Source organism: Allobosea sp. LC85 (assembly GCF_000735605.1).
Taxonomy (GTDB): domain Bacteria; phylum Pseudomonadota; class Alphaproteobacteria; order Rhizobiales; family Beijerinckiaceae; genus Allobosea.
The window spans coordinates 511,964-559,834 of record NZ_JPKG01000006.1; the positions used below are offsets into that span (position 1 = coordinate 511,964).

The 47,871-nt window shown below is 65.1% G+C and carries 44 protein-coding genes and 1 pseudogene (1 of these 45 running past the window's edge); 27 read left to right on the forward strand and 18 right to left on the reverse strand.

The window, feature by feature from the left end:
• Both FG93_RS03440 and FG93_RS03445 read left to right on the forward strand, forming a co-directional pair.
• Positions 1–859: the 3' portion of an ABC transporter permease gene (locus FG93_RS03440; RefSeq protein ID WP_081881269.1), read on the forward strand. It extends 8 nt beyond the left edge of the window; only the last 859 of its 867 coding nucleotides appear in the window; its start codon lies off the left edge, out of view; the stop codon is at positions 857–859.
• Positions 860–872: 13 nt separating this feature from the next.
• Positions 873–2,120 (forward strand): Gfo/Idh/MocA family protein, encoded by a 1,248-nt coding sequence (locus FG93_RS03445; RefSeq protein ID WP_043231964.1) that lies wholly within the window; start codon positions 873–875, stop codon positions 2,118–2,120.
• A gap of 57 nt (positions 2,121–2,177) precedes the next feature.
• Here the strand turns inward: FG93_RS03445 and FG93_RS03450 are convergent, their stop codons facing one another.
• A complete protein-coding gene (locus FG93_RS03450) occupies positions 2,178–3,467 on the reverse strand; it encodes an extracellular solute-binding protein (RefSeq protein WP_043231626.1) in 1,290 nt (429 codons plus the stop codon).
• A gap of 86 nt (positions 3,468–3,553) precedes the next feature.
• Between FG93_RS03450 and FG93_RS03455 the strand changes: the two genes are divergently transcribed.
• Positions 3,554–4,420 (forward strand): MBL fold metallo-hydrolase, encoded by an 867-nt coding sequence (locus FG93_RS03455; RefSeq protein ID WP_161783766.1) that lies wholly within the window; start codon positions 3,554–3,556, stop codon positions 4,418–4,420.
• A gap of 47 nt (positions 4,421–4,467) precedes the next feature.
• Here FG93_RS03455 and FG93_RS03460 read toward each other — a convergent pair whose 3' ends face one another.
• On the reverse strand, positions 4,468–5,724 hold the full coding sequence (locus FG93_RS03460) for an ROK family transcriptional regulator (protein ID WP_052513309.1): 1,257 nt from the start codon (positions 5,722–5,724) through the stop codon (positions 4,468–4,470).
• A 148-nt stretch (positions 5,725–5,872) separates the two neighbouring features.
• On the opposite strand from FG93_RS03460, the gene FG93_RS03465 reads away from it, so the two are divergent.
• Genes FG93_RS03465 through FG93_RS03480 form a run of 4 tightly spaced genes read left to right on the forward strand, consistent with a single transcriptional unit; the run spans position 5,873 to position 10,283 of the window.
• Positions 5,873–6,769: a carbohydrate ABC transporter permease gene (locus FG93_RS03465; protein ID WP_210165822.1), complete on the forward strand. Its 897-nt coding sequence runs from the start codon at positions 5,873–5,875 to the stop codon at positions 6,767–6,769.
• Entirely contained in the window at positions 6,766–7,632 is an 867-nt protein-coding gene (locus FG93_RS03470) for a carbohydrate ABC transporter permease (protein WP_043231630.1), read from the forward strand. Before FG93_RS03465 ends, FG93_RS03470 begins: the two co-directional genes overlap by 4 nt.
• A 7-nt stretch (positions 7,633–7,639) precedes the next feature.
• Complete coding sequence (gene argH / locus FG93_RS03475) at positions 7,640–9,169, forward strand: argininosuccinate lyase (protein ID WP_052513310.1); 1,530 nt, start codon at positions 7,640–7,642, stop codon at positions 9,167–9,169.
• Between the two features lie 4 nt (positions 9,170–9,173).
• Positions 9,174–10,283 carry an ABC transporter ATP-binding protein gene (locus FG93_RS03480; protein WP_043231632.1) on the forward strand — a complete coding sequence of 370 codons (1,110 nt, stop codon included), beginning with the start codon at positions 9,174–9,176 and terminating at the stop codon, positions 10,281–10,283.
• A 6-nt stretch (positions 10,284–10,289) separates the two neighbouring features.
• Here the strand turns inward: FG93_RS03480 and FG93_RS03485 are convergent, their stop codons facing one another.
• Positions 10,290–10,865 carry a hypothetical protein gene (locus FG93_RS03485; RefSeq protein ID WP_043231974.1) on the reverse strand — a complete coding sequence of 192 codons (576 nt, stop codon included), beginning with the start codon at positions 10,863–10,865 and terminating at the stop codon, positions 10,290–10,292.
• A gap of 42 nt (positions 10,866–10,907) precedes the next feature.
• Here FG93_RS03485 and FG93_RS03490 point away from each other — a divergent pair, with 42 nt between their 5' ends.
• Complete coding sequence (locus FG93_RS03490) at positions 10,908–11,393, forward strand: hypothetical protein (RefSeq protein WP_043231634.1); 486 nt, start codon at positions 10,908–10,910, stop codon at positions 11,391–11,393.
• Here FG93_RS03490 and FG93_RS31015 read toward each other — a convergent pair.
• On the reverse strand, positions 11,378–12,091 hold the full coding sequence (locus tag FG93_RS31015) for a transposase (RefSeq protein WP_052513311.1): 714 nt from the start codon (positions 12,089–12,091) through the stop codon (positions 11,378–11,380). The genes FG93_RS03490 and FG93_RS31015 overlap by 16 nt on opposite strands.
• Positions 12,092–12,689: 598 nt before the next feature.
• Between FG93_RS31015 and FG93_RS03500 the strand changes: the two genes are divergently transcribed.
• The 4 genes from FG93_RS03500 to FG93_RS03515 all read left to right on the forward strand — a co-directional run bounded on the left by FG93_RS03500 (position 12,690) and on the right by FG93_RS03515 (position 19,153).
• Positions 12,690–13,508 carry a hypothetical protein gene (locus FG93_RS03500; RefSeq protein WP_043231636.1) on the forward strand — a complete coding sequence of 273 codons (819 nt, stop codon included), beginning with the start codon at positions 12,690–12,692 and terminating at the stop codon, positions 13,506–13,508.
• A gap of 152 nt (positions 13,509–13,660) precedes the next feature.
• Positions 13,661–15,655, forward strand: a complete 1,995-nt coding sequence (locus tag FG93_RS03505) for a hypothetical protein (RefSeq protein WP_043231639.1) — start codon at positions 13,661–13,663, stop codon at positions 15,653–15,655.
• Positions 15,656–15,681: 26 nt separating this feature from the next.
• Positions 15,682–17,745, forward strand: coding sequence for a type I secretion system permease/ATPase (locus FG93_RS03510; RefSeq protein ID WP_081881270.1), 2,064 nt, complete (start codon positions 15,682–15,684; stop codon positions 17,743–17,745).
• A gap of 64 nt (positions 17,746–17,809) precedes the next feature.
• Entirely contained in the window at positions 17,810–19,153 is a 1,344-nt protein-coding gene (locus tag FG93_RS03515; protein WP_043231641.1) for an HlyD family type I secretion periplasmic adaptor subunit, read from the forward strand.
• 48 nt (positions 19,154–19,201) lie between these two features.
• On the opposite strand, the gene cueR is transcribed toward FG93_RS03515, so the two are convergent.
• Both cueR and FG93_RS03525 read right to left on the reverse strand, forming a co-directional pair.
• A complete protein-coding gene (gene cueR / locus FG93_RS03520) occupies positions 19,202–19,648 on the reverse strand; it encodes a Cu(I)-responsive transcriptional regulator (protein ID WP_043231643.1) in 447 nt (148 codons plus the stop codon).
• A 22-nt stretch (positions 19,649–19,670) separates the two neighbouring features.
• Positions 19,671–22,196: a heavy metal translocating P-type ATPase gene (locus FG93_RS03525; protein ID WP_081881281.1), complete on the reverse strand. Its 2,526-nt coding sequence runs from the start codon at positions 22,194–22,196 to the stop codon at positions 19,671–19,673.
• 201 nt (positions 22,197–22,397) lie between these two features.
• Between FG93_RS03525 and FG93_RS03530 the strand changes: the two genes are divergently transcribed.
• On the forward strand, positions 22,398–22,664 hold the full coding sequence (locus FG93_RS03530) for a heavy-metal-associated domain-containing protein (protein ID WP_043231646.1): 267 nt from the start codon (positions 22,398–22,400) through the stop codon (positions 22,662–22,664).
• Between the two features lie 19 nt (positions 22,665–22,683).
• On the opposite strand, the gene FG93_RS03535 is transcribed toward FG93_RS03530, so the two are convergent.
• Complete coding sequence (locus FG93_RS03535; RefSeq protein WP_161783767.1) at positions 22,684–23,469, reverse strand: IclR family transcriptional regulator; 786 nt, start codon at positions 23,467–23,469, stop codon at positions 22,684–22,686.
• 150 nt (positions 23,470–23,619) lie between these two features.
• Between FG93_RS03535 and FG93_RS03540 the strand changes: the two genes are divergently transcribed.
• The 5 genes from FG93_RS03540 to FG93_RS03560 all read left to right on the forward strand — a co-directional run bounded on the left by FG93_RS03540 (position 23,620) and on the right by FG93_RS03560 (position 27,624).
• Positions 23,620–24,282, forward strand: a complete 663-nt coding sequence (locus tag FG93_RS03540) for an amino acid ABC transporter permease (protein ID WP_043231648.1) — start codon at positions 23,620–23,622, stop codon at positions 24,280–24,282.
• The gene (locus FG93_RS03545; protein ID WP_043231650.1) at positions 24,279–24,929 is read left to right on the forward strand and encodes an amino acid ABC transporter permease; all 651 of its coding nucleotides are present in this window, start codon (positions 24,279–24,281) and stop codon (positions 24,927–24,929) included. The genes FG93_RS03540 and FG93_RS03545 overlap by 4 nt, the downstream gene beginning before the upstream one ends.
• The gene (locus tag FG93_RS03550; RefSeq protein WP_043231653.1) at positions 24,916–25,647 is read left to right on the forward strand and encodes an amino acid ABC transporter ATP-binding protein; all 732 of its coding nucleotides are present in this window, start codon (positions 24,916–24,918) and stop codon (positions 25,645–25,647) included. Before FG93_RS03545 ends, FG93_RS03550 begins: the two co-directional genes overlap by 14 nt.
• Positions 25,648–25,690: 43 nt before the next feature.
• Entirely contained in the window at positions 25,691–26,473 is a 783-nt protein-coding gene (locus tag FG93_RS03555; RefSeq protein WP_052513314.1) for a transporter substrate-binding domain-containing protein, read from the forward strand.
• Between the two features lie 110 nt (positions 26,474–26,583).
• On the forward strand, positions 26,584–27,624 hold the full coding sequence (locus FG93_RS03560; protein ID WP_152579281.1) for a succinylglutamate desuccinylase/aspartoacylase family protein: 1,041 nt from the start codon (positions 26,584–26,586) through the stop codon (positions 27,622–27,624).
• Between the two features lie 43 nt (positions 27,625–27,667).
• On the opposite strand, the gene FG93_RS03565 is transcribed toward FG93_RS03560, so the two are convergent.
• The 10 genes from FG93_RS03565 to FG93_RS03610 all read right to left on the reverse strand — a co-directional run bounded on the left by FG93_RS03565 (position 27,668) and on the right by FG93_RS03610 (position 37,623).
• Entirely contained in the window at positions 27,668–28,132 is a 465-nt protein-coding gene (locus FG93_RS03565; protein ID WP_052513316.1) for an NUDIX domain-containing protein, read from the reverse strand.
• Positions 28,133–28,516, reverse strand: a complete 384-nt coding sequence (locus FG93_RS03570; RefSeq protein ID WP_052513317.1) for a nuclear transport factor 2 family protein — start codon at positions 28,514–28,516, stop codon at positions 28,133–28,135. It abuts the gene before it with no gap.
• An 82-nt stretch (positions 28,517–28,598) separates the two neighbouring features.
• On the reverse strand, positions 28,599–29,747 hold the full coding sequence (gene argE, locus FG93_RS03575) for an acetylornithine deacetylase (RefSeq protein WP_043231655.1): 1,149 nt from the start codon (positions 29,745–29,747) through the stop codon (positions 28,599–28,601).
• Between the two features lie 223 nt (positions 29,748–29,970).
• Positions 29,971–31,554 carry an ABC transporter substrate-binding protein gene (locus FG93_RS03580; RefSeq protein WP_043231657.1) on the reverse strand — a complete coding sequence of 528 codons (1,584 nt, stop codon included), beginning with the start codon at positions 31,552–31,554 and terminating at the stop codon, positions 29,971–29,973.
• Complete coding sequence (locus tag FG93_RS03585) at positions 31,551–33,083, reverse strand: serine hydrolase (RefSeq protein ID WP_043231659.1); 1,533 nt, start codon at positions 33,081–33,083, stop codon at positions 31,551–31,553. The genes FG93_RS03580 and FG93_RS03585 overlap by 4 nt, the downstream gene beginning before the upstream one ends.
• 128 nt (positions 33,084–33,211) lie before the next feature.
• Complete coding sequence (locus tag FG93_RS03590) at positions 33,212–33,964, reverse strand: amino acid ABC transporter ATP-binding protein (RefSeq protein WP_043231660.1); 753 nt, start codon at positions 33,962–33,964, stop codon at positions 33,212–33,214.
• 2 nt (positions 33,965–33,966) lie between these two features.
• Positions 33,967–34,821, reverse strand: a complete 855-nt coding sequence (locus FG93_RS03595; protein ID WP_081881271.1) for an amino acid ABC transporter permease — start codon at positions 34,819–34,821, stop codon at positions 33,967–33,969.
• Positions 34,818–35,558 (reverse strand): amino acid ABC transporter permease, encoded by a 741-nt coding sequence (locus tag FG93_RS03600; protein ID WP_043231666.1) that lies wholly within the window; start codon positions 35,556–35,558, stop codon positions 34,818–34,820. The genes FG93_RS03595 and FG93_RS03600 overlap by 4 nt, the downstream gene beginning before the upstream one ends.
• 145 nt (positions 35,559–35,703) lie before the next feature.
• Positions 35,704–36,525, reverse strand: a complete 822-nt coding sequence (locus FG93_RS03605; RefSeq protein WP_043231670.1) for a transporter substrate-binding domain-containing protein — start codon at positions 36,523–36,525, stop codon at positions 35,704–35,706.
• 93 nt (positions 36,526–36,618) lie between these two features.
• Positions 36,619–37,623, reverse strand: coding sequence for a GlxA family transcriptional regulator (locus FG93_RS03610; RefSeq protein WP_081881272.1), 1,005 nt, complete (start codon positions 37,621–37,623; stop codon positions 36,619–36,621).
• Positions 37,624–37,705: 82 nt separating this feature from the next.
• Here FG93_RS03610 and FG93_RS03615 point away from each other — a divergent pair, with 82 nt between their 5' ends.
• From FG93_RS03615 to FG93_RS31020, 6 genes are all read left to right on the forward strand, one after another.
• Positions 37,706–38,956: a sarcosine oxidase subunit beta family protein gene (locus FG93_RS03615; protein ID WP_043231671.1), complete on the forward strand. Its 1,251-nt coding sequence runs from the start codon at positions 37,706–37,708 to the stop codon at positions 38,954–38,956.
• 22 nt (positions 38,957–38,978) lie between these two features.
• Complete coding sequence (locus FG93_RS03620; RefSeq protein WP_043231673.1) at positions 38,979–39,254, forward strand: sarcosine oxidase subunit delta; 276 nt, start codon at positions 38,979–38,981, stop codon at positions 39,252–39,254.
• Positions 39,251–42,238: a sarcosine oxidase subunit alpha family protein gene (locus FG93_RS03625; RefSeq protein WP_043231676.1), complete on the forward strand. Its 2,988-nt coding sequence runs from the start codon at positions 39,251–39,253 to the stop codon at positions 42,236–42,238. The genes FG93_RS03620 and FG93_RS03625 overlap by 4 nt, the downstream gene beginning before the upstream one ends.
• The gene (locus tag FG93_RS03630) at positions 42,231–42,863 is read left to right on the forward strand and encodes a sarcosine oxidase subunit gamma (RefSeq protein ID WP_043231678.1); all 633 of its coding nucleotides are present in this window, start codon (positions 42,231–42,233) and stop codon (positions 42,861–42,863) included. The genes FG93_RS03625 and FG93_RS03630 overlap by 8 nt, the downstream gene beginning before the upstream one ends.
• 83 nt (positions 42,864–42,946) lie before the next feature.
• Complete coding sequence (gene purU, locus FG93_RS03635; protein WP_043231679.1) at positions 42,947–43,810, forward strand: formyltetrahydrofolate deformylase; 864 nt, start codon at positions 42,947–42,949, stop codon at positions 43,808–43,810.
• A gap of 169 nt (positions 43,811–43,979) precedes the next feature.
• Positions 43,980–44,498 (forward strand): hypothetical protein, encoded by a 519-nt coding sequence (locus FG93_RS31020; protein WP_152579283.1) that lies wholly within the window; start codon positions 43,980–43,982, stop codon positions 44,496–44,498.
• A 10-nt stretch (positions 44,499–44,508) separates the two neighbouring features.
• Here the strand turns inward: FG93_RS31020 and FG93_RS03645 are convergent, their stop codons facing one another.
• A complete protein-coding gene (locus FG93_RS03645) occupies positions 44,509–45,732 on the reverse strand; it encodes an MFS transporter (protein ID WP_052513319.1) in 1,224 nt (407 codons plus the stop codon).
• 496 nt (positions 45,733–46,228) lie between these two features.
• On the opposite strand from FG93_RS03645, the gene exbB reads away from it, so the two are divergent.
• The 3 genes and pseudogenes from exbB to FG93_RS03660 all read left to right on the forward strand — a co-directional run.
• Positions 46,229–47,167, forward strand: a complete 939-nt coding sequence (exbB, locus tag FG93_RS33215) for a tonB-system energizer ExbB (protein ID WP_052513339.1) — start codon at positions 46,229–46,231, stop codon at positions 47,165–47,167.
• A 3-nt stretch (positions 47,168–47,170) separates the two neighbouring features.
• A complete protein-coding gene (gene exbD, locus FG93_RS03655) occupies positions 47,171–47,626 on the forward strand; it encodes a TonB system transport protein ExbD (RefSeq protein WP_043231681.1) in 456 nt (151 codons plus the stop codon).
• A pseudogene (locus tag FG93_RS03660) lies at positions 47,623–47,871 on the forward strand (energy transducer TonB); the annotation flags it as partial. The gene exbD and the pseudogene FG93_RS03660, both read left to right, overlap by 4 nt.

The following is a 47,871-nucleotide window of genomic DNA, read 5'->3' on the forward strand; positions in this document are numbered from 1 at the left end:
GGTCGAGATCATCGCCACGTCCGCTCCAATGCGAATCCGCACGGGCTGGGGACGCCTGCTGCGCGAACCCTCGGCGCTGATCGGCGGCAGCATCGTGCTCCTCTTCGTGCTGATGGCCATCTTCGCACCCTTTGTCGCCCCCTACGATCCTAACGCCTCGGATTGGTCGGCGATCCGGCTCGGTCCGACGCTCGCCCACCCCTTCGGCACCGACGATCTCGGCCGCGACGTGCTGTCACGCATCATCTTCGGAGCGAGGGCCTCGCTCGCGGCCGGCTTTCTCTCGGTGGCGATCGCGCTCGCCTTCGGCGTGCCCTTCGGGCTGATCGCCGGTTATTTCGGTGGTGTCGCCGACGTCGTGATCTCGCGTTTGACCGACGCATTGCTCGCCTGCCCGTTCCTGGTGCTGGCGATCGCGCTTGCCGCCTTTCTCGGCCCGAGCCTGCAGAACGCGATGATTGCCATCGGCATCTCGGCCATGCCGATCTTCGTGCGGCTCGCACGTGGGCAGACCCTGATCGTGCGGGAAGAGGACTATGTCAGTGCCGTGGTCTCGCTCGGCGCCTCGCATCGCAAGGTCATCATCTCGCATATCCTGCCCAACATCATGCCGCCGCTCGTCGTGCAGGCGACGCTGACCACGGCGATCGCGGTGCTGGCGGAGGCGAGCCTGGCCTTTCTCGGGCTTGGCCAGGCGCCACCCGATCCGTCCTGGGGCAGCATGCTCGACGCCGCTCGGCAATTCCTGGTGGAGGCCCCCTGGATGGCGATCTGGCCCGGGCTGGCGATCGTCGTCGTGGTGATCGGCTTCAACCTGCTGGGCGATGCGCTCAATGACGTTCTCAACCCGCGCGACTGATCACGAGGTGGCCATGCCCGATCACTCCCTGCTTCCCACCCTGCGGATCGGCTTCGTCGGCTCCGGCTTCATCGCGCATTTCCATCTGACTGCGCTGATGGGCGTCCGCAATGTCGCGGTCACCGGCGTCTACTCGCCGCGCGCGGAACGCCGCGAGGCCCTCGCGACCCGGGCAAACGAGCTCGATCTCGGCCCCTGCAAGGCATTCGCCAGCCTGGAGGCCATGCTGACCTCAGACGAGATCGACGCGATCTGGCTGTTGAGCCCGAACCACACGCGCGTCGAGACGATGCACGAGATCCATGCTGCAGTGACATCCGGCCGGTCTCGCCTGCGCGCCATCGCCTGCGAGAAGCCGCTGGGCCGGACGCTGCGCGAGGCGCGCGAGATGCTGAGGCTCGCCGAGGATGCCAGGCTGCTGCACGGCTATCTTGAGAACCAACTGTTCTCGACGGCGGTGCAGCGCGGGCGCGAGATCATCTGGCGTCGCGCCGTACCCGGCGCCGGACGGCCCTATATCGCGCGCGCCGCCGAGGAACATAGCGGCCCGCACGAGCCCTGGTTCTGGCAAGGCGAAAAGCAAGGCGGCGGCGTGCTCTCGGACATGATGTGCCACAGCGTCGAGGTCGCCCGCCATCTGCTGACCGCGCCGGGCGAGCCGCGCGATGCCCTGACGCTGGTCTCGGCCAATGCCACGGTCGCCACGCTGAAATGGAGCCGGCCGGCTTATGTCAAGCAACTCAAGGCCGGGATGGGCCCCGAGGTCGACTATGCCAAGCGCCCGTCGGAGGATTTTGCGCGCGGGCTGATCACCCTGCGGGATCCCGACGGCAATGAGGTGATGATCGAAGCGACGACGTCATGGGCCTATGTCGGGCCTGGGCTCCGGATCACGCTCGAACTGCTGGGGCCGGAATATGCGATGGAGTTCAGCTCGCTGAACACCGGGCTGAAGGTCTTCATCTCGCGCGCGGTGAGCGGTGCAAGCGGCGAAGACCTGGTCGAGAAGCAGAATGCCGAGCACGGCCTGATGCCGGTGCTGGAGGACGAGGCTGGCGTCTATGGCTACACGCTGGAGAACCGGCATTTCGTCGAGGCGTTCCGGCGCGGCACGATGCCTGAGGAGACCTTTGCCGATGGCGTCGCCGTCGTGCACATGCTGATGGCGCTCTACCGCTCGGCAGAACTCGGCCGGACCGTGAATTTTGCTGATGAGGATCTGGACGAGTACGTGCCGGTCGTCGCGCGGCCCGCAGCCTGAGATCGTCGCCGCCACCCGGTCTCCCGGGCGGCGGCGACGTTGGACCAAGGCTTGGGCTCAGGCCTTGTAGTAGTCGTTGATCAGCTTCTGCTCGGCAGCGGCAGCCTCCTTCAGGGCCGCGAGCGGATCCTGGTTCTGCAGCAGCACGCGGTCGAGCATGTCCTGGAAGATCTGGCCCTGAGCCTCTTCCGCCACGAAATCGGTGGCATGGGCATATTTGAGGCCAGCCAGCATCGGGCCGGAGAGCGGATCGGCCAGATTCTTGGCGCTCAGCGCGACCTCAGGTTTGGCCGGCAGCTCGCCGGTCTTTTCGAACCAAAGCTGCATCGCCTCATTGGTGGTGATGAAGGCGAGGAACTTGAGCGCCGCGTCGCGCTTCGCTCCGGTCGCGCTCGACGCCAGGCCATTGACCCAATAGGAGGCGTAATTGCTGGCGATACCGTTATGGGTCGGCATTTCTGCGACGCCCCAATCAAAGCCGCGCGCACTTTTGAAGGTGCCGAGGCGGAACGAACCATCGACATGCTGCGCCGCCTTGCCGGCCTTGAAGGCCGCCTGGCTCTCGGAGAGGAAGCCCGCCGCAGCGACCTTATGCTTGCGCTGCAGATCGGTGTACCAGCCGAAGGACGCGGCCCCCGCCTCGTTGGCGTAGGTCACGGTGCGGCCATCGTCGGAGTAGGGCTTGCCGCCGAACTGGCGCAGCAGGATCTCGCGCCACCAATGGTAGTCCTGCGAGGGGATGCCGATGGTCGCGCCGGCCGTGGTGATGTTGCCGCGCGAGTCGCGCTCAGTGACGGCCAGTGCGTTCTTCAGCATGTCGTCGAGCGTCACCGGCGGCTTGCCGCCGGACGCACCCGGCTTGCTCAGCAGCGTCGTGTTGTAGAACAGGCCGAGGCTGCGCACCGCGGTCGGAAGCGCCCAATATCCCTCGTTCGTCCGCATCATCCGGACGAACTCGAAATAGTTCTTGTCGATATCGGCAACCTTGAAATGCTCGGCCGGCAGCGGCTGGATCAGCTTCGACTTGGCGTATTCGCGCATCCAACCGAAGAAGAGCTGCAGGACATCGGGCCCCTCGCCCGCCGGCACGGCAGCCGCCGTCTTGGTCCGGTACTGGGCATAGGGGAAATGCGTGTGCTTGACCTTGATGCCCGGATTGGCAGCCTCGAACTGCTGGATGAGCGCATCCATCGCCTCGACGCGTTCCTTGAAGAAGTACTGCCAGTACTCGATCTGCACGGTCTGGGCGCGAAGCACACTGGGCGCCGCCACGGTCAGGCCCGCCGCAGCGGCCCCGGTCGCGAAGCTGCGCCGGCTGAGCCGGAAGCCCTGGTTGTCTGTCGTCATGGTCTACTCTCCCTTGTTGTCGCTGATGAAGGATGGCAGGCGTGGAACAGGCGGGCGCTGGCCCGCATCTGTGGCTGGAGACCGAAATGCGGCGACTGGACCTCGACGGCGCGACGCTGTTTGCGCTGACCGATGCCGCGCCCGCGCCGGCTGCATCGAACTATGCGTTTCCCGAAGCCGATTTCGCGGCGCATCCTGAACTGACGGCCCGCTGGTTCCCCGACGACACGTTCCACACGCGTTTCGGCGTCTTCGCGCTGCTCTGCCTCGATGGCCGCATCATCATGGTCGATGCCGGCCTCGGTCCCGGCCCCGACCCCTATTTCAATGGTCTCGGCGGCCGCCTGCCGGAGGAGTTCGAGGCTGCCGGGCTCGATCCGAACGCAGTCTCGCTCGTGGTCTTCAGCCATTTCCATCTCGACCATGTCGGCTGGGCACTCGACGAGACGGGCGCCCCCCGCTTCAGCCATGCGCGCTATCTCGCGCCGGCAGCCGAGATCGCGCATTGGCAGGCTCAGGGCGAGGAAGCAGCTCTGCCGCATCATGTCGCCGCCTACCGGCGCAGCATCGCGCCGATCATCGAGAGCCGCCGGCTTGAGGCCGCGGAGGCCGGACTGCCGATCTTCAGCAGTGGCACAATCACCGCCTCGCTCCTGCCCGCACCCGGCCATACCGCCGGCCATCACGCAATCCTGATAGAAGGTGCGGGCCGCCCCGTCCTGATCGCCGGAGACAGCTGGCACAACCCAGCCCAGATCGCGGTTCCCGACTGGTGCCATCGCGCCGACCGCGACCAGGGTTTGGCGCGACAGAGCCGCAGTGCCCTGGCGGAACGTGCGGCCAAAACCGGGGCGATCGTTGCCGCCGGGCATTTCATCGAGTCCGAGGCCTTCGGCCGGATCGCGGAAGACGAGGCGACAGGCGCCCTCGCCTACCAACCACTCCACGGGTAGGCCGGTTGGTTCGATCTCCACCGAGGGACAAGCCGGCACCATAGCCTTCAGCTCCCCGCCGCCAGATCGCGCCTGCCATTCGCCCGGGATTTTCCAAGCTCCGCTGCTCTTGCCGTCCGTGCCGGTTTCGGCAGTTTTGCCGCGCGCGGATGCGGGGTCAGGCCACTGAACAAGGGCAAGGTCGCGCCGCCGAGCGCCGGCGAATTGCGGCCGGCGCGCCCAGTCAGCAAGCGCGGCTGGTGACGACCCTCGCGCTGGCTGACGGAGGCCGGTAGCGGCGCGATGGCCTGCATCAGGGCAGCCAGAACCGGCTCCGGCACCTGCCCACCAATCACAATGGTCTCGGGATCGAGCAGGTTCTCGATATTCGCGATCGCGATGCGCAAATGGCGTGCGGCCTCCGTGATCCAGCATTCGACGATCGCCTCGTGACCTTCGAAGAGCCGTTCAACCGCACAATTGTCGGCATCCCCGACCCCGGCCTCGCCCAGCATCTGGCGCAGCGCATGCAGCGAAGCCCGCGCTTCCAGCGTCACAAGCCCGCCCCGATCAGGGTCATGGCCGACGATCATCCGGCCAATCTCGCCGGCATTGCCGAAGGCGCCGGTCACCGGCTGTCCCTCGATGAAAAGCCCGCCACCGATGCCTTCGGCGAGATAGAGATAGACGAAGCTGCGCAGGTCGCGCGCAACTCCATGCAGATGCTCGCCGATTGCCGCAGCCGTCGCGTCGTTGCCGACGATGACCGGCAGGTTCAATCCCACCGAGAAGGCTTCGCGAAACGGAAGCCGCGACCAGGCTGCCATGGCGAGCGGGTCCTGTTCGCTCTCGGCGACGTCACCGAACGGCCCCGGCAGGGCGATGCCGACGCCCCAGAGCCGGGCCCGCGCGATGCGGCCTTGCTCGACCAGTTCGGCAACCAGCGCAATCAGGCTCGGGAGGGCGAGATCAGGGCGGCGCGTATCGCAATCGAGGCTGTGCTCGGCCCGGACATGGGCGCCGAGATCAACCAGGATGCCGGTCATCCGGCCGGGCTCGACCTGCACACCGACGGCAAAGCCGCCATCCAGCGCCAGCGCGAGGTCGATCGGCGGCTGGCCGCGCGCTGAGGCGCGCCGTCCGACGATGCTCACCAGCCCTTCGCGGCAAAGCTCGTCGGTGACGGTCGAGACGGTCTGGGCCGAGAGCCCGGTCGCCTCGGCGATCTCCGCACGCGAGGCTGCACCGGAACGCCGCAACGCTTCGATCACCACGCGGCGATGATGGCCGCGGCGATCGAACGGGGCGAGACCGGATACGCTCATGTGCGGCGCGAACCTTCCGACGGAAATGCAGAGCCTGTGGGCCTGGCGCGAAGCGGGGCTTGCATCATGTCGCCGGCTTCGTATTAAATCAACGGACTTGATTTAATCGGATAACTCAAAGCGGGGACGCCGGAACGGGATGGGAAGAATGCGGGGCTATGCGGGATTGACGATCGAGACGAAGCAGGCGCTCACGGCCTGGGCGTTCCTTGCCGTGCCGATCGTGTTCTTCGCAGTGATCCGCTTCTATCCAGCGCTGGAATCGTTCGGCATCGCCTTCATGCAGTGGAACCTGCTCTCGAAGCCGGTCTTCATCGGGCTCGACAATTTCCGGAAGATGCTGGGCGATCCGGTGTTCTGGCTCGCCTTCAAGAACACGTTCGTCTACCTCATGGTCGGCACGCCGCTCAGCCTGCTCCTGTCCTTCGTCATTGCCTATTATCTCGACCAGGTCCGCTTCGCGCATGGCCTGATCCGGGCCTGCTATTTCATCCCGCACCTGACGACGACGGTGGCGATGGCCTGGGTCTGGCGCTGGTTCTACCAGCCGCCACCGATCGGACTGCTCAACAACATGCTGAACGCTGTAGGGCTCGATGCGCAGCCCTTCCTGCGCTCGACGACGCAGGCGCTCTATGCCGTACTGACGCCGGCGATCTGGGCCGGGCTCGGCTTCCAGATCGTGCTGTTCATGGCTGGCTTGCGTGCCATCCCGTCGAGCTATTACGAGGCGGCGCGGATCGACGGCGCGGGCAAATGGATGATCCTGCGCCAGATCACCCTGCCCCTGCTGAAGCCCACCATCGTCTTCCTGGTGGTGATCTCGTCGATCGGCTTCCTGCGCATCTTCGACACGGTCTACAACATGACCGACAACGGCGCCGGCGGGCCGCTGAACACCACCAAACCACTGGTGCTCTACATCTACGAGACCGCCTTCCGCTCCTATCAGATGGGCTATGCGGCGGCGCAGACATTGGTGCTGTTCGTGATCTTACTGACCGTCAGCCTCGTCCAACTCTGGCTGATGCGGGAGAAATCATGAGCACGGCAGCCTCCGCCGCTTCCCCGATGCCGAACTGGCGGCTGCAGCTCGCTGCTCGCCCCGGGCAGGTGCTCGCCTGGACGCTGCTCGCCATGGGCGCCATCGCGATGATGATGCCGCTGGTCTACATGGTCGCGACGTCGCTGAAGCTTTCCAACGAGGTCTATGAACTCAACATCATCCCGCGCGAACCGACCTTCGAGAATTACGTCTATATCTTCAAGAACACGCGCTTCGGCCTGTGGTTCATCAATTCGCTGGTGACGAGCTTCCTGGTCACCCTCTCGGTGCTCTTTTTCGATTCTCTGATCGGCTACACGCTCGCCAAGTTCAAGTTCCGCGGCCGCGAGGTGGTGTTCATCGCCATCCTGACGACGCTGATGATCCCGACCGAGATGCTGGTCGTACCCTGGTATCTAATGGCCAAGAACTTCGGCTGGCTGAACAGCTATTGGGGCATCATGTTTCCCGGGCTGATGACCGGCTTCGGCGTCTTCCTGATGCGGCAGTTCTTCGCCGGCGTGCCCGATGACTACATTCATGCCGCGCGCATCGACGGGCTCGGCGAATTTGCGATCTGGTGGAAGGTGGCCTTGCCGCTGGTGACGCCGGCACTGTCGGCCTTGGCGATCTTCACCTTCCTCGGCAATTGGACCGCTTTCCTCTGGCCGCTGATCGCCACCAATGACCGCGCGCTCTACACGCTGCCCGTTGGCCTTGCCTCCTTCTCCGGCGAGTTCCTGACCGATTGGGAGCTGATCATGGCCGGCGCCACCATCGCGACGCTGCCGACGCTCGTCGTCTTCGTCATCTTCCAGCGCTATATCATCCGCGGCGTCGTGCTCGCGGGCCTGAAAGGCTGATCCTCGCATGAACGCGCCTACGCCCGACGCCCATTCCGGCAGCGACGACCGTTTTCCGGCTCCGGTCTATGCCCGCACCGTGCTGGCGCCGGGCTTTGCCCATAGCCAGGCGCATCATCTCGCGCATCTCCTGCGCCTGCACCGCGCCCATGGCGTCATGCTGGCCGAGCAAAGCCTGCTGACCCGCACCGAAGCGGCAGCGATCTTTGGCGCTCTCGACATCGTGGAGCGTGAACTCACCGGAGCCGAACCGGCCGCCTATACCGGCGAGCACGAGGACCTGTTCTTCTTCATCGAGACCAAGCTCGCGGCACTGATCGGCAAGGACATCGCCGGGCGCCTGCATACCGGGCGCTCACGCAACGATATCGACCACACCCTGTTCAAGCTCGCGCTGCGCGAGCGGCTCGATGCGCTTGGCCTGCAGTTGCTCGACCTGATCGCAACGCTGATCCGGCGTTCGCGCGAGGAGGCTGGCACGCTGATCCTCGCCTATACCCACGGCCAGCCGGCCCAGCCCTCGACCTATGGGCACTATCTCGGCGCGGTGATCGAGGTGCTGCTGCGCGACGTGACCCGGCTGATGCAGGCGCGCGAGGTCGTCGACCTCAGCACGATGGGCGCGGCTGCCATCACCACGACCGGCTTCCCGCTCGACCGCGCCCGCGTCGCGAACCTGCTCGGCTTCCCCGGTTTCCTGCGCAACTCCTATGGCTGCATCGCCTCGAGCGACTATACCGCCGGCGTCTATTCGGCCCTGCGGGTGCTGGCGCTGAATCTCGGCCGCTTCGCGCAGGATCTCGCCTTCTGGACCTCGTTCGAGGTCGGGCAACTGCGCTTTTCCGACGGCTTCGTGCAGATCTCCTCGATCATGCCGCAGAAGCGCAATCCGGTTCCCGTCGAGCATCTGCGCCTGATGGCTTCGCTGACGGCGGGCAAATGCGACGCGGTGCTGCTCGCCCTGCACAACACGCCTTTTACCGACATGAATGACAACGAACACGAGGTACACGGCCAGGGCTACGAGGCGTTCATCATGGCCGAACGCGCGCTTGGCCTGCTCGGCGGGGTCTTCGCATCCGCCAAGGTCGACGAGAAGCGGGCGCGGGCCAATATCGAAGCTTCCTACGCCACGATCACCGAGCTCGCCGACACGCTGGTGCGCCGTGAAAAGCTGCCCTTCGCCATCACGCATCATGTCGCCGCTGCGATGGCAAAGCATCTGCAGGCGACCCGGCAGACCCTCGGCACGGTGCCCTATGCCGAGTTCGTCGCCTTGTTCCGTCAGGTCGTCGACCGCGACCCGGTGCTGACCGAGGCGGAGTTCCGCGAGGCCGTGACACCGGACTATTTCGTCTCGGTGCGGACCCTGCCCGGCGGACCGGCGCCTGCCGCGATCGCCGAAAGCCTCTCCCTCTACGAGGCGGAAACCGCACAGGCGCGAGAGCTGATTGCCCGCCACGCGGCACGTGACGGCGCAGCGGGCAAGACGCTGTCCGGCGCCATCGCCTCCTTCTCCGTGCCGAAGGGACTTTGAGCCGATGGCCAGCGTTTCGCTCAGCAAGGTCGTCAAGCGCTATGGCGATGTCGGCATTGTCCACGGCATCGACCTCGAGATCGCCGATGGCGAGTTCATCGTCGTGGTCGGCCCTTCCGGTTGCGGCAAGTCGACGACTCTCAGGATGATCGCCGGGCTCGAGAGCCTCAGCGACGGCACGATCTCGATAGCCGGGCGCGTTGTGAACACGCTGGAGCCCAAGGACCGGAACATCGCGATGGTGTTCCAGAACTATGCGCTCTATCCGCATATGACGGTGCACCGGAACATCGCCTTCGGGCTCTACGCCGCGAAACTGCCGAAGGCCGAGATCGACCGCAAGGTGCGCGAAGCGGCGGCCCTGCTCGGGCTGACCGACTTGCTCGAGCGCCGGCCGAATGCGCTCTCCGGCGGCCAACGCCAGCGCGTCGCCATGGGCCGCGCCATCGTGCGCGATCCCACCGTCTTCCTCTTCGACGAACCGCTCTCCAATCTCGATGCCCAGCTGCGCGGCCAGATGCGCACCGAGATCAAGCGGCTGCACCAGTCGATCGGCACCACCATCGTCTATGTGACGCATGACCAGATCGAGGCGATGACGCTCGCCGACAGAATCGTGATCATGCGCGACGGGCGGATCGAGCAGGTCGGCACGCCGCTCGACGTCTTCCACACGCCTGCGAGCGCCTTTGTCGCCGGCTTCATCGGTACGCCGACGATGAACCTGCTGGATGTCTCCGTGGCCCAGCAGAACGGAGCTCCCGCACTGGCACTGGAGCCCGGCGGCGCAGCTCTCACCCTCGCCCCTGACGCTGCCGCACGCCTCGGCAACCGCAGCAAGGTCCTGATGGGCCTGCGGCCCGACAATCTCTCGGTCGAGCCGGTTGATGCACCCGACGCCCGCTCCGCAGGGCGGCAGAAGCTCGACGCCACCGTGGTCGTGGCCGAACCGCTTGGCGTCACGACGCAGGTCATCGTCAAGCTGGCCGGCCGCGAAGTGGTCGGCATGGCGGATGGCCGCTTCGTGCCGGCGGCCGGAGCCGCAGTGAAACTCGCGTGCGACCTCGACCGGCTGCACCTGTTCGATGCGGAGACACGCCTGCGCCTTCCCTGAGCAAGGTCAGGACATGGCCACGCCGCGTTCGAGCTGCGGGAGGAGATCCCAGATCCGGCGGTTCAGCGCATAGAGTTCCTGCGTCGCCGCCGCGATCTCGTCGAGCCGTGCCTGATCGACGGGGCGGCGAGTGCCGAAACGCAACCTGCCTCGGGCTTCTTCCAGCTTCATGCTCTGCGTGTGGGTGATCGCCCCGTTCCCGTCGACGACGAAGGTGGCGTGATTGAGATCGTTGCGTAGCCGCGTCGCCGCTGAAAAGGCCTCGATGACCGCGTCGAGCTCGGCGCGCAGCGCCCTGTCCGCGATCCTGATCTTGGCGAGGCGCTGCGCCAGGTCGAGGCGCGCCCGCGTCGTGTTGAGCGTGGAAAAGACGATCGCTGCAGCCGCCTCGTCGGTGTCCAGCAACAGCATCAGCACATAGATGAACATGCTCTCATTGTTGGACCAGGCGAAATTGAGATCGCCTATCAACGACAGAAAGGCTACCCTTTGCTCGCCTGAGCGTTGCGCAGCCTGTTCCAGCGCGATGAAATCAGGACGGGGCGGCAGCGTGGATGGCCCGTTTCGGCTGCGCCTCGGCATGTCGTCCACCGCTCCTGAAGGCTCCGACACGGCAGAGCCAGCATGTTCGATCTTCTGAGAGCCCGGCCGGCGCGCAAGGCCGCCTATTCCGCCCTCGAACCGTTCGTTCTGAAGACTTCCGCGAATGGCGTCGGCCTGCAAGCGGGCGACTGGCTCCAGCCGCAGATCCTCGGCTTCCTGGCAACCCTGGTCACGCTGATCGTCGAACGCAAATGCGGCGAGTTGCAAACGCATGCGCTCGCCTCGGCCCAATCATCGGTGCTGAATGCGCTCACCGGGATCGGCCCGGAGCTGGTCGGCGAGGAAATTTGCCTTCTGAGCAGCCGCCGCGACCCGGCCTTCACGGCGGGATCGATGGGAGCGCTCGCCTTTCTGGAAGCCCTGGACGCCACCCGGCCATCGGCCGGCGAACTGGTGGGGGTGGACCCGATCGGCCCTCCTCCCAGCGAAGCCGGGAGCAAGACGCTGGACGAACTCTGGCACGACCATGTCGAACGTCATTTGCGCAGAGGTCAGTTCTTGGCCTGAGATACCGGCATGCCGAAACCGCCGAAGCCCGCGGTTCGGACTTGGCGCTGTGCCGGCTCGTCATCGAGCAGGCCGAGTTCGAGCTGAACTTCCGTCAACGCCTCGCCCGCCTCTTCCAGCCGCTCCGGCCGGGTTGCAAGGAGCCGCCGCAGCGCCTGAATGAATAGAGCGTCCGTTTCCGCGGTTCCGATGCCTTCCAGTGCGGCCATGAAGCGCTCGAAGCGCGCGACGCAGCTCGCGCTGCCCGGGCCACCATCCACCTGGCAGTCCAGGAACTCGCAACGCACGACCGTTTCGCCATGCTGCCATGGGGCGTAGCAGGCCACCTCGAGCGGAGAAACCGCGAGGCCGCTGACGATCTTCTGCTTCAGATGCCATGCCGTTCTGACGGACACGCCCAGGATCTGCGCCAGCCTCTGTGACCCCATCTTCTGCCGGGTCGCCGTCAGCAGGTAGAGGGCCTGGAGCCAGACATGCAGAGGCACATGGCTGTTGTGAAAGATCGTGCCGTTTCTGATCGTGAACGGCTTCCGGCAGGAATAGCATTTCCATGCGCCAATGGGGGTGCTCAGGCCGTTGAGCCGACCTAACCGGGAAGTCTCGCCGCAATGTGGGCAAAGCGGCCCGGAAGGCCAGACCATTCGTTCGAGCGACAGGTGGACGACGCGCTCGTTATGCAAGCGGATGGCGTTCGGCATAAGCGCACCTCCAACCCCAAAGCATGGTCCCAGATGGGTAAATGAAAGTCAATAAAGTCTCAGAATGGGTAATAATTCGATACATTGACGCCGCAAGGGCATAGTTGGATGTTTGCCACCCGGAGATAATGCACACAGCCACCGAGTTGTCACATTATTTCTGAGATATTTATTGATTTAGGCAGCAACAAAAAATTGCTCGCCAATGATACCTTTTACATTATGTAATTGTAATAAATATTATCTATTTATATCTATTTATAAATCTTAATTTTCTATGACTATAAATACCAAATCAATTTCTTATATTACGAGCCGATATCGAAATAGCATCATAGTTCAAGTAATTAATTACTTATCACGTAAACTCAAACCTCGGAGAAACAAACAGTGACTTAATTTCATACGCGGTTTCGGCTGTCACCAGCGCGGAATCACGAGGAACGTTCCTTGCGCAAATGGGCGGGACATTCACTCGATCGCAATGACCAATAATCAGCACTCATGGCATCCGACGCGAGTGGACCGACGCAACGCAGAAGAGATGCGGCGATCGACAGGCGGAAGGGTGCCTCTCCTTTTTTGACGGGGAAGCATCATGCCTATCAACTACCCAAATCAGAATCAGGCGCAGGCTCAGGCCGAGCTTCAGGCGCAGGCCCAGGCCGAGCTTCAGGCGCAGCTGCAGGGCCAGGCTCAAGGCCAGGGCCAAGGTCAGGGCCAGGGTCAGGGTCAGCATCAGGGCCAGTCGCAATATGCCGGGCAGTATGCCGGCCAGGCCGTTGATACCACCGTCTGGAACGACAACGGCAACCTGAACCTCAACGGCAACGGCAATCTGAACGCCAATGGCAACCTCAACGCCAACGGCAATGTGAACGTCAACGCGAACATCAACCATGTCGAGAACACGGTCGATAACTACGTGAATGTGAAGGTCGACCTCGACCTCAGCGGCGCCCTCACGTCGCCGTCGGATAATGATGCGATCGACATCGACTCGATCTACGGCCTCACCGACTCGATCGTCATGCCGGATGTCGTCTCGCAGACGACCTATAACGGCAACAACTTCAATATCGATCAGGTCAACAATCTGACCGACAACGATACGCTCCACGACCCGTCGGTCAGCTACAGCGCCGGCGGCCTCGATCCGTCCTCCTGTAACCCGTATTATGTCGCGGAAGCGGTCGGCGGCTTCTCGATGAGCGCGAGCGCTTCCGGCGGCACCGCCGAGACGCATGTCGGCGCTATCCACGGCGGCAATGACGGCTTTGCCGGTATCGGCGCGGCATCGGCCAATGTGTCGCTGACACAGGAAGCCTTCACCCAGCATATCGCGATGGGTGCGAACATCCAGTTCAACTCCGTCGATCATCTCACGGTGTCTGGCGGCGACCTCGGCGACCTCTGAGCGGTCGCAAGGCGCTCATCGAAGAGCGCAGCAACGGACGCGCGGGGGAAGCCCCGCGCGCTTCCTGCTCAGGGTTCGGTCCCCCACAGAACGCGCGCGGCGCGTGAAGCCCCTCTCGACCGGTTCCGCCGGGCGCGACCGAGGAGTGCATCATGAATACCGGTGGCTTCACTGAAACCATATGGCATTTCGCCGGCTATCTTCGCATTTTCCAGGACGAGGCACGCGAACGTGAGATCTATGCTGGCGATCCGGCCCAACCGATCCCCGACGAAGACAGCGACGGCTATCATGAGCGCGTACGTCCCGCCGTTTTCGAGGAAACCGTTTCGCAGCCCGTGATCTTTCGCCCTCAGCCATTGTCGGACACGTCACGTGCCTTGCAGCATCCGACGCTTGCCTCCCCCTCCCAACCGGCCAAGATCATGCCGGCGTCCCCACTGCCGGCGAAGCGGCTCGATCCTCAAAGCTCCGATCTCGATTACGGCTATGGCTATCGCGTCGTGCAGGGCGAGAAGCTCATCTCCGTCACCTATCAGGACGGCGGGACCGAAACGCTTCTCTCGCTTCATCAGGTCAATCACGCCAGCGACCGCGACCTCCTGACATCCGACGCGATCCGCTATCCCGATGGCACGATCGTCGTGCCTCCCGAACTTCATCTCAATGGCGTCATGGACGCCATGCTGCTCCAGGCGGAGCAGGCGGTCCCCGCCGGAGTTCCCGACATTCGGAACGGCGGCACTTCCGACATCATCGAGGCATTCGAAAGTCGCGATGCGCGGTGGGTCGAGACCGGAACGCCGACCCCAGACGGCACTCCCGTCTCGCATGCCCCCGATGGCCGCTTCGTCGACGGCTCCTCAAGCTCCAGCGACCCGCCGGTGCCGAGCACGGTTCAGATCGCGCCCTGGCGCCCCGCGGAGAATGCCCCCCCGGACCATGCCGAGAAGCAGATCACAACGGTCGAGCCGACCGGCGGAGTGGCTACGATTGCAGAGACGGGTCTGAACACACAGATCAACGCCGCGATCATCCTGGATGCCAATGAAGCTCCTGGATCGATGATCGTTGGGGGCGACTACTTCTTCAGCCGAGGCATCGTGCAGGTGAATGTCCTTGTCGACAGTGATCATGTCGACGTTGCGATCTCCGGCGCGCTGAAGCCGGCGATACAGACCCACGACAACGCGGTTCACAACATCGCGGAGTTCACCACGCATCTGGTGGCCTCCGAACCCAATGGTGCCGCTGCGACGCCAGCCTGGTTCGTCGACATCTTGCCAGGCAATTTCTACGACGTGAAATCGATCGTTCAGTTCAATGGCCTGGACGACAGCGACCGCATCGTCCAGGCGGAAAGCGGCACCTACTTCGAGGTCAAGAGCGGAGAAAACAGCCAAATCAATTTGGCAAAAATCTCGGGCCTCGACAGCTATGACATCATCATCATTGGCGGTGACTATCATCGCGCCGATTGGATCTACCAGTACAACATCGTCCTGGACTCAGACATCGCCAAGGTCTTCACCACTGGCGACACAGACGACAGTACCTCGCTCACGGCAGGGTTCAATCGGCTGAGCAACATCGCCAGCATCACGACCTATGACAGCGTGGCTTTCAAGCCGATGCTGAACGCGCATCACAATCTGCTGGGCGCACTCGATGATCGTTTCACGATCCTTACTCCGAATGCCGAATGGGATCTGAACGGCAACAGGTCCGGTACGCTGCACGTCCTCTATATCCCCGGCGACTATTACGACGTGAACGTCATCACCCAGGTCAACATGCTGACGGATGCCGATCAGGTCATCCAGGCGAGCGCCCATGCGGGCACCACCCAAGGCGTCGCGACCGGCGGAAACATTGCGCTGAACGAAGCCCACATCATCGATCCCGGTACGCTCTCGGCCTCGAAATACCTTGGCGGCGACGCCTACGAGGAGAGCATGCTGATCCAGGTCAACATGATCACCGATAGCGACACGATCATCATCCACGACACGCGCACATTGGTGCCTGAGCTCGTCGCCTTCGCCCAGGACGCCGATTCGCACCCCGGATCAGACTCCCAGGAGTCGCGACCAGTCATACCCGATCCCGCCCAGCACGATCACCTCACCTCCAACATCATGTGTTGAGGCCAGCACGCGTCCGAGGGCTCTCCATGACCGACGAAGCCAAACCAGCCGCGCCTTCAAACCGTCCAGACGAGATCAGGTTGCCCGGAGCCACGACGCTCGGGAGCGCCATGGACAGGCCCCCGCCTCCTCTCGCGCTGGTCGCCAATTCAAACAACCGACTGGCCGGTGAGGATAGTCCGGCCCCAGCCGTGCAAGCCCCGCTGCGCGCCGAGGCGAAGTACGGCGCGTCTCCCGCCGGCGGCGTCACCAATCTGCGCCCTGTCGGAGGCGCTGGCAGCCCACAAGGCACGACGACATCGAACGGTCCTGGGGGCGGCAAGGGCGGAACCGGCGGTGGCGGAGGTGGCGGTGGCGGCAGATCGCCGCTCGAACAGCGCCTCGGGGATCGCGATTTCCAGCAGGTCCTCGGCAAGGGCCTCGCGGAGGCGCGCCACAACCTGATGATTGTCGGGATCTTCTCGATCGTCGTGAACACGCTGGTGTTGGCCGTCCCAATCTACCTGTTCCAGATGTCGGACCGGGTGCTGACAAGCCGCAGTCTCGATACGCTCGTCATGCTCTCGGTCATTGTGATGGTCGCGATCCTGGCCCATGTCCTGCTCGACATGATGCGCCGCTTCATCCTGATGCGGGTTGCCGTGGATGTCGAAAGCCGGCTCGGCGGCCCCGTGCTGAGCGCCGCCGCGAAGGCTGCCCAGACCGGCTCGAACCGGGAGTTCCAGACTCTCGCCGACCTTCAGCAGATCCGGAGCTTCCTGACCGGGCCGGTCATCCTGACGATGCTCGATGCGCCGACCGCACCGATCTACCTGTTCGCGGTCTATCTGATCCATCCGCATCTCGGCTACATCGTGACGGTAGCCGCCATGATCCTGTTCGTGGTCGCCTATTTCAACCAGAAGCTGACGGCCGTTCCCTTTGCAAGGTCGAGCGCCTTCTCGACGCGGGCCAATCTGCAGTCGGAAGCGATGTCGCGGAATTCCCAGGTCATCAACGCCATGGGCATGATCCCGGAGGGTGTGCTGATCTGGGGTCGCGAGACGGCGGAATCGCTGAAGGCGCAGGTCAGTGCGCAAGACCGCAACATCATGATGACCGGGCTGTCGAAGTTCTTCCGCCTCGGCACGCAGATCGCCATGCTCGGCTGGGGAGCCTGGCTCTCCCTGGAGGGATCCCTCACGGGCGGCATGGTCATCGCGTCATCTGTGGTCGCGGGCCGCGCGCTGGCCCCGCTCGAAGGCACGATCGAGGGCTGGCGCAGCTTCATCCATGCTCGCGCGGCCTATTCGCGGGTGCAGGCCCTGTTGCAGGCCTCCCCCCTCAATCTCGATCGGCTAAAGCTGCCAAGCCCCAAAGGCCGCCTCGATGTCGAGCGCATCCTGTATGTCCCGCCGCCGAACAAGAAGGTCATCCTCAACGGCATCAGCTTCAGCCTCGAGCCCGGCGACTCGCTCGCCATCGTCGGCGCCTCGGGCAGCGGCAAGTCGACTCTTGCGCGCATGCTGGTCGGCTCGATTACCCCAACCGCCGGCACGGTGCGCCTCGACATGATGGAACAGCGCAACTGGGATCCGCGGCAATTCGGCGAGAACGTCGGCTACCTGCCCCAGGATACGCAACTCTTTCCGGCATCGATCAAGGCCAATATTGCCCGCATGCGCGACAATGCAACGGATGAGGAGGTGTTCGAGGCTGCCGAAATCGCCGATATCCACGAAATGATCGCGCAGTTCGCGCATGGCTACGAGACGCAGATCGGCATCGACGGCAGCCCTCTATCGGGCGGCCAGAAGCAGCGACTGGGGCTCGCGCGCGCTTTTTTCGGAAATCCGAGATTGGTCGTGCTCGACGAACCCAACTCCAATCTTGACACGATCGGCGAGGTCGCGCTGGCGCGGGCCCTCGAACGGGCCAAGGCGCGCGGCATGACCGTGGTCGCAGTGACGCAGCGCCCCGCCCTGCTGCGCAGCGTCGACAAGATCATGATGATCAAGGACGGCGCCCTGCAGGCGATTGGCGCGCGCGACGAGATCCTGCCGCTGATCGTCGGGCATCGCAGCATCGACAACGCGCCGCAGCCAAACTGAATTCCAGAGGCGATGTAACCGGGCCCGGCCAGCCGGCCTGCTTGTGACTGTGGGAGTTGACACGATGAGTGCCATGGTCGTCGGGGCGCAGCCCTGGTATGCGGACGTCCCGCGCAAGACCCGCTGGGCGAAGCTCAGCGGCACCGTCATCATTCTGATGACGATCATGGGCTTCGGCGTCTGGGGCAATACCGCGCCAATCTCGGGAGCCGTGATCGCGCAGGGAGTCTTTGTCACCACCGGGCAGAACAAGACGATCCAGCATCTCGAAGGCGGGGTCATTCGCGAAATCCTGGTGCGCGAAGGCGACGTCGTCACGCCCGGTCAAGTCCTCGTGCAGCTCGACGACACCTCTGCACGGGCCGAGTTGCGCCGGCATTCACTCAAGCAAATGCGGCTCGAGGCGGTCGAAGCGCGGCTGAACACGGAGGCGGCCGGCCGGACGCAACTGGAATTCCCTGCGCATCTGTTGGCCAGTCGATTCGACCCCGACGTTGCAGCGATGCTGCAATCCCAGACCGCCACGTTCGTCGCGCGTCAGAACAACATCGCCAATGAGATTTCCGCGCAACAGAAGGGCGTCGACGGGCTCGAGGAGAGGATCGCCGGCAGCAAGGCCCAGCTCACGGCTGTCGCGCAGCAAAGCGCACTCCTCAAGGAAGAGCTCGCGGGCAAGCAGGCCCTGCTGGAACGCGGCTACATCCGCAAGCCCGATGTCCTCGCGCTCCAGCGCAACGCGGCCAATCTGCGCGGCGAGGCGGGGCGGATCGGCGGCGATATCGGCGACGCCCGTGAACGTATCGCCCGTGCTGTCGAGCAGATCGACGGTGTGCGAAAGACAGCGATCAAGGCCGCATCCGAGCAGCTCCAGGATGTCAGCGCCGATCTGAACGACATCCGCGAACGCATTCACACAGTGAAGGGGGTCCTCGACCGGGCCCGGATCGTCACACCGGTCAAGGGTACTGTGGTCAAGCTACGCTACCACACCGCCGGCGGCGTCATCGAGCCGGGCAAAAGCATCATGGAGATCGTTTCGCTGCAGGAAGAGCTCGTCATCGAGGCGCGTGTTCGGCCGCAGGATATCGACAAGATCAAGCACAGCCAGATTGCAACCGTCCGCCTGAGCGCCCTGAATCAGCGCACCACGCCGATGATCAACGGCAGGGTAATCTATATCTCGGCCGACGCGCTGCCGGATGAAAGGCAGCGCGGCTACCCGAATACATCCGATCTCTATGTCGTGCGGGTCCGCCTCGACCACAGCAGCGTCGCCGCGATCCAGGACTTCCAGCCGACAGCCGGCATGCCCGCGGAGGTCTACATCCAGACGAAGGAACGCACGTTCTTCGAATATCTGATGCAGCCGCTGAAGGACAGCATGACGCGCGCCTTCCGGGAAACCTGAGCCGGCAACGTGGTACGGGCGCCTTGCGGGCGCCCGCCCTGTCCAAGTTCAGGCGTGATGCCGCGCCCTGTCGCGAGAGTGTGCCCGCCCCGCCCCTTGCGGCGCGGGCGCGTCGGCGAGGTCTTCGAGGATCGGGCAATCGGGCCGGCCATCGCCGTGGCAATGACGCGCGAGATGACCGAGCGTCTTCACCATCGCCTGAAGCTCGCCGATCCGCGCCTCGAGTTCGCCGATGTGGCGCAGGGCAAAAGCCTTCACATCGGCACTGGCCCGGCTCTTGTCGCGCCAGAGCGCCAGGAGTTCGCGCGTTTCCTCAATCGAGAAGCCGAGACTCCGGGCGCGCTTGACGAAGCGCAGCGTGTGCACGTCGTCGCCCGCATAGACACGATAACCAGCCTCGGTGCGCACCGGAGCCTCGATCAGCCCGATGCTCTCGTAGTAGCGGATCATCTTTGCGCTGACGCCCGAGGCGGTTGCCGCTTGTCCGATATTCATCTCTGGTGCTCCTCGTATTTCCTCAACCTGCCAGAGCGAGCCTGGCAGCGCGCTGCTCCTGAGAGGGATCCGGCGCGCGAACCCGGAAGCTCTTCAGGCGCAGCGCATTGGTCAGGACGCTGACGCTCGACAACGCCATGGCCAGTCCCGCGAACATCGGCGACATCAGGATGCCGAAGCTCGGATACAGCGCGCCGGCAGCGACCGGGATCAGCAGGGCATTGTAGCCGAAGGCCCAGATCAGGTTCTGGCGGATATTGGCGATCGTCGCCTGCGATAGTGCGATGGCGTTGGCGACACCGTTCAGGTCGCCCGACATCAGCACGACATCGGCGCTTTCGATGGCGATGTCCGTGCCGGTGCCGATGGCGATGCCGACATCGGCCTTGGCGAGGGCGGGGGCATCGTTGATGCCATCCCCGACAAAGGCGACCTTGGCGCCACCGGCCTGGAGTCCGGCTATCACTTCGGCCTTGCCGGTCGGCAGCACCTCCGCCGCGACCTCGTCGATGCCCAGCCTCGCAGCGATCGCCTCGGCAGTGCGCCAATTGTCTCCGGTGATCATCACGACGCGAAGGCCAAGCCGGTGCAGCGACGCGATAGCCTCGGGCGTCGTGGCCTTGACCGGATCGGCAACCGCGATGATGGCGGCGAGCCTGCCGTCGATCGCCGCATAGAGCGGCGTCTTGCCGGCATCGCCAAGGCGGCTTGCCGTCTCCGCGAAGGGCGAGAGGTCAAGCCCGAGGCGCCGCATCAACCGGTCGGCACCGATCTCGATCGTCCGGCCCTCGATCACGGCCTTCACGCCGAAGCCCGGTTCACCCGCGAATTTGGACACCTCTGCGAGGGCGAGGCCGCGCCGGCGGGCGGCGCCAACGATCGCTTCCGCGATCGGATGTTCCGAGCGAGCCTGGACGGAGGCGACCAGGCGCAGCACCTCTGCTTCCTCAAAGCCCCCGGCGGCGACGAGATCGGTCAGTTCCGGCTTGCCCTTGGTCAGGGTTCCGGTCTTGTCGAGCGCCACGATCTTCGCATCCTTCAGACCCTGGAGCGCATCGCCCTGGCGGAACAGGATGCCGAGCTCGGCGCCCTTGCCGGTGCCGACCATGATCGAGGTCGGAGTCGCCAACCCCATCGCGCAGGGACAGGCGATGATCAGGACGGCGACCGCATTGACGAGAGCATAGGAGAAGGCGGGACTCGGGCCGAAGGCGAGCCAGGCCGCGAACGTCACTAGCGCGAGCGCCATCACCGCGGGGACGAACCACATCGTCACCTTGTCGACCATGGCCTGGATCGGCAGCTTCGAGCCCTGCGCCGCCTCGACGGTGCGGACGATCTGCGACAGAAGCGTATCGGCGCCGACCTTGGTGGCGGTGAAGCGGAAGGCGCCGGTGCCGTTGATCGTTCCGCCAGTCACAGCCGCACCCGCTTCCTTGCGCGCGGGCACCGGCTCGCCGGTGATCATCGCCTCGTCGACATAGGATACGCCGTCGAGAACCTCACCATCGACCGGAATGCGCTCACCCGGACGCACGATGACGACGTCTCCCGGAACAACGCTCTCGATTCCGACATCGGCTTCGACGCCGTCGCGCAGGACACGCGCCGACTTCGCCTGCAGCGACATCAGTCGCCGGATCGCTTCGCTGGTCCGCCCCTTGGCCCTGGCCTCGAACCAACGTCCGGTCAGAACGAGTGTGACGATGACCGCACCGGCCTCGAAATAGGTGTAGTCCGTGCCGTCAGGCAGGACGCCCGGCGCGAAGGTTGCGACCGTCGAGTACAGATAGGCTGCGCTGGTGCCGAGCATGACCAGCGAGTTCATGTCCGGCGCGCCACGCAGCAAGGCCGGCCAACCCTTCTGCAGGAAGCGCAGGCCCGGCCCGAACTGGACGAACGTCGCGAGCAGGAAGGACAGGAGCTTGATATTGAACTCGCCGACGCGCCCCGCGAGAAAATGGTGCAGCGGCTCGTACATATGCGAGCCCATCTCGAAGACGAGCAGCGGGATTGTCGCGATTGCGGCGACGAAGACCGCACGCTTCAAGGCAGCCTGTTCCGCCTCGCGCGCCTGCTGCTCGCGATCCGAGGCTCCGGCATCGATGCTGGCGGCCTCGGCGGAATAGCCCGCCCCTGCGACGGCCGCGACGAGTTGCTGCGTCTGGTCTGCACCGCCGAGAGCCCGCACGGTGGCACGCTCGGTCGTGAGATTCACGGTCGCGTCGAGCACGCCCGGCGCCAGCTTGAGTGCCCGCTCGACACGGCCGACGCAGGAAGCACAGGTCATGCCGGAGATCTTCAGCTCGACGATGCGCTCGGCGGGCTCGTAGCCCGCGCCGCGGATCGCCGCCGCAATCGCGCCGGCATCACTCCCGCCGGGAGACAGGGTCACGCGCGCCCGCTCGGTCGCGAGGTTGACTGCGACCGAGCCGACACCGTCGACGGCCTTCACGGCGCGTTCGACGCGCCCGACACAGGAGGCACAGCTCATCCCGCCGATCTCGATCTCAAATTCTCTAACGGGGCTTCCCGCTGTCCGTGCCATCGCCATGGCTTGATCTCCGCATGTTGATGGCGAGGGTATGATCCTTCCCATCATGGGAAGGTCAAGGCCGATTTTCAACTCTCTGCGACCTGGCCAGGCGACTCCATCAGACGTGCGCAGGCGGCCCGCACAAGGCGCTTGACCTTCCCATGATGGGAAGCTTTAGGCTCTTCCCACAGTTTAAAGAAGGAACACAGCACGATGTGCGGATGCCAGAGCCACAGCGAGAAGACGACCCCTCAGGCCGAGCCTCAGGGTGCAGGAACACTGAGCTTCCGCGTCGAGGACATGACCTGCGGGCATTGCGCCGGGACGATCACCAAGGCGATCGAAGCGAGCCTCCCCGGAACCCGCGTACAGGCCGACCCGGCCTCGAAGCTGGTCAGCGTCCAGGGCTCCAGCGACCGGGCCGCCATCGCGGCGATCGTCACCGCGGCCGGCTACACGCCGCAACCGGTCACCGCCTGATCCAGCACGCTGCGCCTGGTCAGCTATAGGCCAGGCGCAATCCGGCCTCGTGGCAGCAGGCCTTCAAGGTGGTGAGGATCGCCTTCTCATCGGTCTGCACGCCGTGGCGCTGCAGGCATGGCACCAGGATCGCAGCCTGCGCATAGCCTGCCGGTCCGATGACCGGGCAGGCGATATCGGTCACCGCCAGAATGTCGCGGCTTGGTGCGATCTGGTGTCCCTGCTCCCTGATCATCTCGAAGACGGCTACAATGCCGGTGCTGTCGAGCCGCGCCCGCGCCTCTCGATCAGCGTCCTTCATCAGGGTCAGGCGCCGTGCTCGTGACTGGAACGCCAGGATGAGCAATCCGGAATTGGCTTCCAGCGCCGGCCTGCCATAGCCCGGCCGCACGGTGACCGTCGCGTCGAGATGTCCGGACGTCGTCGCGAGCACCACGGTCTGTGCCCGGCTCAGCACGACGAGATGGGCCGCCTGCCCGCTCTCCTCGCTGAAGCGCTCCATCAGGGGCAGTACGACCGAGGTCAACTGCCGCCCGCTGGGCGTCCTGATGCCGAGATCGAACAGACGTCGCGACAGCGCGAGCCTGTCCGTCCCTGCCTCCCGCACCAGATATCCGCGCTGCTGCAGCACGAAGACCATGCGGAAGATCTCGCTCTTCGAGCGTTCCAGCCGCTCGGCAATGGTGCGTGTCGAAAGCGGCTCGCCGACTTCCGCCAGCAATTCGAGAATGTCCAATCCCTTCTCCAGAGCCGGAGCGGAATAGGAGGCCTTCTCGCCGTCATCGGTTTCTGGAAGGTCAGACATGTCGCCTTGTTTCATATGTGAAGCTTGACATCAAATAAGAAGCCAACCTAGCCTCTTGTAAAGGGGAGGCTCAATGACCGTCGCTGATCAGTCTGTCGGTTTGTTGCATGCGTGCCGTCACGGCGCCCGCAGGCATGGCGGCCTGACGCGATGAAGTACGGCCTGCAGTTTCGGGACGTGTTTGCGGCCTGGGAATCGATCCTCGACGGCGTCTGGACCACACTGCTGCTCTCGGCCTGCGCGATGCTCGGCGGCCTCGTCATCGGCATCGCCTGCGCTGCGGCGCGCGTCTATGGCCCCGACTGGCTGAAGCGGATCGTCGGCGCCTATGTCGAGGTGATCCGCAACACGCCGCTGCTGGTCCAGCTCTTCCTGATCTTCTTTGGCCTGCCGAGCTTCGGTCTCCGGCTCGACGGCCTGACGGCGGCGATCATCGCGCTCGTCATCAATCTCGGCGCCTATACCACCGAGATCGTCCGCGCCGGGCTGGAGGCGGTGCCGAAGGCGCAGACCGAGGCCGGCCACTCGCTCGGCCTGTCCGGCCTGCAGGTCTTCCGCTACATCGTGATGTTCCCGGCGCTGAAATCGATGTTTCCTGCGCTCGCCAGCCAGTTCGTGCTGCTGATGCTGGCGACGAGCGTGGTCTCGCAGATCTCGGTCGAGGACCTGTTCCATGCAGCCTCGATCGTGCAGTCGCGCACTTTCCGCGATTTCGAGGTCTACACCTTGATCGGCGTGCTCTATCTCGCGCTCGCCCTCGCCTTCCGCGGCCTCTTTGCCGGCATCTATTACTGGGCGTTCGTCAGGCGATGATCCGTTCCTTCGGCCTGATTGATGTGATGTACCTGGTCGCGGCGGCGCGCTGGACCGTGGCGCTGACCGTCACCGCCTTCACCGGAGCCGCCCTGCTCGGCCTGCTCATCGCCATCGTCCGCATCCTGCCCTTCGCGCCGCTGCGCTGGCTGGCGGCCGGCTACACCCATATCGTCCAGGGCACGCCGCTGCTGGTCTGGCTGTTCCTGATCTTCTTCGGCCTGCCGCTGATCGGCATCTCGGTCAATCCGTGGCTCGCGGCCGCCGTCGCCTTCTCGGTCTATGGCAGCGCCTTCCTGGGCGAGATCTGGCGCGGCGCGCTGATCTCGATCGCCAGGACGCAATGGGAGGCCGGCGCCTCGCTCGGCCTCTCACTCTGGGAGCAGTTGCGCCACATCATCGTCCCGCAGTCGATCCGCGTCGCGATCCCGCCCACCGTCGGCTTCCTCGTCCAGCTCATCAAGAACACCTCGCTCGCCGCGACGATCGGGCTCGTAGAACTGACGCGCGAGGGCCAGCTCACGGCCGCCGGCACCTACAAGCCCTTCGCTGTCTACATCACCGTCGCCTGCATCTACTTCCTGATGTGCTTCCCCCTCACGCAATGGAGCCGCTCGCTCGAGCGGAAGCTCGATGTCGCTCGTTGAAATCAAGGGGATCAGCAAGAGCTATGGCGCGGTCCAGGTGCTGAAGAACGTCTCGCTCGACGTCGGCAGGGGCGAGATCATTGCCGTGATCGGCCGCTCGGGCTCCGGCAAGAGCACCATGCTGCGCTGCATCAACGGCCTCGAGCCGATCCAGGCCGGCGCAATCCTCGTCGACGGCGTGCAGGTCAATGATCCCAGGACCAACCTGCGCAAGCTCAGGCAGGAGGTCGGCATCGTCTTCCAGAGCTTCAACCTGTTCCCGCATCTCTCGGTCTGCGACAACATCACGCTCGCCCCGCGGGTCGTGAAGAAGCAGGCGCCGGACGCGGCCCGCGAGATCGCCCGCGACGTGCTGCGCCGCGTCGGGCTGGAGGACAAGCTCGACGCCTTCCCGTCCCAGCTCTCCGGCGGCCAGCAGCAGCGCGTCGCCATTGCCCGCTCACTCGCCATGCAGCCCAAGCTGATGCTGTTCGACGAGGTCACCTCGGCGCTCGATCCCGAACTCACCGGCGAGGTGCTGAAGGTGCTCGAGTCCGTGGCGCAGGACGGCATGACCATGATCCTCGTCACGCATGAAATGGGCTTTGCGCGTCGCTTCGGCTCGCGCGTCGTCTTCATGCACGAGGGCCGCATTCACGAAGAAGGCCAGGCCGCGGCGGTGCTCGCCGAGCCGAAGACGCCCGAACTGCAGACCTTCCTCAGCGCGGTCCTGCACTGAGGATGCCGATCGACACCGGTTGCTCAACGAGGGGAGACGAAACATGCGTTCGCTATTTGCAGGTTTGGCTGCACTGACTGTCGCCGTCTTTGGCGGCGCCGAAGCCCGAGCCGACAAGCTCCAGGACATCCTGTCCAAGGGTGTGGTGCGCATCGGCGTGCCGCTCGACGCCCCGCCCTTCGGCGCGCAGGACGAGAACCGCAAGCCGGTCGGCTTCGACATCGAGATGGCCGAGATGGTCGCCAAGGGGCTCGGCGTGAAGCTCGAGATGCAGCAGATCACCGGCGCCAACCGGATTCCGTTCCTGCTCACCGACAAGGTCGACATCGTGATCTCGGTGATGGGGCTGACACCGGAACGCGCCAAGCAGATCCAGTTCACCGCGCCCTATGCCAACACCTTCCTGGCCGTCTATGGCGCCAAGGCCTCCGCAGTCAGCAGCCCCGAGACCATCGGCTCCGCCCGCGTCGCCGCAGCCAAGGGCACGACGCAGGAACTGGCGATCTCGGCGACCGCGCCCAAGGCGAGCCTGATGCGCACCGAGGACGATGCGACGGCCGCGGCAGCCTACATCACCGGCCAGGCCGACCTGCTCGCCACCAACAGCATCGTCGCTCAGGCGCTCGCCAAGCAGAACCCGAACAAGGAGTTCGAGCGCAAGTTCGTCATCCGCCGCAGCCCCGCTCATATGGGCGTGCAGATGGATCAGCATAATCTCGTGCGCTGGCTCGACGGCTTCATCTTCTTCAACTCGATGAATGGCGAGATCGACCGGCTGCACCGCAAGTATCTCGACATGCCGATGGACCCGCTGCCGACGCTCTGAGCGCCGCCAGACATCCGCCGGGCGCACGTCGCGCCCGGCCTTTTTCCCTTCAGACTGCGCCATCAGGCCGGATTGCAGCCCGAATGCCTCGGCGCGCCCGCGAGTCAGCCATGATCAACGCCCGACCTAAGCCCATACCGCGCGCATCGAGCGCCTTCCTGACAGTCGATCCGGAGCGGGACGGCAAGCAAGTCGGCTTCGTCATGATCCCGCATTCGCCGCATGACGACGCTTGGGGCGCGACGCGGATCCCGATCGCGATCATCAAGAACGGCTCCGGCCCGACGGCGATCCTCGAAGGCGGCAACCATGGCGACGAATATGAAGGGCCGATCACGATCTGCGACCTGATTCGTGATCTCGATCCCGGCCGCGTGCAGGGCCGGCTGATCCTGATGCCCGCCAATAATTCGCACGCCGTCATAGCCGGCCAGCGCACCTCGCCGGTCGACGGGCTGAACTTCAACCGTACTTTCCCGGGCGACCCGCGCGGCACCATCACCCAGCAGATCGCCGCCTATGTCAGCGACAATATCCTGCCGCTCGGCGACGCCTTCCTCGATCTGCATTCAGGCGGCTCCTCGCTCGACATCATCCCGAGCGCGATCGTCGAGCCGACCGACGATCCGGCGCTGCACAAGCGCAACGTCGCCGCCGTACAGGCATTCGATGCGCCGATGACGGTGGTGATCAGCAATCTCGGCGAGCCGCGCACTGCAACCGCAACCGCCTGCCGCAACGGGCTCGTCACTGTCGGCACCGAGATGGCGGGTGGCGGCACGGTTTCGCTGGAGGCACTGAAAGTCTGCCGGCGCGGCGTCGCCAATGTGCTCGACCATCTCGGCATCGTCGCGCGCGACACCCCCGAGCCGAAGCGCGGCGAAGGCCAGATCCTCGAATTGCCCGGCACCTCGGCCTATGTCTATGCCACCGCCGACGGCGTCTTCGAGCCCTTCCACGCCAATGGCGCCAAGGTCAGCGCCGGCCAACCGGCCGGGCGCATCCATTGCACCTGGGACCCGACCCGCCCGCCCGAGACGCTGCACTATGCCGCCGACGGCATCCTCTATGGCCGCCGCCAGCCCGGCCGCGTCCGGCCCGGCAATTGCTGCCTGATCGTGGCTGCGCCCTATCGCGGAGTGCTGTCATAGCGGGACGCGCGCGAGAGGCCTGACTCTGTCTTCCCAGACAGCGTCAGGCCTTCCGCCAAAACTCGCAATAGCGCGTGCCGGACTGCCAGTTGGCGATGGCCGTGCGAACATAGGCGATCGTGTTCTCCGGCAAGTCATCAATGGGGAACCAGACCAGTTCGGCGCATTTTTCGGGCTCGGCATTGCGAAGCTCGCCCTGCCAGTCCGTAGCCTCGAAGAAGAAATCCAGCCGCTCCTCGTCCTGCGATCGGTGGACCACAGTAGCGAAGGCCAGGCTGGCAGGATCGATCTCGACGCCCGCCTCCTCCCTGGCTTCGCGCGCGGCCGCTGCTCGCAGCGGCTCGCTGCCGTCGTGATGTCCGGAGACGAGACCGTAATTGCCGTCCTCGTAACCCGTGTTCGCTCGCCGCAGCAGCAGGAGTTCGCTCCCGCGCCGAAAGATCACATAGACAGACACGACGAGCTTGAACCGCTCCGGCTTGCCGGCAGCCTCGATCCGAATCGACATCTAACGAACAGACTCGACGACCTGCCAGGCCGAGCCGGTATCGTAGAAGAAGCGCTCTTCGGCGATGCGGTCGCCGCGCCAAAGCTGGATCGCGAGTTCTTCCAGCCGTCGCGTCACGCCCTGCTTGTCGGTGGCATCGAAGATCCAGTGAATCACGACCCGGTCGCCATCGACCAGCACGGCGCGGGCTGGGTGCGTGCGCATCCGGTTGAGCCGGGCGAGCGCCCTGGCCTCATGCGCCATCATTTCGTCCCGTCCGCGGCGCGGCTCGGCGCCATTCTCCTGCATCGAGGCATCCTCGCAATAGAAATCGCGAATGGCGCCGACATGATCGCCACTCACGACCGCTGCGACAAAGGCCTCGACGCGTTGGCGATCAGGCATGGTCAGTCTCCTCCGGATGATCCGTGCCGGCATTCAAGCACGGCCTCGGCCGATCAGCCCAGAGCAGCGCTGACAGCCTGCGTCAGGACGACAACCGGTCGGCGATCCGCGCGATCATCGCCATCGCCGCAGCCAGTTCAGCATCGGTGATGTACTCCTCGGGCTTGTGCGCCCGGTTCACATCGCCCGGCCCGCAGACGATCGCAGGGATGCCCGCGGCCTGGAAGAGCCCCGCCTCGGTGCCGAAGCTGACGGCCTGCTGGCGCGGCTTCCCGCAGACGTCCTCCGTCAGCCCGACCAACGGATCTTCATCCGGCAGATCGAGCGGTGGGTAGTCGCTCATCGTCTCGAAGCCGAAGGCGACATTGTGCCCATCCGCGGCGGCAGCGGCGCGGATGCGCTCCGCCTCGCGCGGCAGGAAGGCCAGCAGTCCGGCCGGTGCCTGCCCCGCGATGGCGCGAGCCTCGACCTCGAAGACGCATTGCGCGGGAACGATGTTGATGCCGGTCCCGCCCTGCACGGTGCCGACCTGGAGCGTGGAATAGGGCGGAGCAAAGCTCTCGGCGAACGGGCCTTCCGCCGCATGCCGGCGCGCCTCGGCATGGATGGCGGTCATCAACTCCGCAGCGTAGTGAATGGCATTGTCGCCGAGATCGGTCCGCGACGAGTGCCCGGCCTTGCCGTCGACCGTGACGCGCTGCGCGATCTTGCCCTTGTGACGCAGGACAGGATGGAGATCGGTCGGCTCGCCGACGATGCAACCGGCCGGTCGAGGACAAAGCTCCGGCAGCCGCGCGATCAGGTGACGGACGCCGACGCAGCCGACCTCCTCGTCATAGGACAGCGCGATGTGGATCGGCCGCGTTAGCCGGCGCGAGGCGAGATCCGGCACGCTTGCCAGCACGCTGGCCACAAAACCCTTCATGTCGACGGCGCCGCGTCCGATCAGGCGGTCGCCATCGCGGCGCAAGGCGAAGGGCTGTCCGACCCAGCCGTCCGGGGCAGCAGGCACGACGTCGAGATGAGCCGAGAGGATGATTCCGCCCGGCTCGCGCGGTCCGATGGTGGCGAAGAGATTGGCGCGATCCCCCTCCGGCCCCGGGACGATGATGCACTCGACGCCATGGTCGGCGAGGTATCCGCGGACATGCGCGATGATCGCCGCATTCGGCGTCCGGCAGACAGAGGGAATGGTCACAAGATCGGCCAGAACCGTTTCGACACTCGTCATGACAAGCCACGTGATTGAAGCGGCCGTCGATTGGGACCGCGCAGGAAGGAAAACCCAATTCTAGCAAAGCGACAGCGCGCAATCCGTGTCCGTTTTGCGCCTGGTGGTGTCCCATCCTGCGGGGATTGGCCATCCGTCGGCAGAATGTTCCGATCTTGCGGTCCAAGGTGAGAGAAGCCTCGCCCCGGACCGCGCATCGACCGCGGCCGTCAGTGCTGGCTGCTCACTTCTTCTCGATGTTCCAGAACAGCATCACCGGCGCGGCGAGCACGCCCGAAACATTGCTGCGGCGGGCATAGGGCTGATCGAACTGACCAAGCACGCGATAGGGCTGCACTTCCGTGAGCCGGCGATGCAGCGCTTCGATCGCGAGCTTGCCGCTCGCCTCGTCCGGAGCATCGACGACAGCGCCACGCAACCGCTCGGCCTCGGCGTCGCAGGGCCAGCCCGCCCAGGCTTTCTCGCAGCCCATATTGGTGCCGATATTCGTCATCGGCGACTGCATCGTCGCGCCCGACGCGTAGGTGACGAACAGGTTCCAGCCGCCCTGATCCACGGTGCCGCGATTCTGCTGGCGGGTGGTGACGGTGCCCCAATCGGCAAACTGGACATCGACATTGAAGCCGACCTCCTTGAGCGACTGCGCCGCGACCTCGGCCATGCGGCCGATCGGGGCGATGTCGTTCGAGGTGCTGAGCACCAGCTTCTCGCCCTTGTAGCCACTCTCGGCGAGCAGCTTCTTCGCCGTCGCAAGATCGGGCTTGGCATAGGGCTCCGAGCCGATCTCGGTTCCGTTCGGCCCGCCACAGACGAAATAGGCATTGCAGCGCTTCCACCACTCCTCGTCCCCGAAGCCGGCGGCGAGGAAATCAGCCTGATCCGTGGCATAGGCCAGGGCCAGCCTGGCCTTGGGATTGTCGAACGGCGGATAGAGATGGTTCGGCCGCAGCATCACCTGGTTGGCGAGGTTCGAGTAGCGTTCGACCTTGACATCTCGGGTCTTGGCGATGGTCGAGATCAGGTCCTGGCTCGGCTGCTCCCAGATATCGATCTCGCCGGTCTGGATCGCAGCGGCGGCCGTCGCGGCGTCCGGCATGATGATCCATTCGACGCGGTCGAGCTTGACGACGCGGCCTCCCGCCAGGCCGTTGGCCGGTTCCGAACGCGGCACATAGTCCGGATTGCGATCATAAACGACGCGCGCGCCGCTGCGCCATTCCGCCCGGTTGAAGCGGAAGGGGCCACTGCCGATGGCTTCGGTGACCGGCTTCATCGGGTCGCTCTTGGCGTCGCTCTCGCGCATGATCACCGGAATCTGGCCCACGGCCGAGCCGAGGGCGAAAGGCACCAGTGCCATCGGCCGCTTCAGTTTCAGCGTGAAGGTCCGGTCGTCGACCGCCTCCAACCCTTCCGTATATTCGCCGAGCTTGCCGCCGATCGTGTCGCGCGCCATCCAGCGCTTCAGCGAAGCGATGACGTCGCGAGTCGTGACCGGCTGGCCGTCATGGAACTTGAGGCCGGGCCGCAGCGTGAAGCTCCAGGACAGTTTGTCGGGAGCCGTCGAGAAGCTCTCGACCATCTGCGGGTGCGGCTGCAGCTTTGAATCCCAGGCAAACAGCGTCTCGTAGATCATCAGCCCATGCATGCGGGTGATGACGATCGAGGCCGCAACGGGATCGAGCGTCTTGAGATCCGCATGCGGCGCGACGCGCAAGGTGCGGTTCGGAGCCGGCTGGGCCTGGGCCCCGAGGCCGAGCGTCAGCGACGCGGCGCAAAGCAACAATCCGGCAAGGCGGGAACGGATCATCGGGTACCTCCAACTTCGTCGACACGATCGAATTGCAGAACGCGCGCCCGATGGCTGTCGAGGCGCAGGGAGCCGTCCGGCTGCAGCCACACGCAAGGCCGGTGCCGCCAGGGACCATGAGCAAGATCGGCCAGCGCGCGCCCCCCAGGCAAGGGGGTCAGTCGCGTGGTCATGCCGACCGGTTCGGCCCAGGGCCATTGTGCCGTGCCGTCCGCTGCGACCGTGATCTCGACACCGAAGCTGCGTTCGCGCCAGCGGCCGATGAGACGCGGGTCGAGCGACGTGGCGGCCGGGACGCGCAGAAGACGACGCTCGACGCCGCCAATCCGCGCCTGGATCTCGTCTTCGCCAAGCGTGCCGAGCTCGATGTCGAGATAGGAGGGCAGGCTTCTCAACCTGCCGTTCTCGCCGACGACAAGACGCTCATACCCGCCCATGACGCCGATCGAGTCGACACCGAGCTCGGCCCAGAAGGATCCTTCCTCGCTGATATAGAGGCCGGTCGGGCCAGCCGCCGGTGCCTCGGGCAGCGCTTTGCCGAGAAGCGCCGCGAGCACGCGCAACGCGGGCCAGAGCGCCTCCTCCTCGCGATTGCTGAACACGACGACGCCGACGCCATGCTCAGGCGCCATCAGGAAGTGGTTCCGGTAGCCGGTCAGCGATCCGCCATGGCCGATCACTGTGGTGCCAAGAAGCTGGGTGCTGACCAGGCCAAGGCGGTAGCCACTCTCCCGACCATCCGCAAAATGGCGCGGCGCGGCAAGCTTCTGGAAGACGCCGGCGAGCGGCCCGCGCCCGGCCATCAGGTCGGACGCCCAGATCGCCAGCGCGGATGCGCTGCCGACAAGCCCGCCGGAGGCCGAGAACTGGAAGCCGTAGCGTCCACGCCGCCAGTTCACGCCATCATGCCAGTAACCTGTTGCGAGATCGGGCACGATCTCGCTCTCGTCCTCCGGGAAGACGAAGGGCAACGCGAGAGGCCCGAACAGGCGCAGCCGCAGGGCTTCGCGATAGGTGATGCTGCGCTGGGCCGGCAGCACCGACTGCGCCAGCCGCCAGCCGGTATTGGAATAGGCCATCTCCTGGCCGGGCACGGCATTGATGCCCGGCAGGCGCTGAGCAAAGTCGTGAATCTCCGGGGCGCTGAGGCTCGTGGTATAGGGCACGCCGAGCTGCCACAGGGTCTCCATCATGTCCGGCAGGGCGCCGGTCATGTCGAGCGCGCGGCCAAGAGGCACGGCGGCTATCGCTGCAGGCAAACCCTCCAGCAGGCTGCCGAGCGGTGCGTCGAGCGCTATGCCCTCCAGAAGCAGCGTCGCCGCCATGAAATGTTTGCTGATCGAGGCCAGGCGATTGGGCGTATCCGCCGTGAAGGGCGTTTGCTGTTCCAGGTTGGCGAACCCGCCGGCGTTGGCTTCAAGCCGTCGCTCCGCATCGAAGATGACGACCGCACCACCTGGACCAGCCTGATCGGCCCAACTATTCGTGATAGCGGCTGCTTCCGCCTTGGCCCGTGTCCAGTCCAGCATGATTCCCCCTCGTTTCCCCCTAGTGTTAGTGAGGCATCCACTGGCGACATAGGCCCTGTCGCTGCATGGCAGGCACGCAGGAACTGTCAGATCGAGATGCAGCGAAAGCCGGACCGACAGGGGCGGTGCTACAATACCTTGTCAAGAAACCCCTTCGTACGCTCTTCTTGTGGATCGCCGAACACATCCGCCGGCGAACCGTGCTCCACGATCAGTCCGCCATCGGTGAAATAGACGTGGTCGGCCACCTCGCGGGCAAAGCCCATCTCATGAGTGACCAGGATGCAGGTCATGCCCTCGGCTGCGAGGTCCTGGATCGTCACCAGCACCTCCTTCTTGGTCTCGGGGTCGAGTGCGGCGGTGACCTCGTCGAACAGCATCACCTTCGGATTCATCGCCAGTGACCGCGCGATCGCGACGCGCTGCTGCTGGCCGCCGGAGAGTTCGCCCGGATAAGCCAGGAGTTTCTGCGAGAGGCCGACCTTGGCAAGGAGGCGGCGCGCGCGCTCCTCGACCACTGCCTTGTCCTGCTTCAGCACATGGATCGGTGCCATCATCACGTTCTGAAGCGCGGTCTTGTGAGGGAAGAGATTATATTGCTGGAAGACGATGCCGACATCGCGGCGCAGTGACAGCTTGTCGAGGCTTGCGTCGTTGACCTCGCGGCCGGCGACCTTGATCGAGCCCTTGCTGATCGGCACCAGCCCGTTGATGCAGCGCAGCAGCGTCGACTTGCCCGAGCCCGATGGCCCGATGATGCAGACGGTCTCCCCGCGCCTGACGGTGAGGCTGACATCCTTCAGCACGGGAAAGCTGCCGAAGGATTTCTCGACGCCCTCGATCACGACCACGGGCTCGCCCAGTTGATGACGGCTTGCCATGGTCAGGCTTTCACGTTGAAGCGGCGCTCAAGCGCCAGCGTCGCTCGCGCGATCGGATAGCAATAGGCGAAGAACATCAGGAGCAGCAGCAGATACATCGGGATCATCAGTTCCGGACGGCTCTCGGCGACGAGCGCCGCGCGGGTGATGGTCAGCCCATCCTGGATGCCGACGACCGAGATCAGCGTCGTCGCCATGGTCAGGATGGCGTAAAGGTTCATCCAGGGTGGGATCATCCGCTTGAAGGCCTGGGGCAGGATGATCATCCACATCGTCTGCGCTCGCGTGAAGGCGAGTGCCTCGGCGGATTCCCACTGGCCGGAGGGGATCGATCTGATGCCGCCACGCACGATCTCGGAGACATTGGCCGCGACCGGCAGCGCAAGTCCGATGATCGCCTTGACCCAGGCTGGAAAGGCGATCGTGAGGCCGAACAGCCGGAACTCGAAGGGCAACAGGAACATCGCGTAGAAGAGCAGGACCAGCCAGGGCGCATTGCGGAAGAACTGTGTCACGCCCCAGGCGGTCTTGCGTACCGAAGAGACCAGCGAGACCTGTGCGATGCCGACGAGCACGCCGATGACCGTGCCGAGCGCCATCGAAAGGAAGCTGATCAGGATATTGAACAGGAAACCCTGAAAGATCAGTGGCGCCCAGCGTAGCAGCACCGTCACCGCGCTTTCGCCAACGGGGCGCGCCGTGACCTGGGCAAGAGCCAGCGAGGCGCCGAAGAGCATCGCGAAAGCCGCGAGCGTGCCGCCTCCAAGCATCGTCGGCGCAGCGAAACCCGAGGGAGCGATCGGCGCAGGCGCGCGGAAGGGCTTGAGTACCGGCAGGTCGGTGGTGCCGTTCCTCATGTTGAATATCCCGGGATGCGCATCGCCTTCTCCCAGCGGCCCATGATCCAGACCAGCACGGCGACCAGCGCGACATAGGTGACGAGCAGAACGTTCATCATCTCACGGACATTGAACATCTCGGACCAGATCTGCGAGGCGGCGTAGAGCAGCTCCGGCACGCCGATGGCGTAGGCCAGCGTCGTCGTCTTCACCAGGTTGATCAGGTTGTTGTTCAGCGCCGGCAGGCAGATGCGGAAGGCGAGCGGCAGCACGACATGGAGGTAGAGCTGCAGGCGGGTATAGCCGAGCGACTCCGCCGCCTCGACCGTCGTCGACGGTACCGCCTCGATGCCGGCGCGAAAAATCTCGACATTGAAGGCTCCGGCGAAGAGCGAGAAGGCGATGATCGCCCAGCCCGTGCCGGAGACCAACGGCGACTGGCCACTGGCGCCATCGCTCACCGTCGGCAGCAGTCCCGCCACTGCGAAGTAGAAGAAGGAGAGCTGGACCAGCGGCGGCGTGTTGCGGAAGAACTGCACATAGCCGCGCACGACGAGCCGGCCGAGACGCGAATTGCCGCCGGCGAGCCAGACACCGATCAGGCCGAGCACCATCGACGCGATGATCGAGACCACGCAGATATAAGTCGTCGTCCACAGTCCGGTCAGGAAGCGCGACCGGTCGAACGCATCGTAGAAGACTGAGAAATTCAGTCCGTGCGTATCGTTCAGCCACTGGAAATAGGAGGCGATCACACTGACAAACCTTCAAGAACATGCGCCGTCATGGTCGGGCCTGACCCGACCATCTCAAAAAACCAGCGCCTTCCCGTCATGAGCTTCTCGGATCGTCGCTCGCTGCGTCCGAGAGTGACGGCAAGAATCGACGAAGCCGACCTGTTTACGAGGCCGTCTTCAGCTTCTTGTTGGTCTCGATCAGGTAGGGGCTCTGCTTGATGCCCCATTTCGTCTCGAGTTCGAGCAGCTTGCCGCTCTTGTGCCAGTCGACCGACATCTCCTTGACGAGCTTGCCGAAGGGACCGTCCATGTCCTCGAGACGGATGCCGATGGCCCAGAGCTGCGGATCCTCGGAGACGAGCGGCATCTCGTAACTGGCCCATTTCGGATCGCCGCCAGCGAGCGTCGAGACAATCAGCGTGTCGTCGAACAGGAAGGCGACGCAGTTATTGCCCTGCAGCGCGTTGAGCGCATCCGGCACGGACGGGAAGACGACGAGCTCGGGCGCGTAGAGCTGCGAGACGCGGCGATTGTAATAGGCCCCCTGCACGCCGCAGACCTTGCGACCCTTCAGGTCCTCCCACTTCTTCAGATTGGCGCTCCTGGGAGCCAGCACATTGGTGGCGCCAGCATAGTAGTTCGGCTCGACCATGCCGACGACCTTGCGGCGGTCGGGCGTGTCCCCCATCGTCGCCAGCACCATGTCGATGCGGCCCTGCTTCAGGAATTCCATGCGGTTGGCGGCGATGACCGGAAGCATTTCCAGCTTCACGCCGATCTTGTCGGCGACCGCCTGAGCGAGATCGATCTCGAGCCCGACGATCTTGCCGGACGGCTCAAGGAACCCCCAGGGCTTGTAGTCGTTCTTCACGCCGACGGTGAGGACGCCCTTTTCCTTGATCTTGGCGAGCGAGTCCTGCGCGAGCGCGGGCAAGGCCGCCAGCATGGCAGCGCAGGCAAGCGCCAGCGTGAATGTGCGTTTCATGGCATCCGGTCCCCATTGTTTTGTTGGGACCCAGAGTTCCGGTCTATGCCCGTTTGGAATTGTCGTAATGCGACGGTTTCTTGACATTCAGCGTCAAACCGCTGGTCGGTACGGGGCTCGCTCGCCCCGCGGCGGATGGTGGAAGCGGGCCCGGTAGGCGCGAGAAAAATGGCTCGCGCTGGAAAAGCCGCAGGCGAGCGCAACCTCCAGCACCGAGAGACTGGTCTGACGCAGAAGATGGCGGGCTCGCTCGAGCCTCAGGCCAAGATAATGCTCGCCGAGCGATCGGCCGAGATGCAGCCGAAAAAGACGCTCGAGTTGACGCAGCGAGACGCCCGCTGTTCGCGCCAACTCGCCGCGCGAAAGCGGCGTTTCGAGGTTCTGCTCCATGCGCCCGACGACACGCAGCAGCGGAGCATGGCTGACGCCGAGCCGCTCGCGCAGCGGCATGCGCTGCGGCCCCTCGCCCTCACGGACATGGGTCTGCAGGAACCATTCGCTGACCGCGAGCGCGAGTTCGCTGCCGTGCTCGCGGGCGATGACGGCATGCATCATGTCGAGTGGAGCTGTGCCGCCGCTCGACGTCAGCCGATCGCGATCGATCTCGTAGAGCGAGCGCCGCACATCGAGATCGGGATAATCCTCGATGAAGGCCGGCGCATGCTCCCAATGGATGGTGAAGCGGTAGCCGGAGAGCACATTGGCGCGCGCCAGGATATAGGGTCCGCCCGAGACGCCGCCGAGCTTGACGCCACGCCGGGCGAGCTGCCGGAGCCAGGCGAAGGTCGGCTGATGCTGGAAGGCGGCGGGATTTCCGCCGGCGCAAACGAAGATGTAATCGAGGCGGGCATCATCTCCGACAGCGAAATCAGGCTGGATGCTGACGCCATTGGAGGCCGGAGCCGGCGCCCCATCGATCGAGACGTGGCTCCAGCGATAGAGGCTGCGCCCCGAGAGCCGATTGGCGGCGCGCAGGGGCTCGATCGCCGAGGCATAGGCCAGCAACGCAAAATCCGGAATCAGCAGGAAGCCGACATGGGTGGGCGCCCCTTCCCCATAGCTGTCGTTACCGGTCAAGATCGCGTCGCTGATGGTCATGTCCGTGAGACTATGTTCGGCAATCTCACGATGACAAGCCCGGCGCGAATTCCTGTCCGGCATAGACGTCCCGGGTGCCCCGATGCGCTATTCGATTTTCTCCCTCGCCGCACAGACGCTCAAGGGTCACCGCGGCTGGACGCCGGCCTGGCGCGATGCGGCGCCGAAGGCGGAATATGACGTCCTGGTCATCGGCGGCGGTGGCCATGGGCTGGCAACGGCCTATTACCTCGCGAGCCAGCATGGCATCAGCAATGTCGCGGTGATCGAGAAGGGCTATATCGGATCCGGCAATGTCGGGCGGAACACCACGATCATCCGCTCGAACTATCTCCTGCCTGGCAATACGCCGTTCTACGAATGGTCGCTGAAGCTCTGGGAGGGGCTGGAGCAGGACATCAACTACAACGCGATGGTCAGCCAGCGTGGCGTGCTGAACCTGTACCATTCCGACTCGCAGCGCGACGCCTATGCCAGGCGCGGCAACGCCATGCGGCTCGCCGGCGTCGATGCCGAACTGCTCGACCGTGAGCAGGTTCGCGCCATGGTGCCCTTCCTGAACTACCGGGATGGCCGGTTCCCGATCCAGGGCGGTCTCCTGCAGCGCCGCGGCGGCTCGGTCCGGCATGATGCCGTCGCCTGGGGCTACGCCCGTGCCGCCGACCAGCGCGGCGTCGATATCGTGCAGAACTGCGAAGTCACCGGGCTCACGATCGAAGGCGGCCGCATCACCGGCGTCGAGACGACGCGCGGCGCGATCAAGGCCAGGAAGGTCGCGCTTGCTGTCGCCGGCAACTCCTCGCGGCTTGCCGGGATGGCGGGGATGCGGCTGCCGATCGAAAGCCACGTGCTGCAGGCCTTCGTCTCGGAAGGCGTGAAGCCGCTGATCGACAATGTCGTCACCTATGGTGCCGGGCACTTCTACATTAGTCAGTCCGACAAGGGCGGTCTCGTCTTCGGCGGTGATATCGACGGCTACAATTCCTACGCCCAGCGCGGCAACCTGCCCGTGATCGAGGACGTGATGGAATCGGCCATGGCCTTGTGGCCGGGCCTTGGCCGCATCCGCATGCTGCGCCACTGGGGTGGGATCATGGACATGTCGATGGACGGCTCACCGATCATCGACCACACCCCGGTCCAGGGCCTCTATCTCAATGCCGGCTGGTGCTATGGCGGCTTCAAGGCGACGCCGGCCTCGGGCTGGTGTTTCGCCCATCTGATCGCGCGCGACGAACCTCACGAGGTCGCGACCGCCTATCGGCTCGACCGGTTCGCAACGGGCCGCGTCATCGACGAAAAGGGCGCTGGCGCCCAGCCGAACCTTCACTGAGCCGGCTCAGGAACCTTTCTCCATGCGCATCACATGTCCTCATTGCGGCGCCCGCGACGTCCAGGAATTCACCTATCTGGGCGACGCCAATCCGCAACGGCCCGAGGGAATGGCAACGACGGAAGCGGCGATGCACGACTATGTCTACCAGCGCGACAATCCGGCCGGGCGGCATCGCGAGCTCTGGTATCACAGCGCCGGCTGCCATGCCTGGCTGGTCGTGACGCGCGACACGAGAACCCACGCCATCGAGACCGTCGAGACTGCCAGGGCGCGCGCCCAGGGAGATGCGGCATGAGCGCGAAGCAGCCCTTCCGCCGCGGCGATGGCGGCCTGATCGACCGGGCCAGCCCTGTCAGCTTCCGCTTCGACGGTCGCTCCTATCAGGGCTATGCCGGCGACACGCTTGCTGCCGCCCTTCTGGCCAATGGCGTGCGCCTCGTCGGCCGGTCCTTCAAGTACCACCGGCCGCGCGGCATCCTTTCGGCAGGTCCAGAGGAGCCGAATGCGCTCGTCGAACTGCGCTCCGGAGCCCGGCGCGAGCCCAATACGCGAGCGACCGTGGCCGAGCTCTATGATGGGCTCGAGGCGCAGAGCCAGAACCGCTGGCCCTCGCTCGATTTCGATATCCTCTCGATCAATTCGCTACTCGCGCCGGCGCTGACCGCAGGTTTCTACTACAAGACCTTCATGTGGCCGGCGGCTTTCTGGGAGAAGCTCTACGAGCCGCTGATCCGCCGCGCCGCCGGTCTTGGCCGCGCCGCCATGGAGGAAGATCCCGACCATTACGAGAAGGCGTTCGCCTTCTGCGACGTCCTCGTCATTGGCGGCGGGCCTGCCGGAATCTCTGCCGCCCTGGCGGCCGGACGGAGCGGCGCCCGCGTCATCCTGTGCGATGAGGATTTTCGGCCGGGTGGCCGGCTGCTCGCCGACAAGCGCGAGATCGACGCCCGCGCCGGCTCCGAATGGGTCGCCGACGCCCTGGCCGAACTCGCGAGCCTTCCCGATGTCCGGATCATGACGCGCACGACGGTGCTTGGCGTCTACGATCACGGCATCTACGGCGCCGTCGAACGCGTCAGCGACCATCTGCCGTTGCCTCCGGTGCATCAGCCGCGCCAACGCGCCTGGCGCATCACCGCCAAGCGCGCGGTACTGGCAGCTGGCGCGATCGAGCGCCCTGTCGTTTTTGCCGGCAACGACACACCCGGCGTCATGCTGGGCGGCGCGGTGCGGACCTATCTCAATCGCTACGCCGTCCTGCCCGGACGCGAGGCGGTGGTCTTCACCACCGGCGATGATGGCTGGGCCACGGCCCGCGATCTTACTGCTGCCGGCGCGAATGTCGCGGCGATCGTCGATCCGCGCCCGCAGGTCGATGCGGCGCTGGTCGCACTCGGCAAGGCGATCGGTGCGCGTGTCTTCGCCGGCAGCGCGGTCAGCCGCGCCTCCGGCGGCAAGGCGTTGAAGCAGGTCACGATCCGCGACGCGTCCGGCCGCGAGACGAGCCTTGCCTGCGATCTGCTCGCCGTCTCGAATGGCTGGAACCCGACGCTGCACCTGACCTCGCATCAGAACACGCGGCCGGTCTGGGACGAGGCGATCCAGGCCTTCGTGCCGGGCACAATGCCCGCCGGCCTCAGTGCGGCCGGCAGCGCAGCCGGCCATTTCGGCCTGGCCGAGGCACTGGTGGACGGCGCCCGCCTCGGCAGCGAGGCTGCAGCCGATTGCGGTTTCGCTGCGAAGCCACTGGCTGCCACAGCGAAGACCGATCCTGACGCCGTCTCGATCTCCCCGGTCTGGCGGGTCAAGGGCGGCAAAGGCAAGGCCTTCGTCGATTTCCAGAATGACGTGACCGATGCCGATGTCGAGCTGGCGGCGCGTGAGGGGTTCCGGCCGGTCGAACACCTGAAACGCTACACCACGCTCGGCATGGCGACCGACCAGGGCAAGACCTCGAACATCTCCGGCCTTGCGATCATGGCCGAACAGACTGGCAAGACCATACCCGAGACGGGGACGACGATCTTCCGGCCACCCTATACGCCAGTGGCCATCGGGGCGCTTGCCGGCCACCACCGAGGTCCGGATTTCCGACCGATGCGGCTTGCGCCCACCCATCAATGGTCGAAGGACCTGGGCGCCGTCTTCGTCGAGACCGGGCTCTGGCTGCGCGGGCAGTATTATCCGAAACCCGGCGAGGATCACTGGCTGACCACCGTCAATCGCGAGGTGCTGGCCGTGCGCAATGGCGTCGGCATCTGCGATGTCTCGACGCTCGGCAAGATCGACATCCAGGGCAATGATGCCGCCGAGTTCCTGGAGCGCGTCTATATCAATGGCTGGAAGGCCTTGCCCGTTGGCAAGGCGCGCTATGGGCTGATGCTGCGCGAGGACGGCTTCGTCATGGATGACGGCACGACCTCGCGTTTGGCCGAGACGCATTTCCTGATGACGACCACCACGGCAAACGCCGCCAAGGTGATGCAACATCTCGAATACTGCCATCAGGTGCTCTGGCCGACGCTCGATGTCCGCATGGTCTCGGTCTCGGAGCAGTGGGCGCAGGTCGCGGTTGCCGGGCCCAAGGCCCGCGAGGTCCTGCGCGGTGTCGTTGACGCACAGCACGACCTCTCGAACGAAGCGTGTCCCTATCTCGCGGCGCGCAACATCACTGTCGGCGGCGGCATCCCGGCACGGCTGTTCCGGATCTCCTTCTCGGGCGAGCTCGCCTATGAACTCGCCGTCCCGGCCGATCATGGCGATGCGATGATGCGCGCCCTGATGGCGGCCGGCGCGCCCTACGGCATCACGCCCTATGGAACCGAAGCGCTTGGCGTGATGCGCATCGAGAAGGGCCATGTCGCGGGCAACGAACTCAACGGCCAGACGACGGCCCGCGATCTTGGCCTCGGCAGGATGATGTCCGCCAAGAAGGACTTCATCGGCCGCGTCATGGCTGGCCGCGAAGCGCTGATCGAGACGGAGCGTCCGGCGCTGGTCGGCTTCAAGCCGGTGGAGATTGGCCAACGACTGCGAGCCGGCGCGCATTTCATCGGCCTCGGCAAGCCTGCGGCCATGGAACATGACGAGGGCTACATGACCTCGGTCGCCTATTCCCCGGTGCTGAAGCACTGGATCGGCCTCGGCCTGCTGAAGAATGGCCCGAAACGCATCGGCGAGCGCGTCCGCGCCGTCGATCCGGTGCGCAACGGCGACATCGTCCTCGAAATCTGCAATCCGGTCTTCGTCGATCCCGAAGGAGCGCGCCTCCATGGCTGACGCTGCGACAATTGCCTGGACGCCGCGCGGCTCCTGGGCCGGCATTCTCGCCTCGGGCGAATTTGGAACGGCGGGGCAGCCCGGTGTCACGATCGAGGCGCGTGACGGACTCGGCATCGCCAGCCTGATTGCCGGGGACGGTCGAGATGAGGCGCTTGCGCAGGCGCTCCAGGGCCACATCGGGCTCGGTCTGCCGCTGACGCCCTGCATCGTTTCCAGCGCGAGACACAGTCTGGTCTGGGCGGGCCCGGATCAGTGGCACCTGATTGCGCCGGACCGGAACGGTTTCGATGAGCTGCTGCGCGATCTTGCGCCGCTCGCCGCTATCTCCGACCAGTCCGACGGACGGGCTGCGCTGCGGCTTTCCGGACCGAAGGTACGCGATACCCTGGCGAAGGGCTGCATGCTCGACCTGCACCCCTCCGCCTTCCCGGTCGGGACTGCCGCCTTGACAAGCATCGCCTATATGGGTGTGCATCTCTGGCGGATCGCTGACGATCCGGCATCCGGTGACGCCGTTTTCGAGATCATGGTCGCACGCAGCATGGCAGGCAGTTTCTGGTCCTGGCTTTCCGCCTCCGCGGCAGAATTCGGCTGCAAGGTGACGGCAACGGGACGAGGTTGAGCGCAGCGCGTCGCGCGCCCTCCAACTCGAAACCTGTCCCATTGTCCCAGCGAAGGGCCGCCCCTCGAAGGGCGGCATCAGCCATGTCCGACCGCATTTCGATCCTCACCCTCTCCTGCCCCGACCGTCCGGGCATCGTCGCCGCCGTCTCGACGCTGCTGTTCGAGTCCGGCTGCAACATCCGCGACGCCCAGCAGTTCGACGACACAGAGACCGGCCGCTTCTTCATGCGCGTCGTCTTCGAGCGCCTCGCCGAGAGCAGGTCGCACGCCGAGATCACGGAAGCCTTCGGCGAGCTTGCCCGGCGCTTCACCATGGATTTCACCTTGCGTGAGCAGCATGTGCGGAAGCGCGTGATGCTGCTGGTCTCGAAATTCGACCATTGCCTCGCCGACCTGCTTTATCGCTGGCGCATCGGCGAACTCCCGATGGAGGTCGCCGGCATCATCTCGAACCACGGTCGCGACAGCATCGCCTCGACCGATATCGGCGACCTGCCCTTCCATCATTTGCCGATCACCCGCCAGACCAAGATGGAGCAGGAAGCCCAGATCTGGCAGCTCGTCCAGGAGACCAGGACGGATCTCGTCGTGCTTGCGCGCTATATGCAGGTCCTGTCGGACGGACTCTCGGCCAAGCTGCTCGGCCGCTGCATCAATATCCACCATTCCTTCCTGCCCGGCTTCAAGGGCGCCAAGCCGTATCATCAGGCGCATGAGCGCGGTGTGAAGCTGATCGGCGCGACCGCCCATTACGTGACGCCGGATCTCGATGAAGGCCCGATCATCGAGCAGGATGTCGAACGCATCTCGCATCGCGACACGCCGGACGCACTGGTGCGCAAGGGCCGCGATATCGAGCGGCGGGTACTGGCGCGCGCCGTGCTGCATCATCTCGAGGACCGCGTCGTGCTGAACGGCAAGAAGACGGTCGTCTTCACCGACTGAGGTCGCCGCGATCCGAGCGATCAAGGCAGGGGTCGTCCCCATCGCTTGCGTCATCCCTGGCGACGGAAACGACGCCCGGGATCACGACCGCGGGCTTCCGCCTGTCCGTGGCTGGGACGCATGGCATTTCCGCTTGCTGTTCCCCCATGCGGGCGGCAAGGAAGGATCGATGGCATCGTCACCTCTCCATCGTCTGGCAGCCGCAATCGGCCGCGTTTCCGCGTTGCCGGTACGAGGCCTGATCTCATTCCTGATCCTGTTCGACGAGCTCGTGCGCCCGCTCTATCGCCCGGCCATTCGCTGGCTGTCGGAACGGCGGTTCGTGGCGCGCGCCGAGGCGGCGATCGCCCGCATGCCGCGTTTTGCCATCCTGGCGGTGCTGGTGGCGCCTTTCGCCGTCGTCGAACCGCTCAAGCTCGTCAGCCTCATCGTGATCGCGCACGGCCATGTGACCGGCGGCCTGATCATGCTCGGGCTGGCGCATCTGGCGAGTTTCGTGATCGTCGAGCGGATCTACCATGCCGGCCGCGAGAAGCTTCTCACCATCGGCTGGTTCGCGCGCGGAATGGCTGTCATCACCGATCTGCGCAGGCGCGCGCTGGACTGGGTGAGGCGCAGTGCGGTCCATGCCTTTATCCTGCGCACGCGCGACGCAGTCCGTTCATGGTGGCGCGGGCGACGGATCTGAACGCTGGGGGTCAGGAGACCTTGCGGGCGAGCATGAACAGGGCGCCGGTGGCGAGCAAGGACAGCAGCACCATCAGCGCCGCCGTTGGCATCAGGCCGGCCCGCTCGATCAGGACCGCACAGGCAAGCGGCGCCGCCGCCTTGACCACCAGCCCCGGCGCCGAAAGCTTGCCGAGCATCGCACCATATCCGGCCGGACCGAAAAGCTGGAGCGGCACGGTTCCACGCACGATCGAGCTCAGCCCGACGCTGATCCCGTAGGCGACCGCAAAGAGACCGGCGAGTATGGCGGTCGTCTGGCCGGTCATCAGCAGGACGAATCCGAGCGGCATCATCGCAGCCGAAATCCATGCCGTGGTCACTGGCTGGAGAGAAGCGCCGAACAGCATCTCCGCCAGCCGTCCGGCGACCTGCGCGGGGCCGACCATGGCGCCGATACCGACGGCGACTACGGCGCTCAGGCCCAGCCCCTGCAGCATGCTCAGCAGATGCACCGACATGGCCGAAACGACGAAGCCCTGCAGCGAGAAGGCGAGAGCGAGCAGAACAAAGGCCAAGCGGCGCGCCTCGCCTTCGAGATGATCGGCGTGGGGCAGCGCCGGCGCGCTCGCGACGTGCCCGCGTTCCGCGGCTCGCTTCACGCGCCCAGGCAGCCCAAAGAGATGCAACGGCACGCAGAGCCCAAGCTGAAGCAAGCCGTAGAACCGGTAGATCACGCGCCAGTCGAACTGCGCAAGCAGCGCCGTCGTCAGGGGCCAGAAGATCGTCGAGGCAAAGCCGCCGATCAGCGTGAGCTGGCTGATCGAGCGGCGTGCGCCGGCGCCGCGTGACTGCGTCAGTGCCGCAAAGGCGGCATCGTAGAAGACCATGGTCGAGACGATGCCGAGAGCTATCATCGCCGCGAAATAGCTCAGGCCGCCACGCGCCTCGGCGAGCCCCAAGAGCGCCAGTCCGGCAAGCGCCGAACCGATCGTCATGACCAGGCGCGCGCCATGACGATCAACCTGCCGGCCGATGGCAGGAGCAACCACACCGCCGGCAAGAAGGCTCGCCGCAAATCCGGCATAGGTCCATTCGGGAGCCCAGCCGAAGCTGGCTGTCATGCTCTGGGCCAGAACTGCGAAGGCATAATAGAGGCAGCCATAGCCGGCGACCTGTGTCACCCCGAGGGCGAGGATGAGACCCAGCCCACGCCCTGACGAGGGAACCGGCAAGGGCGAAGGCAGACTCGGCATCGAGATCAGGTCATCCGGTCGGGGAGTGTCGCCAGGTGCGACCGAATGACCATTCTTCGACTTGTGCCCCGGAGGCAACGTCGTCCTGGGAATACCAGGGCTGACATCATTGACATGGTTGACTGGCCGACCTGTCGGCAGCGGTGGCGCGATAAAGTGTTACGCCGGACCGCTGCGACCGCTGACCGGGAACCGGCCAAACAATGGTTACAACTCGGCACAACCACGATCTTTAACTTTGACATTCGCGCTGTAAATCGTCAGTAACGCGCCGATAGCAGTATTCATAGATTAGATTTTTTCTAAATTAATAGTACAACTATTGCCTCCAATCACGAAATGAACCGCCCACCACTCTGACAGCAGAGAGCCAACCGGTATGAGTGCCCAGGACGAGCCGCGCCGCAGTACAGCCACGCCCCCCCTCGCTGGTCGGGCGAAACGCAGCGCAGCCGGTACCCTGCTGCTGGCACTGACACTCCCCTTTGTCCCCGCGATTGGAACAAGCTTCGCGCAAGCGCCGGCAAGTACACCGGCCGCGCAGCAACCCGCACCACTTCCGGCCGCCCCAACCCCGACCGTACCTGCCGCCCCTGCAATACCGGCCCCGACTGCCGCCGCGAGCCCGAGCGGCGCCCATGAGCAAATGGCTGTTCCCCAGCCGCCGGCCCCTCAAGCTCCCGCCCCTGTCGCCACTGCTGCGCTTCCCCATGACCTTTCGCCCTGGGGCATGTTCATGGCGGCCGACATCGTCGTTAAGGCGGTGATGCTCGGGCTTGCCTTCGCCTCGCTGGTGACCTGGACGATCTGGCTCGCCAAGAGCCTGGAGCTGATGGCTGCCAAGACCAGGGCACGCCTGGCCGCGCGCCGGCTGGACGAGGCGGACAGTCTCGAGATCGCCTCCGAGAGGATCACCGCCGGTCATGCGCGGCGCAGCGTCGTCGCCGAGCTTGTACAGGCGGCCCGAGATGAAGTCCGCCGTTCGGCCGAACTCTCGGATGACGGCATCAAGGAGCGCGTTGCCATCGCGCTGTCACGGCGCGAGGCCCGTGCCGGCCGGGACATGGCGAAGGGCACCGGCCTGCTCGCGACGATCGGTTCGACGGCCCCCTTCGTCGGCCTGTTCGGCACGGTCTGGGGCATCATGAACTCCTTTATCGGCATCTCCCAGTCGAAGACCACCAATCTCGCGGTGGTCGCGCCCGGCATCGCCGAGGCGCTGCTGGCGACCGCAATCGGCCTCGTCGCGGCGATCCCCGCCGTCATCATCTACAATATCTTCTCGCGCTCGATCGCCGGCTACCGTGCCGTGCTGTCTGACGCCTCTGGCGACGTCCTGCGCCATCTCTCGCGCGACCTCGAGCGCGCGCGCCGCGCGGCGCAGCGTCCCGGCCGTCCGCTGCACGCGGTGCAGCCGCTGATGTCGGCGGAGTGAGCAATGGCCGTTTCGCTCAAGGATCCGCAGGACGGCGATCTGGCGGAAGTCTCCGAGATCAACGTCACGCCCTTCATCGACGTGATTCTCGTGCTGCTGATCATCTTCATGGTCGCAGCCCCGCTCTCCACCGTCGATGTCGCCGTCGATCTGCCCGTCTCCAATGCACAACCGCAGCCCCGCCCCGAGAAGCCCGTCTTCCTCACAGTGAAGGGCGATCTCTCGCTCGCACTCGGCAACGATCCTGTCCCACGCGAAGCGCTGCAGAGCGTGCTCGACCATCAAACCAGCAGCGACCGTGAGCAGCGGGTCTTCCTGCGCGCCGACGGGACCGTTGCCTATCGCGAGCTGATGGAGGTGATGAACCTGCTGCGCAATGCCGGCTATCTGAAGATCGCGCTGGTCGGGATCGAGGATACGGGCCAGGCGGCCGCGCCCGGTGCGGGGGCAAAGCCATGAAGACCGGGGTCCCCGACGGCAGCGTGCCGCGCCGCGTTTGGCCGGCGCTGCTGCGCTGGAGTTCGGCTGGGCTCGTCGTGGTGGCGGCGCATGGCGGCATTGCCTGGCTGGCCCTGAGCTGGCGCCCGGGAGAGGCTGCGGCCGGCGCGCCCGAGCCTGCCGTGATGATCGAGCTCGCTGCGGTGTCCGTTGCGCCCGAGGCCCCCGCAGCCGACCTGCCCCCGGCCCCTCAGGCGACCGAGGCG

Coding starts and splice junctions, on each gene's coding strand:
- FG93_RS03480 (WP_043231632.1), top strand. CDS start 9,174: ATGGCCAGCGTTTCGCTCAGCAAGGTCGTCAAGCGCTATGGCGATGTC.
- FG93_RS03490 (WP_043231634.1), top strand. CDS start 10,908: ATGTTCGATCTTCTGAGAGCCCGGCCGGCGCGCAAGGCCGCCTATTCC.
- FG93_RS03605 (WP_043231670.1), bottom strand. CDS start 36,525: ATGAAACGCACATTCACGCTGGCGCTTGCCTGCGCTGCCATGCTGGCG.
- FG93_RS03460 (WP_052513309.1), bottom strand. CDS start 5,724: ATGAGCGTATCCGGTCTCGCCCCGTTCGATCGCCGCGGCCATCATCGC.
- FG93_RS03590 (WP_043231660.1), bottom strand. CDS start 33,964: ATGGCAAGCCGTCATCAACTGGGCGAGCCCGTGGTCGTGATCGAGGGC.
- FG93_RS03620 (WP_043231673.1), top strand. CDS start 38,979: ATGCGCATCACATGTCCTCATTGCGGCGCCCGCGACGTCCAGGAATTC.
- FG93_RS03560 (WP_152579281.1), top strand. CDS start 26,584: ATGATCAACGCCCGACCTAAGCCCATACCGCGCGCATCGAGCGCCTTC.
- FG93_RS03445 (WP_043231964.1), top strand. CDS start 873: ATGCCCGATCACTCCCTGCTTCCCACCCTGCGGATCGGCTTCGTCGGC.
- FG93_RS03470 (WP_043231630.1), top strand. CDS start 6,766: ATGAGCACGGCAGCCTCCGCCGCTTCCCCGATGCCGAACTGGCGGCTG.
- FG93_RS03505 (WP_043231639.1), top strand. CDS start 13,661: ATGAATACCGGTGGCTTCACTGAAACCATATGGCATTTCGCCGGCTAT.
- FG93_RS31015 (WP_052513311.1), bottom strand. CDS start 12,091: ATGCCGAACGCCATCCGCTTGCATAACGAGCGCGTCGTCCACCTGTCG.
- FG93_RS03595 (WP_081881271.1), bottom strand. CDS start 34,821: ATGAGGAACGGCACCACCGACCTGCCGGTACTCAAGCCCTTCCGCGCG.
- FG93_RS03485 (WP_043231974.1), bottom strand. CDS start 10,865: ATGCCGAGGCGCAGCCGAAACGGGCCATCCACGCTGCCGCCCCGTCCT.
- purU (WP_043231679.1), top strand. CDS start 42,947: ATGTCCGACCGCATTTCGATCCTCACCCTCTCCTGCCCCGACCGTCCG.
- FG93_RS03465 (WP_210165822.1), top strand. CDS start 5,873: ATGCGGGGCTATGCGGGATTGACGATCGAGACGAAGCAGGCGCTCACG.
- argE (WP_043231655.1), bottom strand. CDS start 29,747: ATGACGAGTGTCGAAACGGTTCTGGCCGATCTTGTGACCATTCCCTCT.
- FG93_RS03545 (WP_043231650.1), top strand. CDS start 24,279: ATGATCCGTTCCTTCGGCCTGATTGATGTGATGTACCTGGTCGCGGCG.
- exbD (WP_043231681.1), top strand. CDS start 47,171: ATGGCCGTTTCGCTCAAGGATCCGCAGGACGGCGATCTGGCGGAAGTC.
- FG93_RS03510 (WP_081881270.1), top strand. CDS start 15,682: ATGACCGACGAAGCCAAACCAGCCGCGCCTTCAAACCGTCCAGACGAG.
- argH (WP_052513310.1), top strand. CDS start 7,640: ATGAACGCGCCTACGCCCGACGCCCATTCCGGCAGCGACGACCGTTTT.
- FG93_RS03625 (WP_043231676.1), top strand. CDS start 39,251: ATGAGCGCGAAGCAGCCCTTCCGCCGCGGCGATGGCGGCCTGATCGAC.
- FG93_RS03555 (WP_052513314.1), top strand. CDS start 25,691: ATGCGTTCGCTATTTGCAGGTTTGGCTGCACTGACTGTCGCCGTCTTT.
- FG93_RS03550 (WP_043231653.1), top strand. CDS start 24,916: ATGTCGCTCGTTGAAATCAAGGGGATCAGCAAGAGCTATGGCGCGGTC.
- FG93_RS03585 (WP_043231659.1), bottom strand. CDS start 33,083: ATGCTGGACTGGACACGGGCCAAGGCGGAAGCAGCCGCTATCACGAAT.
- FG93_RS03530 (WP_043231646.1), top strand. CDS start 22,398: ATGTGCGGATGCCAGAGCCACAGCGAGAAGACGACCCCTCAGGCCGAG.
- FG93_RS03515 (WP_043231641.1), top strand. CDS start 17,810: ATGAGTGCCATGGTCGTCGGGGCGCAGCCCTGGTATGCGGACGTCCCG.
- FG93_RS03565 (WP_052513316.1), bottom strand. CDS start 28,132: ATGTCGATTCGGATCGAGGCTGCCGGCAAGCCGGAGCGGTTCAAGCTC.
- FG93_RS03645 (WP_052513319.1), bottom strand. CDS start 45,732: ATGCCGAGTCTGCCTTCGCCCTTGCCGGTTCCCTCGTCAGGGCGTGGG.
- cueR (WP_043231643.1), bottom strand. CDS start 19,648: ATGAATATCGGACAAGCGGCAACCGCCTCGGGCGTCAGCGCAAAGATG.
- FG93_RS03570 (WP_052513317.1), bottom strand. CDS start 28,516: ATGCCTGATCGCCAACGCGTCGAGGCCTTTGTCGCAGCGGTCGTGAGT.
- FG93_RS03500 (WP_043231636.1), top strand. CDS start 12,690: ATGCCTATCAACTACCCAAATCAGAATCAGGCGCAGGCTCAGGCCGAG.
- FG93_RS03615 (WP_043231671.1), top strand. CDS start 37,706: ATGCGCTATTCGATTTTCTCCCTCGCCGCACAGACGCTCAAGGGTCAC.
- FG93_RS31020 (WP_152579283.1), top strand. CDS start 43,980: ATGGCATCGTCACCTCTCCATCGTCTGGCAGCCGCAATCGGCCGCGTT.
- FG93_RS03540 (WP_043231648.1), top strand. CDS start 23,620: ATGAAGTACGGCCTGCAGTTTCGGGACGTGTTTGCGGCCTGGGAATCG.
- FG93_RS03610 (WP_081881272.1), bottom strand. CDS start 37,623: ATGACCATCAGCGACGCGATCTTGACCGGTAACGACAGCTATGGGGAA.
- FG93_RS03535 (WP_161783767.1), bottom strand. CDS start 23,469: ATGTCTGACCTTCCAGAAACCGATGACGGCGAGAAGGCCTCCTATTCC.
- FG93_RS03580 (WP_043231657.1), bottom strand. CDS start 31,554: ATGATCCGTTCCCGCCTTGCCGGATTGTTGCTTTGCGCCGCGTCGCTG.
- FG93_RS03455 (WP_161783766.1), top strand. CDS start 3,554: ATGCGGCGACTGGACCTCGACGGCGCGACGCTGTTTGCGCTGACCGAT.
- FG93_RS03450 (WP_043231626.1), bottom strand. CDS start 3,467: ATGACGACAGACAACCAGGGCTTCCGGCTCAGCCGGCGCAGCTTCGCG.
- FG93_RS03525 (WP_081881281.1), bottom strand. CDS start 22,196: ATGGCACGGACAGCGGGAAGCCCCGTTAGAGAATTTGAGATCGAGATC.
- FG93_RS03630 (WP_043231678.1), top strand. CDS start 42,231: ATGGCTGACGCTGCGACAATTGCCTGGACGCCGCGCGGCTCCTGGGCC.